Here is a 57,671-nt window from a genome sequence, read left to right on the forward strand (position 1 = left end):
TCCATAAACTCGCCAGAGTATTAGTAGGAATGGCCAGAAAGAATGATTCTTATCGTTCCGAGAAGATCCAATCGATTACGCCAATAGCTGCCTAACGTTTAGTTAATAATTAAAGAAATACTTTAGATTTAATACCTTTCGAATACTGCCTTTTTCGCAGGACTCAAAGAATGTACAAGTACCGGATTTATTGAACAAAAGGGCTCAGACCCGTTTCTTTAGAAAGACCGGCCTCTACCACTTGGATAGGTGTAACGAAGGAATGAGAGGGCTTTTGACCCGTTGAGACATGGGAGTGAAAACCTCCAGGGGTAGCGTGGAGAAAACGTACATTATATGGAAATCATTGGATTTAGCAGTAAATCCTTTATTAAAGTACGCCTTCAGGTAGCCATAATGTTCAGACTCATTCAATCTATCCCCTACTATTCTTTCAAGTGATTTGAAATCCTGCGAATAAGTGAGTATTCGAGAGATAATGGTATCTAACTGAGGGAGTTCAATAAGGAATTCAATAAAAACAGCCGCCACCTATGGAAGCTGGATATTGACCAACGCATCCGTTGTTTAGGTAAGAATCTACTATTGATTTGTTACGATTAATTTTCGTGTTTTAACGTCGTATATTTTATAACTAATTTCAAACATATGATCTTTTGTAACTGTGAGCTCGCAATAATATGGAATTGACTTTCCATAAGCATCAAGTGCAGGAATATCTCTGAAGGTAAATATTTCATCTGAATCGAGTATTCTAAAGGTCGTTACTGATGAACGACCTGATGAATCGATTTCGATAACACATTTCCCTGCGACGACATCATATTCCTTAAGAACCATATATTTTATGCTTGGAAGAGTAATGGCTAAAAATAAAACACCAAGTAAAAGGATTCCCAAGCTCTTACCTATATTTAATATTGAATAATCCTTGTTACTATACATACCACTAAAAATAAACACTGCCCCTAAAACAAACAAGACTCCAAGTATGAGTATTAAATAATACATGAAAATCTCTTGATTTCCCAATTCCAATCCCTCTTTTAGCTTAATCAAAACTCGATTGATTTTGTATAAATTTATACGAGTTAATTGTAAAGAAGGTTTCACATTGTTTTACTTGCAGGTTCTCCAGATGATTGATTAAAATGGTTGGTATTTTAGCAAATAAAATGACATTCCTATGATGCTAATCCCAAGTCCATAAAAAAGAGGATAGACATAGGTCTATCCCCCATTAAAAATCCGAGGCAGGAACCTTTCTACGCCTTACGGATTTTCACTTTATCTTCATTGTCTTTGCGGATTTTTTCCACTAGCTGGGTGATCTTTTCATCTTTCTTTTGTGCTAGAACTTGCTGCTCAAGCTGTGGTTTGATTTTTTCGAGTTCTTCTGGCTTTTGCTTTTGGCCTTCAGCTTGCTGCTTGTATTGATCATACATTGCCTGGATTTCTTCATCGGAGGCTTCTACCTTGCCGATCTTGCTGTCCAGATATTGTGTGACAGTCATTTGCTTTTTCAGTTGGGCCTTAAGTTCTTTCTCACTCAATTTGTTCTTTTTCAATGCTTCTTCATACTGTTTTTCATCTTCGAAGTTGGTTTTGATCTTTTCCAATTCTGCATCGATTTCTTTCTGTTCAACAGAGACGCCGTCCTTCTCTGCTGTCTGGAGAAGCAGCTCCGCATTGATCATTTGATCCAGAACAGACTTTTCAAGTTGTTCCTTCATCTTGCTATCCATCTGGTCTGCCGGCATACCTTGCTGTTCGTAAGTTGCCTTCATGGCATCCAGTTCTTTTTTATATTCTTTTTTTGAAATATCTTTTCCATCTACTGTTGCAACTATATCTTCTTTATTTTCTTTTTCAGCATTCCCTTTCGAGCTATCATTGCTGCATGCGCCAAGCACTAGGGCGGCGATGCTCAAGAAAAGAACGCCTGTTAAAAATCGCTTCATCATAAACAAACTCCCCTTTCAACCAACATGTCCGTCATAGTATCACATTTCTCGAAGAAATAGAAGGTTTTAAAGGAATTGTTATTGGATTGTAATATAGTTAATGATAAAAAAGTCCCGAAAATCACACATAATAGTTTGGCTCCTACAGCACAACCAATCAGTCACCACTCAAAGGGAATAAAGGATATTCCCACTGATGCGTACACTCTTCCAGCATATAATAGCCTCGCTCTTCATTCGGCACGATGCGGTTGCACTGCTGTCTTGGAATGGGTCCCTTATCTTCTTCGCTTGTCACATCAATCCAGCTCTCACCTGTTGCTTCGTCATAACGTGTTGTCAGCCGGTTTCCATTGACTACAATGATGTGGCCGTTTTCTTTCATCTCGGCTTTTTTCATGAAAGTCACGATATCACTAGTGTGATCAGCTACACTCTGCCCTGGCTTGAACGGTCCAAGATGAACCTCTTTCATTCCCTTCCAGGCAGGAAAACGCACCGTGCTTTCCGTCACCCATTCAGCCCTGTCCACACCGAGGATTCCTTCCGCATCCAAACCTGGATGTTCCGTTCCCTGTACAACCATGGTGATCGATTGATCATCAAGCAGTTTGCCAATCAAGCCAAACCTTGTTCTGTAAAAATGGTATTGATACGTCGTTTCGCCTAGCGAAAAGAATCGGTATTCAATGACGACGGACTGGTTGTTCCACGGCGATTCAATTTTCTTAAAGTGATTTTCCTTGACCAGAAGCATGAGACCGTGAAGCAGCATAACCGGAACGATCACGGTCACTCCAATGGCTGCACCCCATTTTTTGCGACGGGATGACCGATAAGCGATGACCGCTAAAACAATCACATTTGCGGCCAATGGAATCAAGTACCCCGTTGGCTTCAAAAACAGAAAGAAGTATCCTGCCATATGCATGATGACAAGCAATAAGTCCATACCAGCTAACAACCATAATGCTATTTTATTGTTCATTGCTTCTTCCCCACTTTTATTTAAAAACATTCGTCAACCCTGACCGATAACATCCAACTTTGTATATTTATGGTAACATAAAAACAGGTCATACATAGCACTGGAGGTTGAATTGAAGAATTTGAATCAGGTTTTATCAGGTATTCACACAAAGATCGATTTTTCAGGTACGGTTTTCGTCCAGCAGGGGAATGCTCCGGCAGCAAGTGCAAGCTTTGGCTTTTCCAACCGCTCGGATCAGGTAAAAAACAACACTGACACGCGTTTCGGCATCGCTTCTGGCTGCAAGCTGTTCACGGCAATTGCCATTTGCCAGCTTGTCGAGGATGGAAAACTCACCTTTGATACGAGATTGAGAGACTGTCTTGACATCAAGTTTCCTAGATTTAATGAAGAGATTACGATTCAACATTTGCTGACGCATACCTCGGGGATTCCTGATTATTTTGATGAAAAAATCATGGATGATTTCGAGGATCTCTGGGTGGCGAGACCGATGTACCACATCAGGAACCTCAGCGATTTTTTGCCGATGTTCCAAAATGAACAAATGAAAGCTGCTCCCGGTGAAGCTTTTCACTACAATAATGCTGGCTATATTTTACTCGGACTGATTGTTGAACAGGCTTCCAAGATGACATTCACGGATTATGTCGAGGAACATATTTTCAAAAGAGCTGGCATGAATGATTCAGGTTATTTTTCATTTGATCAATTGCCCGCCAATACAGCGACCGGCTATATCGATCTTCCTGACGGAACATGGAAAACCAATATCTATTCCCTGCCGGTAAAAGGCGGCTCTGACGGAGGAGCCTATATCACCGTAAACGACATGGCCGAGCTGTGGAAAGCGTTATTTGGGCAGCTTTTACTCACAAAGGAGACCTTGGAACGACTGCTCACCCCCCACGCGCAAGCCAACGAAACCGGCTATTACGGGTACGGCATCTGGATCAAGAATGAATCCGGGCAAGTAGCTAAATACCATGTGATGGGCTATGACCCAGGAGTCAGCTTCCACTCCGCCTACTACCCGGCCACCCAGGCCATCGCCGTGGTCTGCTCCAATAAATCCGAGGGTGCCTATGACATCATGGAGGCTGTGGAACAGGGGCTCTTAAGCGGTATTTGAATTAGCTAGTTACATAGGTACGTGATTTTAATATATGGTGGTGTTGCAAAATCATTTCAAAATGGAAAATCTATCAAGGCATTATGATCATCATTTTGGTCATTCTCGCTTTCATAGCAGACTTGTATAAGGACAATCTTTCTAGCAATACCGTTCAATATCCATATTTGCAATTTCTCTTATCAACTTTGTTCATTGCCGCTGTTTTAGGAATAATTAGCTTGATCTTATATTTTCAAACGAAGACGAGCCAATCATTCTTAATCCATCCGGCATGGGATAAAATGAATATCGTGGTATTGGTGGTCTTTTTCCTTTCAGTCGTCATTTTCATTAGCCTGGTCATGTTTACTCCATTGGCGTCCGCAGTGGAACATAGCCGCTGGATCTTGTATATCATTCTTTACTACTTTCTATTTTTAGCCAATGTTTTAACCTTATCGATTGTTCATAAAAATAATAAAAGTTTAGGAAATCAACAAAAAATCAGATCATCATTTGTTTGGACATTATTGATCCTATTGCTGGTGATTTTCTTCATTCCTGGATTGTAAGCGAAATATAAAGAGGATAGCTTAGTGGCTATCCTCTTTTGTATACACATATTGTCTAAGCCTTCGATTTAAGCAAAGATTTTCTCTACATCAACGTTGAATTCTTTCAAGAACGCCGACCTTATGATGCCTTTATCTTTAGCAACGTCATGTAATTTAAATGTCTTCTTTTCATCTAAGACATACACTTGAATGGTATTTATGAGCGGATTCACGATCCAATATTCCTTTACACCAAACTGCATGTAAAGGTTCAGTTTGAAAACCAGGTCATGCGATTGATTCGAAGGACTAATAATCTCAATGATCAGTGAAGGAACCCCTACATATCTATTTTCCTGGAAACCTGTTTTGTCGCAAATGATAGAAAGATCAGGGATAACAATCCTGGTCCCTTCCATATGATCGCTCTTTAGCTCTACATCAAACGGCGCTTGGAACACCTCACATCCTGAGCCATCAAGCAGCTGGAACAACTGAGCATGCAAACGTCCTGATATTCTTTGATGCTTCGTGGAAGGAGAAGGTGTCATAAAAACCATACCGTCTATATACTCCAGTAGCTGGTCGGAATCCTCTCTATATCGATAAAATTCACTTAGTGATATACGTCGATCTTCTGGTAAGCTCATGATCTCACCCTTCCTGCTTTTAATTTCATTATATAATATACGCTTTATATTCACCAAGGAACACAAACGGGACAGAGGGACGGTGATGTGCCCCAATAAGTTTTATTCCCTTCGCTGAAGGCTAAATGTAGTTATGCACTTGCTTGTTGTGGAATAGTATGAACAAATACGAAAAGGAAAGCTGGGATGAGGATGGGACGATTTCTTTTAATTCTGCTTGCCTCGATCGTTGTGGTCGCGGTCAATGCACTTGCGAATATTCTGCCGATCAATGGGCAGAACACCGGGGAAATTTCGAATAAGCTGTATGTTTTGTTTACTCCGGCAGGATATGTTTTTGGCATCTGGGGATTGATTTATTTTTTATTGTTCATTTGGACAATCAGGCAGTTTCCGGCTTCACGAAGGGATTTGCCGGTCTACCAAAAGTCCGCTCCGCTTTATGTGCTAAGCTCTGTCCTCAATACCGCCTGGATTCTTTTATGGCATTACGAGTTCTTCCTATTGACGGTTTTTGTAATGATTGGTTTGCTGCTGACACTTATCAAGCTTTATCAGCTGATCAAAAATGAAGAACATTCTTTTTGGGATCTGCTCCCTTTTTCTGTCTACCTCGGCTGGATCAGCGTCGCCACCATCGCGAATATCAGCTATTACTTGAAATATATCGGCTGGAACGGCTTCGGTCTATCCGATGTGGCCTGGACACTCATCATGCTCGTTATCGCTACACTCCTGGCTGTTTATTTTCAATATAAAAATGAGGATCGCATCTATCCACTGGTCTTCGTCTGGGCCTTCATTGGAATCGGTGTTAAAAATGCTGCCGCCCATCCGCTAGTGAGCACCACTTCCTATGTCTTATCTGCCATCATCCTGATCACGATTGTATTCGGAGTGTTCAAGAAGCGTTGACACTGGTCATTGTTTCAGGATTCCAGCTACGGTGCCAATCGAAAAAATTCATCTATAAAATCCATAATGATGGCATAGCCGAAAAGACTAATAGGCACAAGATTGACAATCAAGACAAAAATCCTTTTCAATAAACTCTCTTTGCTGAACATCGAAATGATGCTGAAAGGGATGCCAACCAAGGTAAGGATGAATATGAATGATCCAAGTTCTCTTGGTATAGATGTGAAAAGCGAAAGAGGAATCACAATGATTACAGCTATCGCGATAAAGAATGACATGGTTGTGAAGATTTTTAGCTCTTTCCTTTTCAAGTGATTCACCTCTTTCTTCCTTATATAATCATCTCATATTGGATTCTATCTTTTAAAGGATTTTATCGCTTCCCTTCATGCCTCCGTTTAGAAGGATATTCAAAGTTGGTATCGAATAGAGATAGAATAAATAAGCTCTTGTCGGCAGTTTTATGGTTGTGAAAACAAAGGGGGAATTACAAATGATCTCATTAAAAGATGTGAAGGAAGCGCGGGAACGAATTAGCGACATCGTTCATGTAACACCTATCCTAAAATCAGACCAACTATCGATGGCATGCGGCAACCAGATTTTTTTCAAATCAGAGCACTTGCAAAAGACTGGCTCATTCAAGATCCGCGGCGCGAGTAATAAAGTGAAACAAGCTGTCGAGAATGGCGCAAAGTATGTAACCGCAGCCTCCTCGGGCAATCACGGCCAGGCAGTTTCCTATGTGGCGAATAAATATGGAGTGCCTGCTACCATTGTCGTTCCAGAGGATATCAGCCAATGTAAAATGAACGCCATTCAAGCCTATAATGGCAAGACCGAAATGTGCGGCATAACGTCTGCGGAGCGGCTGCCAAGGGCCCAGGAAATCGCTGAGCAAGAAAATGGTGTATTCATCCCACCCTATGACGATCCGTATATCATGGCTGGTCAGGGAACGGTAGGATTGGAGGTTCTCGAACAGATACAAGATGTCGATGCCGTGATTGTTCCGATTGGCGGTGGCGGTCTTCTTTCGGGGATACTCACTGCCATAAAAGAGACAAACCCACGGATCAAAGTAATCGGTGTAGAACCCGAGATTGCGAATGACACTTATCTATCTTTAAAAAACAAGAAGATCACCGCAATCCCAGCCACCTCCACAATCGCTGATGGCTTGAGGAGCAGCCAGCCTGGAGACCTGACCTTCCCTGTCCTGATGAAATACCTCGATGACCTTGTCCTGGTCAGTGAAGAAGAAATCCGCCATGCATTTAGCTTCGTTTTGGAACGAATGAAACAGCTGATCGAACCTTCAAGCGCAACAACAGTCGCAGCTGCCATGCATAACAAACTGCCTTTTAAGGATAAAAAAGTGGTGACCGTCATTTCAGGCGGGAATGTGGATTTGGGGAAGATCTCTGGATTGATCAGCTAAAGAAAAGGAAATGGGGACGGTTCTCCCGTCCCCAAGGTTATATTTTATTCTTCTGTCGGGACACCAGAACCGTCCCCGTGTCCCATCCTTTTCTACTCTTACCTCTCGTGTCCCAGGTACCACTGCGCCGCAGCTTCGACTTCCTCACGGGTCAACTGATGGCCTCTATTCTCCCAATGGAGTTTCACATCAGCACCAGCTTTCTCAAGCAGGGATTTAAGTTGTTCAGATTCCATCGGTGAGCAGATTGGATCATTCGTTCCTGCCGCAATGAATACCGGAGTTCCTGTCAGGTCAGGCAGTTCAATACCTCTTCTCGGCACCATTGGGTGATGAAGGATGGCTCCCTTCAAGGCATTTTCATAGTGGAACAGCAGGCTTGCCGCGATATTCGCTCCGTTTGAATAACCGACGGCAATCACATTGTTACGGTCAAAGTCGTATTTTTCAGCTGCTTCATCAAGGAATTCATTCAATTCTTTTGTCCGGAAAATTAAATCCTCTTCGTCAAACACACCTTCTGCCAGCCTTTTGAAAAATCTTGGCATTCCGTTTTCCAATACGTTCCCGCGGACACTTAAGACAGAAGCTTCATCATCAATCATTCCAGCTAGAGGCAGCAGGTCCAATTCATTGCCTCCTGTGCCGTGAAGCATTAATAATGTTGGTTTTGTTGATACCTTACCCTTGTTGAATATATGTTTCATTGTTTATCTCCCTCCAAAACACGTGCCTCCACCTGCGGAAGCTTGTGCTCTAATTCTTCCCTCTTTGACTCGAGCCATGACGGCAGCATCAGTTTTTTTCCGAGTGCGTTCGCTGGCTCATCTACCCCAAAGCCCGGTGCATCCGTTGCGATTTCAAAAAGAATGCTCCCGCCCTCGTGAAAATACAGGGCCTTAAAATAGTTACGGTCGAGAATTTCTGTTGGATAAAATCCCTTCTCCACTAGAAGTTCTCTCCACCTTTGATGGTCTTCTTCATCTCTCGCTCTCCAGGCAATATGATGGACCGTTCCTGCTCCCATCAATCCGCGTACCGAAGGACTAAGCTTGATGTCAATCGTGTTGCCAATCTCTGTTTTAAACCTGAGGAAGCTTTCTTCCTGGCCAACTGGCTCAAGTCCGAGAATATCTTCAAGTACCTCTGCCGTTTTATGAGGCTGGGCTGAAATCAATGTCGCTCCCCCAAACCCTTTGATCGCAACATCAGATGTAACTCCTCCATAGCTCCAGGGATTCATGGCTCCCTCATTCCTTTCAACCAGTTCGATTTCAAGCCCGTCAGGATCCTGGAACTGCAAATAGGTTTCGCCATAACGGACATTCTGAATGAACCTGACTCCAAATCGTTTCAACCGATCCTTCCAAAAAGACAGAGATCCGGCGGGTATGACATAGCTGGTCACACCAACCTGTCCGGTGCCAATTCGCCCTTTCATCTGGTTTTCCCATGGAAAGAAGGTGATGACTGTTCCAGGATCCCCGGCTTCGTTGCCAAAATAAAGATGATACACTTCAGGCCGGTCGAAGTTAATCGTCTTTTTCACAAGCCTAAGACCTAATACACCTGCGTAAAAATCAATATTCCGCTGCGCATCGTTGACCATGGCCGTAATATGGTGGATACCTGTTGTCTTTTGCATTTCCTTTTCACCCTTTCTCCGATCGGATACTACTTGGGCCTTTCGATTTCAAAAATTTCTCCGACTTTCGCGTAATTATTCCCTGCCAGCCTGCTCACAGCCGCCAGCCCCTCCGGATTGATCCTTCCATGATTGTAGATGCTATCCTCTATATGGAACTGTACGACTTTCCCGATGATGAAATCGCAGCCCGACACATTTCCGCCCCCTAATTCCAACGCCTGCTCCAGCACGCATTCCATCCTGACTTTTGCTTCCTTCACCCCTGGCACTGAAACTTTCACACTTTTAACCGGAGTTAACTGAGCCAGCTCGACTTCACTTTCTTCAGGAGCAAGGCTGGCGGCTGTTTGGTTTATTTTTTCAACATTCTGTTCATCAACGATATGAACGACAAATTCCCCGGATTCAAGAATGTTCCTCGCCGTATCCTTCTGCTTTCCTCCTGACCGCTGGATGGATAGCGAAATCATCGGCGGATTGGACGATACGATATTGAAGTAGCTGAACGGCGCACCGTTCAAGACTCCATCCTCGGAAGCTGTTGTGACGAAGGCGATTGGCCTGGGAATGATGCTGCCAATCAGAAACTTGTAATTCTCTCTCTCGGAAAGCTGGTCTGGGTCAACCGGAAGCATCGCCATCAATCCAGCTCTCTCACTTCGATCGGAATGAGCCTTCTCTCCAGCTGCCCGCGATACTGTTCATATTGTTCTGGCAGCATTAATTTCTCACCCATCGTTTCCTGTGATTCATCGTGAGCAAATCCTGGTGGATCCGTCGCAATTTCAAACAGGATTTCACCATGCTCTCTAAAATAAATCGCATTGAAGTAGTTTCTGTCCCTTACAGGTGTTACACCATAGCCATTGTCTGCCACGTATTGCTGCCAATCCAGCTGGTCTGCGTCATCGACAGCCCTCCAGGCAATATGATGCACGGTTCCTACACCCATCTCCCCACGGCCAATCGGTGTCAATTTAAGGTCGATGACATTCCCGATGTCTGCAGAAGATCGGAAGCGAATGAAGTCTCCTTCTTTTCCGACAACCTCAAGTCCCATCACTTTTTCCAGCAGATCTGCTGTTTTTTCCGGCTGGGTCGATAACAGTGTCGCTCCGCCAAATCCTTTGATGGCAACATCAGGCGTTACCTCACCGAAGCTCCACTCATTGATTTCCCCTTCTTCTCGTTCCACAATCTCCAGGTGGAGACCATGAGGATCATCAAACTCTAAATATTGTTCGCCGAACCGCTCCATAATTGTGAATGGTACATTAAATTTTTCAAGGCGGTTTTTCCAAAAATCGATAGATCCTTTCGGAACCACATAGGAAGTCACTCCTACCTGTCCGTCGCCAATGACTCCCTGGCGAGCGCCTGCCCATGGAAAGAAGGTGATGATGGTTCCCGGCTTGCCGCCTTCATTTCCAAAATAAAGATGATATGTCTCTGGATCGTCGAAATTGACGGTTTTCTTTACCATTCGCAGTCCTAATACACCACTGTAAAAATCAACGTTTTCCTGTGGATGGCCGACTATTGCGGTAATATGGTGAATGCCCATTGTTTTTTTGGTCATTATTAACACTCCCATTTATAATCTAATATAATTTAGAATAAAATAGCATCTATAGCGTATCGGCCAGGGCCAATCAGTGCTAATCCAATCGTGACAGCAATCAATGTCAAGTTATACTCATAGCCATTTGAAGTGGACCACAAACCATTTGGGCCATGCACTTTTAAAATGGCCATCAGCATGGTTCCGACAATCATCAAAGCTGCGAGTGGAGTGAAAAGCCCTGCTGCCAATAATATTCCCCCGAGAAGTTCTGCTAATCCCGCAAAGAGTGCCAGCGTGACTCCAGGCTTCATGCCGATCGAATCAAACCAGCCGCCTGTTCCTTTTAATCCATAGCCCCCAAACCAGCCAAACAGCTTTTGCGCACCATGTCCAATAAATAAAATACCAATTACCAATCGTATGATTAACAAACCTAAATCCATCATTTATATAATCCTCCTGAATTTTTATCTCGAATTCGAGATATATAGTGATAAAAATGTATTTAAAGGCCTTTTGCCCGATAACCGATTCGTTTTAATAAACTGACTGTCTGATTGACTTCCTCGGCATCCAAATCTGCAAAAATCCTGCTCATTTCCATTTCATGCTGAGGAAAAATAGTATCCATCAGCTCTTTACCTTCATTCGTTAAAACCCCATAAGTGACGCGGCGATCTTCGGGACAGGCCCGCCGTCTCACATAATTTTTCTCCACAAGCTTATCAATGACATAAGTTATGCTGCCGCTCGAAATCAGAACCTTTTTTCCAATAATTTGAATAGGCTGCTCCCCCCTGTGATAAAGCAGCTCCATCACAGAAAATTCCGTAGGATTCAATCCATACTGTGCTGCGTCTTTTCGAATCACATCGTGAATAGCCTGCGCGGCACGAATAATCACGGTTACAGCTTTTAACTCTTCTCTTGGCTTTTCCATTTTTCCAACTCCTTTACATTATGCTGGATTCGCATGTAATCCAGCATAATGGCCAAAGGTTTTAAGCTGCAGGGTTTACTTCTAATTCAACTTTGATTTTGATGTCTTTTCCCACCAAGACGCCGCCTGTCTCAAGTGCTGCATTCCATGTCAGACCAAATTCTTCACGGTTGATTTTTGTTTCTGCTTCAAAGCCATAAACTTCTACGCCCCATGGGTTTGTGCCTTTGCCGCCGAATTCCACATCGAATGTGACTGGTTTCGTTACATCCTTGATTGTCAAGTCACCCGTTACTTTGTAGTCATCGCCGTCTCTTGTAATGCTTGTAGATTTGAAATCAATGGTTGGATACTTCTCAACATCAAAGAAGTCAGCTGATTTCAAGTGATTTTCACGATCTTCATTACGAGTGTCAATGCTAGCTACATCAATTTTGAATGCAATTGAAGCAGTTGTTAAATCTGTAAGATCCGCTGCCTCAACATCTGCAGTATAAGAATCGAAATGACCCTTCACCTTTGATACCATCATGTGTTTCACTTCAAATCCAATTGCTGAGTGTGCCTGATCGACTGTCCATTTTGCCATTTTAAAATTCCTCCTAATATTGTTTTTATCTCGAATTCGAGATATTGATTTAAAAAAATATCTTGAATTAATTTATTTTTAATTCGAGATAAATTTATCATATATTCCACAAGGATGTCAATAGATAATTTTCATTCTTTTTCTCCTAAATCAAAACGGAACCCAAACGACGATTCGAGTTCCGTTTCTTGTTTTATTTTTCAAAGTGAACTTCTTAAATTAAAGAGTCTTTAAAAAGCAGATGTCCAGCCGCCATCGACGGTAATCACGGTTCCATTAACAAAGCTGGAGTCATCAGATGCAAGGAACAGTGCTGCCTGCGCAATTTCTTCTGGCTTCCCGGCGCGTGGCGATAATGAGTGGGTCAAGCCTGCACGTGACATGCCAAACTCATTAATGCCCTTCATGCTTGATCCGATGTTGGTTTCGACCGCTCCCGGTGCAATCGCATTGCAGCGGATCCCTTTTTGCGCATACATGAAGCCAGTGTTCTTTGTCAGCCCGATCACGGCATGCTTGGATGCACCATAAGCTGCACCAGCATGGGCACCGCTAAATCCGCCGGTGGAGGCTATATTAATGATGATACCTTTTTCTTTTTCAAGGAAAAGCGGTATCGCCTTACGCATCGCGCGCATCACGCCCTTTGTATTCACATCAAAAATCTGGTCCCATCTCTCGTCTGTGATATCACCAACAGGCTCAAAGCCATCCATAATCCCCGCGTTATTCACCAAAATATCCAGTGTTCCATACTCACTTACAGCAGTATCGATCATATTCTCAACATCCGCAAGATCCGCCACGTTCACTTTTAGCGCTTTTGCAGTCCCGCCGTTCGCAACAATCCCTTTCGCAACATCCTCAGCACCATCAAAATTATAGTCAGCCAGTAAAACCTTCGCACCCTCCTGGGCATATAATTCCGCAATCGCCTTTCCCATCCCCGACGCAGCACCCGTCACTACAGCCACTTTGCCTTCTAATTTCATCACGATTCCCTCCAGTCTATTATTTTCCTTCAACTCTATTTTAAGCTTCTGTTTGGCACTTCTGCTAATTTTATGTGAATAATTAGTTAATTTGGTTTGGACAAAGCGAGCAGCTTTGGCCTCGGTTATCTCTTAACCTGCCCTTACTTCAGATAAGTATTATTTTGACTGGTTTTCATCAACTAACCTTAAACTTGTCAAAAAACCGGCAACAATCCTGACTCTTCCTCTCTATAGGAATTAGCACACGATAGTTTCAATTTTCTGTAAGTTTGTTCTTATTCTGATAAACTTGGTTAAAAGAGGGGGAAGATTAAAATGGAATTACAAGTCTGGCAGCCGGTCATATGTCTGGTGAAAGGCAACATTATTGGGGCAACCTTTCAATATTTTGATACAGAAGATCAGGGCGGTCTTAAAATTGTCCTGACGGATATCAAAGGAACTATGGTGGAAGTGATTTATGATAAGCATTCACCAATTGTGGGCGACTGTGTCTGGACGTTTCGTTACGCAAATGAGATAGCAAGGTCTGACCTGAACAAGTTCATTGACCGCGCCGACCACTCCAAACTTACTGACCCGGCCGCGCATCATTTTTATAAAGCCTTACAATCAGACTATATCGCATGGTATGATCAGCTTCCCTGGCTCGGCAGTGAGGATGCCCCACACGTTGAGCATCATATTTATATGTATAATGATGGAGTTTTCGAAGTCATCAGCGATTATGAGCCGAGGTTTATCGTAAAAAAACAGGGTGACGGTTCCTGAAAAATAGGAACCGTCACCCTGTCTGATTTATCTCACCAATCCATCCCCGACCATGACGTACTTTCTCGTCGTCAAAGCGGACAGTCCCATTGGTCCTCTTGCATGGAGCTTCTGTGTGGAAATTCCGATTTCTGCTCCAAACCCCAATGCTCCCCCGTCGGTAAAACGGGTGGAAGCATTATGATACAGTGCTGCTGCATCAACAAGCTGCAGGAACTTCCTGGCGTTGTCTTCATTTTCGGTGATGATCGCTTCTGAGTGCTTCGTACCGTACTGATCGATATGCCCAATGGCTTCATCTATGCTGTCGACGACTTTAACGGCCATGTCGAGGCTCAAATATTCATCGGCCCAGTCGGTTTCCGTTGCTGGAATCACATCCGCCAGCGCGGCTGCTGCTTTTTCATCTCCATGCACAGTGATTCCGTTATCCTGGAATGCTGAAGCAAGCTTCTCCTTGTTATTCTCAAGCCATCCCTGATGGACGATAAGTGTTTCCGCTGCGTTGCATACAGCCGGTCTATCTGTCTTGGCATTGATCATGATGTTCAGCGCTTTTTCATTGTCCGCTTCTTCGTCCACATACAGGTGACAGTTGCCTACTCCTGTTTCGAGCACAGGAACGGTCGCGTTTTCGACGACTGCTCTAATCAGAGCTCCGCCTCCGCGCGGGATCAATACGTCGATATGCTCTTTCATCGTGAACAGCTGCTGGGTTGCTTCACGGTCTGCTGTCGCAATGAATTGGATGGCTTCTTTTGGCACCTTTGTGTTTTCCAGAGCCTTGTGCAGGATGTCGACTATGGCATTGTTCGATGACAATGCAGAAGATCCGCCTTTTAAAATGATTGCGTTGCCTGATTTGAGCGCCAGCCCTGCTGCATCGACGGTCACGTTCGGGCGTGCTTCATAAATCATCCCGATGACACCAAGCGGAACACGGATTTCTTTTACATTGAGTCCGTTCTCGAGCGTCCAGTCTGAAAGGACGTCCCCGACTGGATCATCATGCTCCGCCACCTGGCGCAGCCCTTCCGCAAAGTCCACGATTCGCTCGCGAGTAAGTTCGAGCCGATCCATGAATGCATCCTCGAAGCCTTTTTCCCTTCCGTTCTGCAGATCCTTTTCGTTCTCCGCTAAAATGGCTTCATAATTTTTCTCCAGTGCAGCAGCGAGGACCAGCAGTGCCTCATTCTTTTCCTCAGCGGAAAGGATGATCAGCTGTTTCGCTGCCTTTTTCGCTGCGATGGCCTGCTTTTCTACTGTCGTTGTTTGTGTCATTGTCAATGTCATCAAAACGCCTCCTGTAAAATTTTAGACTGATACCGGCAATGCAAAATCCCGTGAACACACAAAAGCATCCTGTTCGATTGCTTCTTTTCGCTCACATTCTTCTTCAATTAGTGTTTCTTCCAATTTCACACTGGAATAATTGATACGTCCAAGACCAATCTTTTCTCCATCATCATCCATCACTCTCACGACTGCCCCCTCACCGAACTTCCCTTTTACCTGAAGGATGTCGGATGGGAGGATATTTTTCCGGTCTTCAATGATTGCCGCACTTGATTCGGGGCGGATGATTACTTCCCCCTCAGGCCCGGAATGGAAAGCGATCCATTGCTGATTGTTATCGAGGTTGAAGCCCTCCGGATCCTGGTTGAAATATGTCCCCTTTGCACTTCCAGTCACCGCCTTCATCAAAATGTTTTCGCTGTCGGCCTTTCCTAAAAATGAATCAATTCCCGATGCCATTGCGATTTTCACAGCGGAGATTTTCGATTTCATTCCCCCAGTACCAACAGCACTTCCGGAACCGCCTGCTGCCGCTTCGATTTCGGGAGTGATTTCGCGCACCTTATCAAGCAGCTTAGCCTCTGGGTTCGAATTCGGATTCGCATCATACAACCCATCGATGTCGGAAAGGATGATCAGCTGATCTGCCTCTATCATCGCCGCGACCTTCGCCGATAATGTGTCATTGTCGCCGAAACGAAGACGGTCGACCGTAACCGTATCATTTTCGTTGATGATCGGGATGATCCCTCTCTCCAACAGCACGTTCAACGTATTTTTCATATTGTTGTATCGATTCTCATTCGAGAAGTCGCTTCTCGTGATCAATATCTGGGAAGCCACATACCCATGAGATAAAAAGAGTTCTGAGTAAGATTCCATCAACAAGCCCTGGCCAATCGAGGCTGCTGCCTGTTTTTCCGGCAATGAAGTCGGCCGCTCGATGCATCCAAGCTTGCGGTAGCCTGCTGCCACAGCGCCTGATGAAACCACCGCCGTTTCATAGCCCGCATCCTTCAAGGCAACAATCTGGTTCGCCAGGTTCTCCAGCTTCCTGCGGCTGATTTCCCCGTGCATACTCGTTAGTGAACTGCTGCCAATCTTAATTACAACTCTTTTTATCTTCCTGTCTTGCTCTAACATCCAATACCTCCTTGTAAATCTGCCTGAGCACCTCATTCAAAAAGTGTTCGTAAACCGTTCTTTTTTTACCAACGTTATCTATGGTAACATCCTCAGAATGACATTCAAGGGATGCGGAGCCATTCGCGAGCATAAGGCCGAGATAGTGAATGGAAGCGGTAACATTCCAAAGAAATACTGGGTTAAATCTGGATGAGCCAGACTCACGACTGCTGAGGGAAGAATATGAAGAAATATCGGAAGTTTCGTAGGCTTACAAAATGATATCCTTTTAAAACCACTTGAATTAACAATGAAGAACGCCTACTTTGGTAAAATGCTTTCCTAAGAGCAACAGGGTCTATTTCGACTTAGTAAATCATATTGTGATTTAACTGAATATCCTGTGGGTCATCAAATTACGGTACATTTTTACCGAGAAAATCAAAAATCACTTAACGTTGACGTTAAGCGATTTTCATCAATGAGGATGTTTAGCTAAGAACCCTTTACTTTAAGTACATTGTTTCACAAAGTTAGGACAAATAATGTTATTTAATACACTTTATCATTGAACTACTAATTAAACTTCTTGTATGAATTTTATTTACAATAAAAAATTTTTTCACTCTAATAAATGTCCAAACCTTTCTATGTTAATCGCATTTAATAATAACAAGAAAGGTGGTGGACAAGATGAACAGTAAGGATAATTTTATAAATGGAGCACATAAACTAGTAGGTGAAGATGTTGAAGTTATTACAACAGAAGGCACCTATAGAGGTACCCTTTTATCTGTTGGAAGTGATTCTCTTGTTTTAGAAACACGCATTAGAGGTCGTTTAGTACGATTACTTATTCGATTAGCTCTAATTGTTGCTCTTTTTAGGTTATTTTTCTAAAATAACCTTATAAACTAGGATTCGCAACTAAAAGTTATAAGAATAGGTACCCCCCTTTGCCAGAAGAAATTCTGGCTTTTTCATTTTGCAATAACGGCCTATTACGCATTACACAAATGACGATTTTCTTATTCCACATTACTGCCCCTTTAGTTGATGAAACTTAGTAAATCAATAATGTTACTCCATTACCTTTCACTTGAGCTCCGCAAGGGTAATTACCCGATTCATACAATTTTAGTAATTCTTTAAAAAAGCTGACTTCATTTTCTTTTATGCTAAATGAACTTTCCATAATTGCATTTACAATATCCCATTTCACACAATCAATAAAAACTTGATCTAGGTTGTTCTGTTCCTTTATCATCTCTATCATATTTAGGACGAAATACTTTTCATCATATTTTGCGATTAACTTATGATCCTTTACATATCCTGAACCCCATGCCGGATACATCGTGATCAAATCCCTATCGATCCTGGCTAGTATCCTTTTACACAAAAAACGCCCATCCCGAGGGATAGGCATTCTTGAATTTTTTAAAATATTTATGACGGTAAGCGACTTCGTTCTTCTAAAATTCGTCCAAATTGCTTCTCTTTAAAATCTATCTAACTACTTTTTCTTTCTTCTTGCTTTCATCAATTGGAGCAGGAGCAACGCTCTGGTCATTTGCGGTTAAATCGATGCCATAGTCCTTTGCGAAGACCATATGTGTTTCAACCAGCACGTTTTCATTATTTTCATCCAGATTGAAAACCCTTGCGCCTCTTAACCGGTTGCGGTCGGCTCCAGGCAGGCCATAGGTGCCAAAACCTGTACTGCCTCCATATCCAAGCATGACTCCATAATAGTTTCCTGAATACGTATTGATGTGGTCATGCCCGCAAAATACGCCTTTGACATCACCGCGGTCAAGAATGGCAGAGAACATGCCGCTGTTGATCGGACCGGGACATTCGTCTTCATTTCTTTCGCCAGTGATTCCATGCTTTTCCACAGCGTTCGCATGATGTGCATCCGTTCTACCATCGACGCTTGCGAACCACATAAAACGATGCTCCCAAAGTGGAATATGGATGAACATAAGGGAAGGGACTTTATGGCCGACTTGCTGTTCGAGACTCTTTGATGTTTCATAGTACCAATTCACCTGATTGAAACGCAGCCAGTCCCATGTTGGGTAGCCGCTGAAGTCCTGTCCGGCAATCGTTTTCGGCGCATACCGTCCGCTGTCAAGCAGCCAAAGATTGAAGGCAGCTTTTTTTCCGTGGGAATTCTTGATCAGGAGATTCATATTGCCTGTTCCAGTAATTCCCTTCGGACCCGGCTGATTCATATTGAATTTGTAGGACATATAAATATTGAGCATGTCATCCTCATTCAGGCCGCTTTTTGGTGTGGAATCCTCGTCGTGATTCCCATATGTAATAGCCCATTTGATTCCCCTTTTTTCCATTGGCTGGGCTACATTGTTGATGGCCTGCTTCATTTCATCAGGGGTATCACAGCCGCCTGTTATATTGTCTCCGTTCAGCACCACAAAGTCCGGCTTTTCTTCATCAAGGACTTTTCCCATTAATTCAATCGTCCTTCTATCAATATTCTCATCATCCTGCGTATCATTGAACTGGACAATCTTAAATTTACCATCAGGTTTGAATTGAAGCTTCATTTCCACATTTGCCGCCGCATATGCCTTTGGTTCAAACAAATTAGCCGGAATTCCCGTGGATGCCAGTGTCAATGCAAGAGCACCCACTCCTCCCGCCTTTAAAAAATCTCGCCTTTCAATTCCTTTACCTAATCCCTTATTCGACATAAAGATCCCTCCCCTATTCAATCTATTGATAGAATAGCAAAGAGATTTTAAAAGTCTGCTTTGTTTATGTAAAAAAACATGAAGAGAATGTAAAATGAAATTCTTCTGGAGGAACCAGCTTTTCCATGTATGCTTTCAAGGAGATTGAAGAAGCAGGTGACCATACTAACTAGAGCCAATATAGATGGACCGCTTACCGGAATCGGGAATGGAGAGTTTAAGTACATAGCCTACGGTTCATAAGGGAATCTGGTGCAGCTCGTTCAAAATGCAGGCTATACAAAAAAGGCCTGCCTCCTCAATTGGAAGGCAAGCCCGGATGCAAAACTTAATTACTGATCAAAATATCATCGAAATTGAGCCTTTTTCCGGAAGTTCCAGAAACAACGATCCTGAACCTTACAGGTGAGGTTAGGTTTAATGTAAAAGTTTTAACCGCTAATGCCGATCCGCTGGTATTCGAGCTGCCGACGTTGGTCCAAGACGTTCCTCCATTCGTCGACATTTGCAGCTGCCATGAGGCACCAGTGTCGGTTCCAAAGTTCGCGTGGGAAACTTGTACACTTTTTGCCCCGTTTACATCAAATTTCATTGTAAGGGTCCCATATGACCGGACGCGCGCAGACTGTATACCATTTTTCTTATCACTGGATAAATTGCCAAGCAACGCATTGTCAAAATACCAGGATCCACTTGATAGCGACACATTCCCTGCAGAATACGCTCCCTTTGTCCCTGACTCAAAATCCTCATCCACTGTTGCTGGTCCCACAGTGCCGCCATCATCGTAACCATATGATCCCGACTTGAAGGTTGATGGGTCATACCACTTGTAGTCCGCTGAAGGCTGTGACCAAGGCTCCGCTTCTGGTTCAGTGGAAGTCTCAGGTGTTTCCATCGCTAACAGGTCTGTTGGCTGATCAAGCTGCAATCCGCTAACCTGTGATAAAGAAGTATAATTTTCCTGCTTGGCTAGCCAGTCAATCAAATTGACAAGCAAAGTACTGTCGTTCTGCTCTTTAAATCCATCATAGGTAGTTTTCGTACCGCCCGTTTCTTCACGCAGGTATTTTGGAGTTGAATCTTCTACCGGAGAAGAATCCCCAATGAACGCAGCCTTCCCTAATCCAACCTTGGAAACCGCTGCATAAGGTCCCTCTGCCCTGCCGCCTCCATTATAGACACCCTGGTCAACAGCATGTGTCCAGGCCGCTGTAGTTTGAGGCAAGTAGACAACACCTTTTGCCTTGTTTGGGTCCATAATCGCCAAAGTTGACCCTGCATGCATCGCCACAGTCCCGACTCCGGATGTAATCCCGAACGCCTGACTCGGCGCAACAATGTCATTCGCCGTTACGTCGCCAATTGCGTTGTAGCGGAATCGCACCCCAAAGTTGTCTCCAAGCCAGTCAGAACCCGTGACTCCCTGCATGGCTGAAGATGAAGCTTCCTCTGAACCCATTCCTTTTGCCGGATCATAGTAAGCACCGCGGCGGTATCCGTTAAAAATCTCAGAAGCATCCCAGCGGTTCTTGTTTCGGTCCGCATTATAATGATCACCGATGAAAAAAATGCTTCCGCCATCTTGCACATACTGGAGCATCGCAGCCTGTTCAGACGATTTGTATGGTATATTCGCTTCGCCGATGATAAAGACATCATAGGCTTTTAAATCCTCGTACGTAATGGAAGTGTTTTTCCTCAGTTCTTTCGCATAGTATCCCTTATTCGCCAGGGCGCTGGCAAAATCAGAGAAGGCCCCATCGAGAACCCAGTCGGCAGCACCTGCCGTTTGGCCATGAGTATTGTCGAATAGCACCCTCTTGCCATTCGCAGTTCCGTAGGGCTGAAGCTCAGGCGCCTGGTCAAGCGCATTTTCCGCAGACACTTCGGGGGCGAAATGAAACAAAGTTGGAGACAGCAGCATCAAAATCAAGGCAAAAACAGAGAACTTTTGACGGAACATTTTCTCACTCCTTATTGGTGTTTTCCTCACTAACTTACCACACCAATATTGACAGAATGTTAAGAAACCATTAATTTGAAAATTTCCCAACATAGGGTACGTCACCATGCTTTCGAGGCCAGTTCAAGTAAATAATGGCTCCTTTACTTGAATAACACTTTTACAGTTCACTTATGGATAGTTTTTAGAAGTCAATCAACTTTCTGTGAAATCCTTCTAATTAATTTTTAGTTCGTATATCATTTGTTCACCTATCTTACCCATTTTTCGTCTCCCAGTATCAACGAATCCTACCTTTCCATATAGCTTTTGAGCAGGGATATTTCTGCTGTTAACTGCTAAAACAACCTCATTTGAATTTGGGTAGTTTCTGAGTACAAAATCGTTTAATAGGTTCATTCCTAACTTCGCATAACCCTTGCCTTGCTCAGAAGAGTTAATTGATAATGCTATTAAGAGCAATGCTCGTGGATTTTCAGTAAACTCCAATATTTCATCTCCTGTACGTAATACGAAGAAGCCGACTGGTTCTTCTTCGCTCAAGATTACTATCGGGTGTCTACTCTTATCAGTCTTTGCTTTTTCTAACATCTCTATAGGCAGTGCTGTAAATTGCTGTTGAGAGCCAGGTAAGAAAAATTCACTTAACGCCAACTCATACTCCGAATTATAGAATTCCAATTTAACACCATTATCTTTCATTGGTTCTTTGTTTTGTGTACCCATCAGTCCTCATCCCCAATAATACGAATATGCATTCTCATTAAGTGTTATTGCTAATTACAATCCATTCCATTATCCTGCTTCCTTAGTCCAATTCGAGAGACGTGTTATCATTTCATCCAGGTATTAATTTTTATTTGTAAGTGATTTCCGTGATCCTTTGAATTTAAAGATAATAAAAAGAGTTAGATGAATGATTAGTATTACGGGGAAATATATTGAATTTATAATTTCTAAATTCAATGCTTTTTTAGCTGCCTCCAGACTTCCGTCAAACTTTGCATACTCATCTGCTTTTATATATTCAATATGCAATATTCCGGCAACAACACAAAATCCCAAAAAACTTATCAGTAGAAATAGGTATTTGAGCTTCCTCATTATTTCCTCCCAAAAAAGGTGGTCGATCTCCTTCCTGGATCAACGCACCCATTACTTCAATAGAGATTGGGACTTGTATTCTTTCGTTATGTAGTCCATTAAAAAATCTCTATCTTCTGGAAATGATAATTCTAAAGTCTTTATTTCATCAACGTTTTTCCAAGCAATATCATAAATCAGATTATCTGGATCTTGGAAATTTCTTTTTCCACCGACTGTCTTTACTAAAAAATAATGGACTTCAAATGAAGTATTAAGGTGTTCATAAATTCCTCTTTTAACCTTTATTTCTTCAACTATTTCGGCAATATAACCTGTTTCTTCCTCAATTTCTCTAACACAACATTCTTGGAATGTTTCGTTATGTTCCTTTCCACCCGATGGAATAGACCACGTTTTTTTCTCTTCTGGTTTTCCTTGCAAAACCATTAACAAATCACCATTTTCATTAATACATACACCTGAAGAACCAAACCATTTTTGCACTTTATAGTACCTCTTTATTTAATATGAAAACCAATAGAGCGGCTGATCCGACTATCGAAGGTTTGTTTTTCTTACCTATTCCATAGATTATACCTATAATTGCAGCTATTGTAAGAGTGAGAACAAGGACCATTCCAAACACTCCTTTTTTATACAATTATTGCCAAACACTGATGGATGCTTACCTTCTATTGAATCCAAGTTTTAACCTTCTTCGCTGTATTCTAACATTTAGTTTCTATATATAAATTGTCCTTCTATTGAACTTTGCTGCGTAAATAGTTCAATAAAAAACAGTTTCTGTTAAGAAAGTTGAAATGACTTGTTTAAACAACAACTTTTCTTCTAGGAAAGGGTAATGATTGCTCTCATTAAAAACAATTAGTTGTGATCCTGGGATTAACTCGCTCATTTCTACGGAGAAAGAATACGGGCATTGTACATCATGTCGGCCACTCAAAATTAAGGTATGAGTTGAGATCTTTTCTAACTCACGGGTTACATCAAAGATCATTTCTTCTCTAATAAAAAAATTCATTCTAGGAGCAGACATCTTTTTATATATGCCTAAAGTAAAATATTCATCATACTTATCCGGATGAAATAAAGACAGTTTAGTTCTCTCTTTTGAGAAACGCTCTCTTTCACTAGGTGTTAATTCAGTGCTTTTTAAAGTCTCTATAAGCTGCTGCATTCGGTGGAACTGTGGGTGGTCAGTATGATAGATACATTCAGAGGATGAATTAGCATATTTTCTTGCGGCTGCTCCGACAATTATTAGTGAAGTGAGTGACTTAGAACAATGAATACCGTAAATGACCCCTATCATACCTCCTGTCGAGTGACCGGCAAAGCTCCACTGGGAATAACCCAGGGCCTCCCGGATTGCTTCAAGATCGTAAACAGCATCAAACATACTCAACTCATGAGCCTCATTTGCCTTACTGGAATTTCCGGTTTGTTTTAAATTCACGAGATAGACCATATTATTCTCTGTAAAAGTATCTGCGAAGTAATCACCTGTATGGTTAAACTCTGAATAATGATGAGTAACGCAAATCGGACTGCCCTCTCCTTTAACAAAAACCTCAAAGTATCCACGTGCGGTATTAATTATTCTCGTTTCCCAATAGGACATTATTGAATCTCCTTACTTTCCTAGTTATCTTTACATTGATCGTCCTGGAACAAACATTTCATTGCTTTTAAATACTTTCTATAAAACATTCAATAATCCCTCTTAGTATCCAACTATATGGAAGAGATTTGTTTGTTAAATCACTATATCAATGATTCTAAATTACTGGTTGAGGATGTTAATCAAGCGTCATTATTTTGACAGGTTCGGCGGTTGAAGCCGATAAGCTGTCAAGAAAGCATCGGTATTTTGACAGGTCCGAGGGTTGAAGCCGAAAAGTTGTCAAGATAGCATCGTTTTTTGGACAGGTCCGAGGACAGAAGCCGATAAGCTGTCAAGAAAGCATCGTTTTTTGGACAGGTCCGAGGGCAGAAGCCGAAAAGTTGTCAAGATAGCATCGTTTTTTTGACAGGTTCGGGGGTTGAAGCCGATAAGCTGTCAAGAAAGCATCGTTTTTTTGACAGGTTCTGGAGTTGAAGCCGATAAGCTGTCAAGAAAGCATCGTTTTTTAGACAGGTCCGAGGGCAGAAGCCGAAAAGTTGTCAAGAATACATCGTTATTTTGACAGGTTCGGGGGTTGAAGCCGAAAAGTTGTCAAGATAGCATTGTTATTTTGACAGGTTCGGGGGTTGAAGCCGAAAAGTTGTCAAGAATACATCGTTATTTTGACAGGTTCTGGGGCAGAAGCTGATAAGCTGTCAAGATAGCATCGGTATTTTGACAGGTTCGGGGGTTGAAGCCGAAAAGTTGTCAAGAATACATAGTTATTTTGACAGGTTCTGGGGCAGAAGCTGATAAGCTGTCAAGAAAGCATCATTTTTTTGACAGGTTCAGGGGTTGAAGCCGATAAGTTGTCAAGAAAGCATCGGTATTTTGACAGGTTCGGGGGTTGAAGCCAAAAAGCTATCAATCATCCAGGATGATGCGGGTAGTTAGTGGCTAGTTCTTGACTCAAAACATCGTTCAGAAACCATGTTGCCATATCTGCTGCTATTTCCCACGCTAAAACCTAGCAAGCCTTTTCCTTATAATAAAAAAACAAGCGAATTATGAGAAATTCGCTTGCAAATAAATCCGTATCCTAAGTTTTGAACCGGGCCACTAACAATCTTCACCGGCTCCTTTTTTTACGCTTTTGTAGTTTCTCTTTTTCCTTCCGTCTCTGCTACAATCACGGCACAGGCAGCATCACCTGTGATGTTTACAGCCGTGCGAGTCATGTCTAGCAAACGGTCAATTCCGATAATCAGGGCGATCCCTTCCACTGGCAGGTTAACGGATTGGAGGACCATCGCCAGCATGATCAGCCCCACTCCCGGAACACCCGCGGTTCCTATGCTGGCCAGAACAGCTGTCAGGACAACCGTGATCAGTTGGGTGAAGGTCAGATCCACGTTGAATACCTGTGCGATAAAAATTGTCGCTACCCCTTGCATGATGGCGGTACCATCCATGTTGATTGTCGCACCGAGCGGTTGAACGAAACTGCTGATTGACTCAGGGACTTTTAGATTTTTCTGTGCGGTGCTCATGGAAATCGGCAGGGTAGCATTGCTGCTCGAAGTACTGAAAGCAACGCCCATCGCTGGGGCAAACCCTTTAAAGAACCAAATCGGACTTTTCTTTGCCAACAGTGCCACCGAAGATCCGTAAACGAAAATGGAATGAATCAGAAGTGCCAGCAGGACAACAGACATGTAAAGGCCCATGGCTTTGATGGCATCGAGTCCCTGGCTGCCCACTGCTGAAACAATCAGCCCGAATGTACCATATGGTGCAAACTTCATCACCAGGTTGACTAAGTACATTAACAGGTCATTCCCCTGTTCAACGAGGTTCAGTATCCCTTTCGTTTTGTTGCCAAGCATGGTCAGGGCGAAGCCGACAAAGACGGAGAAGGTGATGATTTGGAGCATGTTTCCTTCTGCAAAGGCTTGGATAGGATTTTTAGGGATAATATTTAACAGCGTATCAGAAACCGGCGGAGCTTCTTTTGACTGGAACTCCGCATTGGCGGTGTCAAAAGTACCGACATTACCAGGCTGGAAAACATAGCTCAGAGAGATGCCGATGATGAGAGCCATAGTCGTAGTCATAAGGAAATAGGAAATGGTTTTAAGGCCGATCCTGCCAAGCTTCTTCGGATCGCCAAGTCCCGCGGTTCCAAGTGTAATCGAAAAGAAGACAATTGGCACTACGAGCATATTGATAAGGTTTAAAAAGATTTTCCCCAGCGGTGTGAACACAAACTGATCGAGCTGCGGAAAAATGCCGGGTGCAAACAGATTGATCAGCAGCCCAGTGATTCCGCCGGCTATAAGGGCTATGATAATTTTGGTAGACAGTTTCATAAAGGTAACCTCCAAGTTGTGAATATTTTCCTGAAAAAGGCAATAAAAATACACAGAGGCAAAAACCACTGTGCATGAATGCAGTGTTTTCCTCTCAACACGCCTACGAGGTTAGCTGTCGGGTTCGGGTTTTGAGAGTACCCTACCTGTTAAGGATTCACCCCAATTACTAAAAAAAGTAACAATTGGTTCCCCCGCTCAAAGGATTAAGCGATTATGTATTATTTTTTTAATATAATATCAGGTTTATCCGATTTTGGGAACAAAAAAAATTTTCCTGATTCATCCCGTTGGCAATCTTCCCCCCTTGGAACCGACTAAATAACTAATTGATCCTATGGCCTTTTAACTAATTTTATTGTTTGCAATTTTGACCAAAATCCCTATAAAACCTAAATCTAAAACGTATGACGAAATCTGATAGTCACGATATATCAGTTTTTTTCACAACAAAAATGCCGGGTGAATTCCCTCCGTTTACAACTCCATTGTAATTATCTTCTTTTCCCCATTTTTCTAAAATGTTACTTCTTCCTGCCAATATAAAGTAAGTGTGTTGAAACCCCAAGAATACTAGGGTCAGTAGCTTTTTCTTTTATTAAATCAATAATTTTTCTTACTTCTTGATCACCTTTATCTCTCCAATAACTCCAACTATCATTGTTAAGTATCGCTCCTGGATTCGAACCTATTAAATCCAATGTTTCAAATCCTTGTGATTCCATAAAAGGATTGATGTCTGCAATATTAAAATAATACGCCCCTGTAAAACGTCCCTCATCAGCGTGGTTAAAGCAACCTGTTTGAGAAAACCGATTAATGGTATCCATATTATCATTCGGCTTCCAATTCATCGGATTTATCAGCGATGTAAGTATGTGCCTAATTCTGGGCATAAAAGCAACGAAAACTAGTCCGCCCTTTTTGGTTACTCTATTTAACTCTTCGACAGCCTGGATACGTTCATCTTCTTTTTGTAAATGATACATAGGACCAAGCATTAACGATGCGTCGAATTGTTCATCTTTAATCATATTAAGCTCTCTGGCATCCGCTGCATAAAACCCTTCGAATTGCCCTTCTAATTTCAATTCCTTAGCTTTATCTTTTGCGATTTCAACTAATCGTGGGGTTAAATCCGTGAGTGTTACCTTATAACCTTCTTTTGCAAGTTCCATTGAATACTTGCCGGGTCCAGCACCATTATCAAGCACGTAACCATTTTGGGGCATATATTTTTTTATAAAATGCCAATTCACTTGGAATTCAATTGGTTCACGCTCTAATCTTCCCCACTCATCAAATTGATTGTAATAGTTAATGATTTTATTCATTATTTCACCCATATTCCACTTTTTATCTAATGAAAAGCCTTCATATCCTTTTAAGCTAAACTCCCTCGTTATTCAATAAGACCTTCATAAGAGTGCTTTAATCCTTCTTGCAAGTTTATTTTCCTTTAAAATCCTGCAGATCTTTTAAAAGACCGGAAATACATCCATGATTAACCGAGCGTCACAAATAAGGGAGATAATAAACTCAATATAACGAAATGCTTAATCGTAATCATCCATCCAATACAACACATCTGGTACTGGGGTAAATTATATCTCCATAGAAAAGTGTTCTTTGTCTATCCATCGTTATAATTCATCTTTTCATAAACTTTACTAAACTGTATTATTCTTCCTGATAAAGAATAATCCTTCTATAAATTAACCTACTTCCTTAATTTAATAAAAGAATTCAATAAAAAGCGGCCGCTCAGGCTACAGGTTTCCCACCTGAAACGCACTAAGAGAGACCGAGAATACCCTGTCATAATAAGACTTTTTCAGCATTCCTTTCGTCATCACTCCTTGCATTTTGCTGGCTGCAAAGTTTTTATTAACTGCTTTACATGTGTCTTCCACGTTGAATCTGAAAAAGGGAGGAGCCTATGATCAGGCGCTTCCCTGTGAACATTCCTACTCTTCCCCTTTAATGAGCTTTTCCCGATCCACAAACATCGGAGGCTGCTCGAGCCAGCCTCTTTCAATAATCATCTGGGCTCCATCTTCGGAATAGGCTAAAGCTCTTAAAATAAAACCGCTGTACATGGCTCCTACATCTCTTCTCATACTCAGGGACAAAGCCATTCCATAAGCAGCTATGCCCAATTGGGAAAGGATGCCTACCACAAAGAGCATCAGCCGGTCAGAATATGGCGCATCAGTTGAATCACTGACGATAGCATCCCAGGTCATCGAGTTGGGGACATTGCTTTCCATCAAAACATGATGGCTCTCCCTCAAGATTTTGTCGCAAAATTGGACACCTGAATAAAAATAAGATTTCAGATCACGATCCTGGGTTACCTGGGCAAAGCCTAATAGTGTGGATTTCCCCAGCTCATTATGAAGCGAGGTCAAATAGAGATGATTTACCTCATTCCCCAGAAGCGGCCGCTTTTTCCCGAACCAGCCTGTCAGGAAGTTTTGCTTTTCCACGAAGTCCACCTTCTTGGGATAGTTCATGTATGGCGGCCGGATGTAAACCCCTTTCTTCTTCATCAGTGTGGTAATCTCACGGTAAAGCTCCGTTGCCTGTTTGTGGAATTTTTCAAAAAGAGCACGGATATCATCCCTGGATGAAGTCGCAATGGCACTGGAATGGCTCGTCAAGCCAAACTTGCTCATATGCTGCATGTACTCCATGTAAAAAATATCAGAAAAGAGCCGTGGAGCAGACAGATTCACATGCTTTTCAACCGGGAATCCTTCTGGCCTGGCGATGCCCTCCTGCTTATAAATTTCACTAATGTCTTCCAAATGAGAGTCCGCCACTTCGATCGTGAATTCAAGAAGTGGTTTTACTTCCGGATCATCAACCATTTGAAGGAAATGAGTCAGTATACATTTAACAACACTGTCGTTAATATATGTATCCCATAAATTCGAAATCTCCGCACAGGTTAAATGAGCCTTTTGATTTGATGCTTCCATACATACCCCTCCAGAAAAACAACAAGATGTTATTATAGTTTTTCCTGTTCCATCCAAATAATGTATTTGAATTCTTAAGACCTCCTTGAAAAAAAGAGCCCGAATAAAAACATATAAAACAAGTTTCACAAATGCCCATTTCCTATAAACTAAACTGTAGATTTTATTGAAATCGGGGAGTGAAAAAAAATGAATGAGGAACTTCAAAGCTTGTTTAATGATTTAATTCAACTGGAGCATGTTTCTTCAACCTTATATCTCGCGATGTCCGCTGCTATGGCCAGACAGAATTATACAGGGATTGCTCATTGGTTAAGGCTGCAATCAGAAGAAGAGAGAACCCATATGCTGACCTTAGTTGATTTTGTCCTGGACCGGGATGGTACAGTCCAAATCAACAGCATTCCTGCCCAGCCAACCGACTTCGGAACTCCGCTTGAGACATTTCAAAAGGTATTGAGCCATGAACAATATGTCACCAATACTTACCGCCAGGCCTATAACTATGTGAATCCAATCGACCCTCAGGCTGCTTTGATCGTCCAGGACCTTTTAAGGGAACAAATAGATGAAGAAGCACAAGCCAAAACCATCATTGATCGCCTTAAACTTGCGGGAAATAACCCTTCCGCTCTTTTACTGATTGATCAAGAATTAGGGGCCAGAGCGGCTGCCCCGGCAGCAGGCTAAATTTTAGTATAGTTACATTCAGCTGGCTGATAACTATCTCAATTTCACGTTAAAAGGCAAAGGGGCATCCCCTTTGCCTTTTTGGATTTTAAACGGAAGGATACAAGGGGAGCTTTCCAAAGCCCCTCACTGCCCTTTGTTTTTAATCGCCGTTCTGTCCTCCATCTGCGGTGGCTCCTCAAACCAGCCGGTCTTAATTCAAAATCCCAATACCTTCCATATCATAGAAGTAGACACCTTTAGCGAACACGATGGATTTCATGGCAAGTTCATTTCTTAAGCTAGAAAATGCCCCGCTCACTGCCCTTAAGAAAATCCAAAACCATTAAGGTGTAAATGCAGGAAATGGCAAGGAGTTAGAATCGGGCACCAAGGGATCTGCTCTGTATTTTTCCAAAGCATGATATCTCTACTGAAAAACACAGCCAATCAATCCTCCAATTTTAATCAAACGTTTGATTAAATAAACTAAACCCTTATTAAACGGGCTTCCTAACAAAAAAATCACACTGAGCCCAACTCATAACCCATAAGGTTAATCTCTCTTCTGCTTTGAACTTACAGTCTTCTTAAACAGTGCAACAGTCACTAATCCATTTTGACTACATATGAAATTATCTCTTTTACTGTCTTTTTCCCTGTACTTACAAAAGTGTACACGTTACAAAAAGAGGAAATATCCTCAAATTTCACAGTACACAGATGCCGTTTTACCAGGTGCAATGATATTTAATATTTTGTTTCAGAATTTCTCAAAGAAAATCTAATGCTCAACAGAAACTATTTCGAATCAGCATTTTTCAGCATAAAAGAAGCTCCCCATTCCTGGGAAGCTGTTGTTTATTTGTCTTTAACTCCGAGAAGTCTTAGGCTGTTCAAGGTAACAAGTAAAGTTGCGCCCATATCAGCGAATATTGCAATCCAAAGGGTGAGCCACCCTGGAATCACGAGCAATAACGCGATAAGCTTTAAGCCTAAAGCGAAGGTTATATTTTGTTTAATGATCGTTAAAGCTTTTCTGCTTAGTTTTACCGTAAAGGGAAGCTTTCCTAAGTCATCGGCCATCAGGGCAATATCAGCGGTTTCTAATGCTGTGTCTGTCCCCGCACCTCCCATTGCCACCCCAACAGTTGAGGCTGCAAGAGCAGGAGCATCGTTCACTCCATCACCGACCATGGATACGCGGTTAAATTCATTTCTGAGGTCTTTGATGTAGTTAAGCTTATCCTGCGGTAAAAGCTCTGCTTTAATATCCGAAACGCCTACTTGCTGTCCAATGGCATTCGCAGTCCTTGAGTTATCTCCTGTTAACATGATTGTTTTCTCGATACCTAAGGAGTGAAGTTTTTGTATCACTTTTTGACTATTTTCCCTCACTTCATCTGCAACCGCGATCAATGCGGTAATTTTCGTTGACGTTCCAGCAACCATCACAGTCTTACCCTGATTTTGCAGGGCTTCCACTTTCTTCTTTAGTTCGGAGCTAATCCCCCCAGCAAGGATTTCGTCGAACAAATTCGGGCTGCCGACAAAATAGGTCTCACCGTTGATATTTCCTTTTATTCCTTTACCCGTTATGGAGGAGAAGTCATGAATATCAACACTTTGATAATCCAGGCTTTCCTCCTCTGCCTTTTTCATGATCGCCGAAGCCAACGGGTGTTGTGATCCATTTTCCAGTGCAGCAATGATTTTTAATTGTTCGTTTGAGGCTCCATCTTGCGGAAGGTAATCGGTGACGACAGGAACCCCTTTTGTCAATGTTCCTGTCTTATCGAAAGCAATGGCTTTTATCGATCCCAATTCTTCCAGATGAATTCCACCCTTAATTAATACGCCGTTACGAGCTGCATTTCCGATTGCAGTAACAATTGAAACAGGAGTAGAAACTACAAGGGCGCAAGGGCAACCGACCACCAGTACAGCCAACCCTTGATAAATCCAGGTGCTCCAATCAGCTCCGAAAAGCGGGGGAAGTACGGCAACTCCAAGGGCGATTAACATAATGACAGGCGTATAGTACTTTGCAAAGCGGTCAACAAACGCCTGTGAAGGTGCTCGCTCACCTTGAGCTTCTTCAACCAGATGAATAATTTTCGCAATGGTCGTGTCGTCTACATGCTTGGTTACTTTAACCTCTAGCAGTCCTTCTTCATTAAGAGTTCCGGCAAAAACTTCATCATCGATTTTTTTAGCCACTGGTACGGACTCTCCAGTGATCGCTGCCTGGTTAACAGCAGAAGTTCCCTTTAAAACGATGCCATCCATCGCAATTTTTTGCCCGGGTTTAACAATCATGATGTCTCCAATTTGAATTTCATCGACCTGGATCATCAGTTCCTGACTGCCTCTTCTGATCAGGGCTTCCCTTGGTGCAATGTCCATTAATGACCGAATGGATTGACGGGCTTTATCCATCGAGTAGGTTTCAAGGGCTTCACTGATGGCAAACAGGATGACAACCGTAGCACCTTCTCCCCATTCACCAATGACTGCTGCACCAATGACGGCAATGGTCATTAAGGTTTTCATATCAAAATTTAATCGAAACAGGTTTTTCAATCCTGTGTTAAACAGACGATAGCCACCTATTAAGATAGAGGCTGCGTATGCAATAATGGACGCAATATTCTCTTCACCGTTCAATTGTCCGGAAATCCATCCCATCAGCAAGAAAACAAATGAGGTGATGACTGTAGCATGCTTTTTCAAAAATGGCTCTTTCTTTTCTTCAAATCGTTCCTTCTCCGGTATGACTTTAAGATTCTCGAAAGCCCCGGCCTTTTCAAGTTGTTCAATGGAAGCATTCCCGTATAAAACAAGTTTGGAAGCGCCAAAGTTAACACTTGCATCTGAAACACCCTCCAGGTGTTTTACGTTCTTTTCGAACGTAGTAGCACAGCCTGCTCAGGAGAATCCCTGTACACGGTATACATGTTTTTCGGCTGATTGCTCAATCGCTTTATCCATGCACTTTCCCCTCCTTTTCATGAGTGAAGGCTAGTTGAATCAGTTGTTTGACATGTTCATCATCCAGCGAGTAAAACACAAGCTTTCCATCTTTACGATGTTTTGCCAGCCCCATGTTGCGGAGCAGGCGTAAATGATGAGAAGCAGTTGCTGTTGTACACTCTACAATATTGGCGACGTCACACACACAAAGCTCATCTTCTTCACTTAATGCAAAAGCTATTTTTAGTCTTGTATCGTCTGCCAATGCCTTGAACATTTTAGAAACAGAAACTGTATTATGTTTAGATAAAGATTCCTTTACCCTGTTCACTTTTGGTCCATCAAAACATGTTATTTCACACACATCATCATGTTTCAAACGATTCTCACCTCTCATTCAAACATTCATTTGAGTATCAGTATATGCAATGGATTTCAAATAGTCAAACGATTATTAGAATATTATAAGATCTGATCCGGTTGGATATGGTCAGATTTTAAGGGACTGCATTTTACGGGTCGATTCTAGAAGGATGTAAAGAAGTACAGGCTAGTTAAACAATTAACAATAAAAAAAGAATGGAAGCCCATTCTTTTCTGTGTACCAATTATTCTCTGTTTTTTAAAGTTTTCATACCTTTTTGGGGCTGGTCCAGAGCCTTCGCATCATGTTGTATAGCAACCAGGTAAACCATATTGTGCACAGCCAATTTCTTTAGCTACAAAAATCTTAATATATTCTTCCACTTACCAGTCAAAAAATAAGCCTGTATTTGAGCTTGTTATTTAACTGCCCTTCCATTCCCTTTTCAACTGCCTATTATGCCGCGTACAAAACCGGATTCCTGGTTTTTTTAAAAAACCTCAGGGTAAAGAAATACTAATACCATGACATAAGGAGATGTAGCAATGAGCATTAAAGCGCTAGTTTTGAATTGCAGTTTGAAAGACAGCACGCAGCAATCCAATACCCGTGCGCTGATTGACGAGATTGTAAAGATTTTTGATGAAAACGGAGTGGAGACGGAAGTACTCAGGATGGCTGACTACCATATCGGCTTTGGGATTACCCATGAGGCAGTTAATGAAAAGGATCACTGGCCAGAAATCTTTGAAAAAGTGAAGCAGGCGGATATCCTTTTGCTTGGCTCGCCGGTTTGGCTTGGCGAACAGAGCAGTCTGGCCACTTTAGTGGTGGAAAGATTGTATGGCGGAAGCAGCCTTACGAACGAAAAAGGCCAGTATATCTACTATAACAAGGTAGGCGGAGTGGCAGTGACCGGGAATGAAGACGGGGCGAAAAATGTCTCTAGCTACCTAATTTACGCCTTGTCCCATATTGGGTTTACAATACCTCCAAATGTCGATACCTATTGGGTAGGTGAAGCGGGCCCTGGCCCTTCCTTTATCGAGGCAAACGGGAGAGAGAACGAATTTACGATGCAACACGTAAAAACCACTGCCTACAATTTACTGCATTTTGCCCGGCTGCTGAAGGAACATCCGATTCCGGCAGAAGGAAATGTGAGTGACAGCCAATAATAAGATGTCTAGAAACAATGGAGTGAAAAATCAACTAGCATGCTAAATTAGCAATCCAATTCAAACAGAACTGGATTGCTTTTTTTATAAGTATTTACTTAATAATTCATCTGGAATATGACAATAATCATTTGGACATTTAGCTAAGCGATCTTGGTGCTCTTCCGCACTTCTTACATAATTTGTAAGAGGTAAAACTTCCACAACGATAAGGTCATAATCATCTCTCTCATTAAGGAACGCCTTCACTTCGGTTAAGTGTTCAGGCTTTTCACTATACACTCCAGTTCTGTATTTCTCCCCAACATCCTGTCCTTGTTTATTCAAACTATAGGGATCAATAATTTCAAAAAAATACCCCATCAATTCCCGGACCGTTACAATCTTTGGATCAAATCCAGTTTTCACACATTCGGCGTAGCCATCATAATCACCATCAAGTGTTTGACTGGTCCCATTCGCTCTTCCCGCTTCTGTAAACTTGACTCCAGGCAAAGTTTTTATAAAAGCCTGTACCCCCCATAAACAACCACCAGCAAAATAGATTATTTCCATATTGACTCTCCTCTTTGTTTAAAAGTGAAATAGGGTCTTAATTTACCGAAAGGTCCTTAAAGAACATTTATATAATAGAATGATAGGAAAATAGCAAAAGTAAGCATCCCTATAAATAAACATAAGAAAATTATAAATAACCGATCAACACTTTTCAAAAATCCCCCACACTGAATATTCCCTTCTCCTTGTACAAAACAAGATGGAGCCGTCCCCAGCAACAAAAATAAAAAGCATCCCGAAGGATACTCAAACATAGATTTTAAGCGGTTCAACGCTGATTTTCAGGATAACGGTTGATGGGTCATGGACCATATTGATTTTCTCTACCATATATTCTTTCTTGTTGATTGTTACCGTATTACTCGCCCTCAATGCTGCAATATAGTGCTCCCAATGTTTTACATTGGCACTTAAAAGACATTTTTCTTTCAGATAATAATCCACCCTGTTAGGTATGCGGTTCAACTCTACACCCCCTTTTGATAGAGTCTATGAACAATGGTACCTAATCATGACAAGCTGTTAACCTTAGTTTTTCGATATCGAGAATGGTGGGATTACGATATAATCAGATTAAAAACCTTGTAAGAAAGGGCGTTGAATGATGGCAATTCGTTACGAGTTAATCCCTGATGAGCAGATGGATACTGTGAAACATCTTTGCAATGAGCTGATGGCCTACCAAAAGTCACTAGCCACTATACGTCCCGAGCTCTTTGATGGCATGAACTTTGAAACCAGAATGATCCCTTCGGTTAAAAACGCGAAGGCGAATCAAATCATTGCTGCGATGGACGGTGATGAGCTGGTCGGATACGTGTACAGCAATGTTTCCCCAAAAGAAGTTTATTCGAATGATTTCGCTGTTTTTTTCGATATGGATTCGGTAAAAAGAAGTGATGTCGGCTGCCTTTCGCAATTTTATATCAAAGATGGATATCGCAGCATGGGAATCGGATCTGTTCTCTTTGAAAAATCAAAGAGCTGGCTCGATTCATATGACGGCATCGACGACCAGTTCATCTATGTATCCAATGGGAATGATGCGGCTTTGCATTTTTACATAAGTAAAGGCTTTAAAATAAGCCATCAAATTCTGGATGGATTCATTACCGTTCTCAGGAATACAAAAAGTGATTCCAAATAGAGGACGTTCCATTCGCATTTTTTCTTCTTCCAATGATATTAATCATGATGCATTCGATTTCCCGGATCCGGAAAAACAACGTGAAATTGAACTACTTTTTTAAAATAATCTGGAGGTTCGAAATGGAAATTAAAGCGGATGATCTAACAAGTCCTAAGGTGACAGCATTAATCGGGGAGCACTTGCATGGAATGACACTTCACTCCCCGCCGGAGAGCATACACGCCCTCGGACTTGAGGCGTTGAAAAAACCTGAAATTACATTCTGGACAGTCTGGGATGGAGACCAGTTGATGGGCTGCGGTGCATTGAAGGAGCTCGATCGCGAGCATGGTGAAGTGAAATCGATGAGAACCGCAGCTGCCCATCTTCGTAAAGGTGTCGCGCAGGCCATGCTTCAGCACATCATTTCAGAAGCCAAAGGCCGCGGCTATAAAAAACTGAGCCTGGAAACAGGTTCAATGGAAGCGTTCATACCAGCAAGGAAACTTTATGAAAAATACGGCTTTGATTATTGCCCGCCTTTTGCAGATTATACCGAGGACCCGAATAGCTTATTTATGAAGAAAGAATTGTAAAGTAACGCCGCTGGAGAAACAGGCGACCTGGTTTTGCGGCAGTTAAAGAGCCATAAAACCGGGCCGTTGTTATACTGATTGATTATTAGCACCAATTCTTATATGTTCTGTCCCCCTTATTCATTTGAAAAATAACATCCCCCTCATCGAGAGAATGGAAATGAATCGCCCTGCCTTCATTTCTGGACGTAAGGAATTCCCTCCCTATCTAATAATTTTTACTTTTCCAATAAAAAACATCTTTTAGCAATAACTTCCTCCCTGCTATAATACTATCGATAACTTAATAAAGGGGAATGAGAATGACAATTCAAGAGTTTGAAACACTGGTGAACAAGCTTGAAAAACAGGCTTCTGCCAACCCTAAGCTTTACAGATTCAAGGTCATCATGCTCACTGGTCTTGGTTTTGGTTATGTCGCATTATTTTTGTCGTTATTTTTATTTTTAATGGCGATTTCAGCAGCCATGATTTTGGATGGGAATTTCACCTTTGGGAATGTGAAAGTTCTGCTCTTGACGGGAACCTTGTCATTCTTTATTATCAGAGCCCTGATTGTGAAAATGGAAATGCCTGAAGGGTATTATCTGCGACAGGAGGAAGCTCCTAAGCTGTTTGAGATGATTGACTCTTTGCGCCTAAAAATGAATACACCACGGATCGATGAAATTGTACTCGACAGCGAATTCAATGCCTCCGTCGCCCAAATTTCACGCTATGGATTCATCGGGAAAAAGCGGAACGTCCTGGTCATCGGCATCCCGCTACTATCGACTCTTTCCCAGGAACAATTTACGGCTGTTCTTTCCCATGAACTTGCCCATATTTCGAATTCTGATACGGCCCTGGGTGCAAGAATATACCGTTTGAGAATGAGCTGGGGGCGTTTAATGCATTCCTTGGAGGAAAACGAACAATTTGGCACTTTTATTTTCAGGAAGTTTTTTCAGTGGTATTACCCGAGGTTTGATGCCTATTCATTCGCCATGGCCAGGCAGGAAGAATACGATGCAGACCGCTCCGCAGCATCGGTCACATCCCAGCAGGCAATGGGAGAAGCGTTAGCTATGATCTCTGTGGCGGCCCCCTATTACTACCGTGATTTTTACAGTGAATTGTTTGAAGAATGTGCGAAGACCAATAGTGTACCTCAGCCATATTCAAACTTTGCCGAGCAGTACCGGTCACTTAGCGAGCAAAAAGCAACTAAATATTTCAGCGAACAGCTGGAAGTTGAGAGTTATGTGACGGATACCCATCCTTGTTTAAAAGACAGACTTTCAGCACTGGGGGCAGAAGCACTGTTACCAGAGAGACAACAAGCTTCTGCGCTTGATTACTTCTTCGCCTACCCAGGCCGGATCCTGAATGACTTCAATAAAATGTGGGTGGACCACAATCAGGATGACTGGAAACAAGAAATTGAAAACTTCAATGATTCTAAGCTGCGATTCAAAGAATTATCGGCCAAACAAGTTGCCAACCTTGAAGAATTGCTGGAAAAAGCTTTTTTGACAGTAGAGTTTAATAGTCTGGAAGCCGCGATTCCATTGTATGAAGAAATAGCGAAAAAACACTCGGAAGATCAGCGAACCGCAGGAGCATTAATGACTTTAGGTGAGTATTATCTGGAGTCCAGGAACACAGCGGAAAAAGGAATCCAATTGATCAACCTGGCTATGTCGTACGATTGGGAATTGCGTTTGCCAGGGCTTGACCTATTATGCGGATACTATTATGAAACAGAACAGAGCGAGTTATTCGAAAAGACGAGAGAGGAACTGGAAAAGTGGGAAGAAATCGTAGAAGCTTCCAACGAAGAATGCGACTTTATCCAGCCAAAGGACCGCTTTATCACTCACGACAAAGAAAGCAAAGAAATCATCGCAGGAATGAATCAACTAGCACAGTACAAAGAAATCACAAATGCTTACCTTGTACGAAAGCAGCTCAACTCAATTCCTGAGCGTAAACAGTACGTGCTTGGACTTGATCTGTCACTTCCGAAAACCACGGATCTAGATGAAGCTGAAGAAGCTTTATATGAAAAGTATATTAATGGTCTAGGAGAGTTCGAGGATACATGTGTGATTATCCTCAATGATAAGAAGGACTTGCGAAAAAGCATGCTAAACGTGGAAAATTCCTTGATTTATACTGTGGAGGATAACGAACAAGTCTCTTAATAACGGAAGCAGCGAAGCTAATGGGCTTCGCTGCTTTTCTGTTAAATTAAATTCGATCATAATGGAACAATGAACAGAGATAGAACGAATATCACCATTCCTGAGTATCCAAGAGAGTCTAATATTATGTTGGTTTTACCTTCCTCATTAAAAGGTTCTTCTTTTTCGATTTGTTTAAGGATCTTTTGCTGCAGATGTTCATCTGGAAAAATCTCATTTGCTTGTTTAGCTCGGCCTCCAAAGAAGATTAGCCGATGTATTTTAACAGATGGCAGCATTAAAATAATACCTGCTGCAATTCCCCCCAGACCAATCACATCTCTGTGGATGGTTGAAGTAAACAAAACCGATATCAGGGCCAAAAGAGAAAATATGATTAAGCTGATGACCAAAACGCACTTTATTTTGCCCAGAACGTTCCCTCCATCCCTATAACATCAGGCTACTTCATAAACCAGACAATCAAAATGATAATCAGTACAAAAACAAAACAACCACCCTTTGTAGGACTACCGTACACAGCCCTATTCCAACCGTCATCACCATCTATTTTACTTTTATCATCATCTCGGCCATGCCTGGACATTAAATCACTCCTTTGAATGGTTGGATATATTAGATGGTTTTTAAAACCTGTAAGAGCAGAAGTATAAAGAATTTCTTACTAACACTTACGTTTTAAACAACAAAATGTTTCAACATAACACAAAAGGACGGTTCACCCGTCCCATAAAGTTTTTATATTCCTTTTCCAGGACACCAGAACCGACCCCAAGTCCCACCTTTTTATCCATTTAAATAAAGATATATAATCAGAAAGATGATCAATCCAATCATGAAAACTGAACCAAGACTTGCACTAAACACGACATAGACCTTTGTGTGGAGTATGACATGAACAATTAAAACTATAAGCAAACCTAGAAGCAAATAGATGGCTAATTGCAAATTCTTATTCCTATTCAAACGATCAGCACCTTATAGTTCCAATTTATCGAAAAGCAGTAGTTGTCCATATTCTTTATATATTTGATCGTGGCAAATTTTATACCAATCACGCCAAAAAAGAAAAGGACGGTTATCCCGCCCCCTCTAAATTACTTCTTATTTACTTTCTTCCGCTGCCAGAACCGTCTCCAATTCACTATACTGTTCGGATGGGACAAGCTCATCCTCCAGCAGGACATAAGGATGTGTTTCCATCAGGATTTTTCTGAGGTGCTCTGGCATTTTCACCCCTTGATAAGCGCAAATCAATGGAAAGAATAGTTCGTTTACAGCATCGTCTACTATTCTCTCAAAATCTTCAATAATATTCAGAGGCTCTTTTATAGAAGCCCACTCGACATGTGCCCATGACCGGAAAGAAATTTCATTTTCCACATATGGCTGGACTGTTTTTTGAAAATACTCCGTAATCGCAGGAGGATGGTAACTTCCACTTGAATAATAAAAATCGAAGTTATTGACCCAGTGAACCAATTCCATTTGGACTGATGTTAACCGTTTGTTCAGTTCTGCATGCAGGATTTTGTAAATCCGATCATTTTCAATCAGGATCACATAATCCCCCGACAGAACACCTTCTTCTATATATCTTATGGCCTGTTCTATGTAATTTCTCATACCATCATATGAGTATAGGATATGAACATTCTTTTGGTCCCCTAACATCTGAGCCATTTTATATTTCAAGTGATCACTCCTTTTTTTGTTTGCTTCCATTTTACGCGGTTTCCGAAGAGAATACTATTTGTTTTTTTTTTGAAAAACTTACCCTTAAAAAACAAAAAGGGACGGTTCTCCCATCCCCTCAAAACACATGTTCACTCCTGTTCTCCGGGACACCAGAATCCTCACGAAGTCCATCCCGTGCCACAGTATGCTTATTCCCCTTTTTTCTCGGACAGCTTAACCGGCGCCAGGTCCCAGACTTCTTTCACATATTTCAAAGCATTATACCCCGTTATCTTTAGTTTCATATCATTCTTTTCGAGGCCATCGATTCCCAGTGTCTGTTCGGTGACAAAATAGCGGGGCTCCACCAATTTTTCATAATCGACCGGCCCTTTATTCTCATCGTATTCGATGCCATTTTTATCAATGAGCACTCCTTTAGATTCCATATGGTTGATGATTGGCTGATCTGCATAACCGTCGTTAAAATCGAACTGAAGCGAGTCGTATTCCCGATTTTTGATTTCGTTATCTGTTATTACGACATTGGTCATCTGCCCATTTTCAACCTTATCGATGCTGATGTCACTGCCTGCATACTTGATTGTCTGGGGGAATTGCCGGGTTTCGCCAAGGTCGATGGTTTTAGGTTGGATTACGGATAAATACACCGATTTTAACTTGGCTCTCACCTCTTTTGGCTTTTCCCCATGAACGGGATCGAAGTAAGTTTGAAAAGCAATCCAATCATTGTCCTGCTGGTAGTCCATAAAGTAGCTGCTATACATGTCAGCCTCCACTTCGTTCTTGTTGACTTCAAGAGTACGGAAATCAATCCTATCAATCCGTTTCTCCAGTTTTTCTGTATTGATCGCATACTGTAAAATCGTTGTCGTTGGAGCAATCGTCAATTTATCAATCCTGATTGGGACTCCCTCGATTTCTTTTTGTTGATTGACAGAGTATTCCAGGGAAGGCTGTTTGGTTGCCGGGAATTCGAAGGACCAATCCCCTGTTTTATACTCACCAGGAGTGAAACCAAATCTCAATGCAGTGTCGTTCGTCAATTCCTGGATCTTGGTGATCCTCAGCTTGATCAGCCCCTCCTCCTCTTTTAGCGGACTGAGAGCAACCTTGCCGTAAAACACATTCTTCTCCCTTTTGTTCATTCCCGCTTCAGCATCAGGAATAGAAAACCGCGGATAGCTTTGCGTTTCCATAATGTCCTGTTCATTCTCAACGGAAACTCCATCATCAAAGCCCATGAAATATTGCTTATTCTCCTCCGTAGCATGAATCTCATAAAAAACCAGCGTCTGGATGTCATCAGCAACCACCCCGTTGATTTTCACCGTTACTCCTGCACTTTCCGCTTCCAGGCTCAGCCTTTTACCAAGGCCTTGCTGCAAAAAGGAACGTAATTGTTCATCATCTTCCGCCCATGCATAGTAGACCTTCGGCAGCGCACCCGTCATGAAACCAAACGCCATTACAAATGCAAATACACTTGCAAAAATAAGGGCCAGCTTGTTACGCTTTTTATTCTTCTTTTGCCGGTTTTCCTTTTTTTCTGACAGCCTTTTCCTGACGTTTTCCAGGAGTTGAGAAGGTATCGTAAGTCCTTGCACCTCCTCGACCTGGTTCAGACTGGTCATTGCCATTTCCTGAAAGCTCCCTAAATCAGCCTGGCATTCCGGGCAGTAATAAAGGTGCATTTCAAATTCAATCTTTGCCTGACGATCCATCAATTTTTCCAGATAATCGATATAATGCTTATGGTATTCTTCACAGCCATGATAGTCATCTCCATACAGCTGGTCCCGGACAGACTGAATCCCTGAGAACAGATGTCCCTTTATTTTATCCACGGCAATCCCAAGGATTTGTGATGCCTCCTCAAGGGAAAAGCTCGCTGCATAAGTAAGGATAAGCGCTTCCTTATCATCATTATTAAGATGGTCAATCGCTTTGAATAAGTCCTCCCTTGTTTTCTCAGAGTCTTGCAAACCGCCATCTTTAGAAAGCTCCCGTGCGTTCTGAACAAAAATCGTTGTCACCCACATTTTAAAAGAGATATCCCCTTTATACCTCGGCCACTCCTTATGCACCCTCACAATTGACCGGTAAAAGAGATTCTCCATCTGCTGCTGGTTTTGAACATAGAACCAGCCCAGCGTATAAAAATATTTCTTATACTGATCAAACCAATCAACGACAGATTCAATCCCTTTCTCCTGGATCGCCGCTATCGAAATCGGCTCTAGTTTTTCCAGTATCATCTATATTCCCCCCAGGGACAGCGATCCCGAGCATAATTTTTGAATAATCAGTCACCTTTAAAAACACCTTGCCTTCAAGAACATCAAGCCATGACTTTCTTTAAGTCTTTCTCTCTAACCCAAATCTGGGCATCTCTGATTTCATATTTGATCTTCGCTTCATCCAGACGCGGTAACTGATTTTCTGTAGTGTCTGTCCAATTTGTAAGTGATTCATCAGGATTACAAGAAGCTAAAGTGATCAATAGGAAAATGATTATTTCCTTCAAGCTGACCACCCTTTTCTTATAACTGTCTATCACTTCAACAATACCACAAAATGGCAAATAGAGACATAGGTTTTGGAGCTCTTTCAGACCGTCCTAATAAAAAGCAGCCAGGATTGATTTTGCTCCTGGCTGCTTCTTTTCAGACTAATCTGGCTGGATGACATTATCAATCTCAGACCAGTCGAAGGTTCCTGCACGAATCTTTTCGCGGCGGTCTTTGGTAATGATATCTGTCGGTCTGCCGCCATTTGGCCAATCTTTATCATGGCCTTCCCAGACCGGACGATCCTGGGAAAGGATAAAAGCTGCAAGATTTGCTGCTTCCTGATCCGTTAAGGTTCCGCCATTCGGCGGCATATTATTCTGGATATACCCTGCTATTTTTGACAATCTTCCCATTCCTGCCCCATCGTTGAAGGAGTTTTCTCCCCATAGGGACGGTCCAACTGTCGCACCTTTCCCTTCGCCATTTTCGCCGTGGCAGGCGACACAGCCTTTTTCGGTATACAGTCTCTCGCCATCCTCGACTTTCGGCAGCGGGATTTCTTTCATCGTGTTCTGCATTCTCCACGGGAGCTCAGTGCCAACTTCAATCCCCTCTGAGATATAAGTCAGATAGGAAATCATCGACCGCATCTCTTTGCTGTCATTAGGCAGCTTTTTTCCATTCATGCTTCGGACCATACAGCCATTTACTCGGTCTTCAAGCGTATAAACAACACCTTCCCTTGGCCGGTATTGAGGAAATTGAGTGGTCACCCCCACCATCGAAGCAGACTTCGCAAGCCCTGCATCGGCATGACAGCTGGAACAGGACAATTGGTTCCCGACATATCCATCCAGAACAGTATCCGTTTCATGGAATACCTTTTGCCCATACGTAATGTATTCGGTCATGGGATTTTTCGGATCGAGATCGTCCATTGACGGCGGATTATAAGCCGCATCCCCGCCTTCATTTTCTCCCCCGCCCTTTTTACTGTCAGCGGCCTGCTCATTCGTCTTTCCTTCCGTATTCTTGCTTTGACTCTCTTCAGGATCTTTATGGGCATTATCATTGCTGCAGGCTGCAAATGAAAACACAAGCGCCAACATCAAAAAAACTACCCAAATTGGCTTCTTCCACATTTTTTCAACTCCTAAAATAATTTCATATAATAGCTTCTTAATTTTTTATCGAAATTATTCGCCGAGAAGTTTTTAACTCTTGCATTGCAAGATACCGTAATGTAGAGTATATGTATATCTTGTAATACAAGGTACCACTCTTCGCATCAAATACCTTGCAATACAAGCTACTGAAAGGAGCCTTCTATATGGCTGATACGACACAAATGCTCAAAGGGATCCTGGATGGATGCCTTTTATCCATCATCAAAGAGGGCGAAATCTATGGGTATGAATTAGCCGCCAAGCTAGAGTCCTATGGCTTCCATTCTTTTAGCGAAGGGACGATCTATCCCCTGCTGCTGAGGATGCAAAAAGAAGGCCTGGTGAGCACAACGCTAAGGAAATCCACTGCTGGGCCGAAACGTAAATATTACACATTGACCGAAAAAGGTGAGCAGGAATTGGAGCAATTCATCATCCGGTGGACGCAGCTGAGCGCCTCGGTGAACAATGTATTGAATAAAGGCTATTTTCGTAATGATAGTTGTTAAAATCCTAAAGCCAATTTTAACGTAATACAAAGCTATTTTGTAGGTCGGTATTAAGTTGGTATGCTCTTTTCTCATAGCAAGAATCTACTTAAAGAAGAAGCATAGTTCATTCACTTCTATGGTGTAGCCAATAGCAAAAAAGTTTGAGAAAAGAGCCTAAACAAAAGGGGGAAATGATGGGATGGTCTCGAAAAAAGCGGAACAATTTTTAGTGGAACTGCGGATGTATTTGATCTCAAAGGGGAAAAACGACCAGGAAATCAATGAAATCACCGAAGAACTTGAAGTGCATTTAATGGAGGCAGAAGCTGCCGGCAAGGATGTCAGCCATATCATCGGAGACAGTCCGAAGAATTATATGAAGAGCATCGGCGAATCAATGAAGACCGATTATGGTCAGTTGGCCGGCCTTGTTCCATTGATGATCCTGATGATCACAGCCTATTTAAGCATTGGGCCGGCAATCGAAGGGACGTTTTCCGTTTCTCAAGGCACCATCTGGTTTGCAATTATCATTAGCGGCATAAGCATCCTGATCTACGGTTTATTCTTATTCAAGGTGCTGCCAAAATTCTTTCATTCTAAATGGGGCTATGTTATTTTTTTCGGTATCTCTATAGCGACAACCGGTTTAATCATGGTATTCCTGCTCTGGTACCAAGCACAGGATTTCGAAACCACCTTTATTGCAACCCAAGCGCAAAACAACTGGATCATCGTCCTCTGTGCCGTGATTTTCATTGGTGCAGCACTTTACACCAAAACCTGGTTCACTGTCCTGATTCCTTTATTTATATCCATTGGTTCAATTGCCACCCGATTCATCCCGGAAGAAACAAACAATGATTCCCTGTACATCACGATCACCATCCTTACCTTTTTACTTGCATCAGCTGTGTTAATCGCCATCTTTTTTTACCAGAGAAAAAAAGAGCAAAAGGAAATTTAATATTTCAAAGGAGCTCAACTAAGTTAAGCTCCTTTCTGTATTTTAGTGGATCTCATGCTCAGGATAAATCAATTCATTGTCCACAAAAATCCTGCACTCAACGGTTATTGCACCGCCGAGGCTGACTTTAATATGCTGGTTTGCACCAAGAAAAATTGGATGCACCTATGCACAGCCGAACTGGTAAAAATCAAAGAAAATTTCCAAGTCGCCAATAAAGTTGTGAACATCGCCAATAAAATTATTTTTTCGCCAAAACATGGCAAGCATGTCCAAATAGGAACGCTAATGCCTTTCAAACAAGGATGTAAACAGATTCTATACTGAAATAGAACAACATTTTTTAAAAATATAGTCTTGAGCACCCTTTTCATGGTCAAACTGCAGATAATGATGGCATTAACGAATAAGCAGGGTTTCACCATGAAGGACTTCGTGAACAATTGTCGTATATAATAAGGCTAAAATCTATAGTCATTTTGAGAGGGTGAACGCATGGCGCTGAGCTTTAAAATCGCTGACGAAACGGAGCTGCACGAAATCTATGAATATGCTGGAGTCAACCGTAAGGAAGCAACAAATCACGATTCGGAAGATAATCAGCAAAAAATGATTGAAGCATATGAGCATTCTGCGAAATATAATGCTTATTTTGTTTGCTTGATGGATGGCCACACACTTATTGGCTGGGTTCAAATTGATAAAGCATTCGATTACTTAACGGGGGATGAAATCGGCTGGATCAATGATTTATATGTAAAAGCGCCATACAGAGGCAAAGGCTATTCCAAATTATTGATGGAAGAAGCGTTTAAGGAGTTTCGTAAAAACGGATATAGCGATGTAAGGCTGAACGTTTATTCACACAATGAAAAAGCAATGAAGTTATATGAGAAAATGGGATTTAAGGATGTCAGCAAATTCATGAAGATTTCTTTATAATTTCAAAAAAACGCTGTTGAGGCTTCAACAGCGTTTTTACTTCTATCCCACAATCAATCTTTCTTTCGGATAATGGCACTTTGGCTCTGCTTTTCCACGGTTGAACAAGAAAATGAAGGAAAGGATCCCGATTCTTCCGATAAACATCATGGCAATGATGACGACTTTCCCTGCGTAACTCAGATCAGGTGTAATCCCCATTGACAAGCCAGTTGTTCCGAAAGCAGAACTGACCTCGAACATGATTTCCATCATCGAGAACTTCTCTGTTGCATTCAAAATGACCACCGCCGCAAAACAGAGGATGATCGCCAAAAAGCTTACGACCACTGATTTCCGGACATCTTCTTCATGCAATTCACGGCCAAATACCTTGATCGAGTTATGCCCTTTTGCAAAGTTGATAATGACCAATAATATTACAGCGAAAGTCGTCGTCCGTATTCCCCCGCCCACCGAGCTTGGCGAAGCCCCGATGAACATTAAGAAGCACAGAAGCAGCAATGTCGGGTCAGAAAAATCACTGACATTCATCGTAGCAAGGCCGCCATTCCTGGTGGATGACGATTGAAACCAGGCAAAGAAGAAGGATTCATGCCAATTATAATCTTTAAAAAAGTGATTATACTCAAACAGCAAGATGGCGAATGCACCGAAGAACATCAGTGCAAAAAAGGTCAAGGAAGTCACCTTGGTATACAAGGAAAAATGGGTTCGTTTGTGTTTTTTGCGATTCAGGAAAAATTCCTTCAATTCGACCAAGACAGGGAATCCAATCGCACCCAGGGTCAGCAGAATGATGTTCACAGTCTGCACAAAGTAATCATGCGCAAACGGAATCATCGAGCTTCCCGTAATATCAAATCCCGCATTGGTCGTTGCACTGACAGCCGCAAACGCTCCCTGAAGATACGCTTCCTCCCATGTCGGAAAATACCCTAGAAAATAAGTCCCTAAAATCGACGCTCCCAGTGCTTCAATCAACAGGATGATAATCAAAATCTGCCTCATCAGTTTGACCAGGCCCGACATTTGGGATTGGTTCTGGTCCGTCATGATTAACTGCCGGTCTTTAAGGCCGATTTTTTTTCGCAGCACCAGCCAAAAAAATGTACCGAGCGTCATGATTCCGATTCCACCAAACTGGAGGATGAACATTAGGATAAAAATGCCGGTTGTGCTGAAGGTATCCGGCGTAGACACGACAGCAAGACCGGTTACACTCACCGCACTCACTGCTGTAAACAAGACATCAATGAATGTCCAGCTCACCCCCGGCTTCAACGCGATTGGCAAGCTAAGTAACGCAGCCGAGATCAAAACAGCGAAAACATAAAACAAAACAATGATCTGAGCCGGCTTTAAGCGATTCTTTCTCAAAATATTGACCAAAGATACCCCTTCTTTACTTTTCAACTTATACGGGATAGAATCCCCATCCCTTAAAAAACCACAAAAAAACCATCCCAAATAAAGAATGGCCATAAGACCCTTCTCCCAACCGCGCTTACGGAGTTAGCTGTCGGATTAGGGATTGAGAGCATCCCCTTTTAGCTGCACACGCTAAAATTCACCCCAAGATAAAATCAATTTATCCAAAAATGGTTCCCCCGCTCATAGGATTCAGCAAAAAGGTTTGTTATTAAAATGAATACATTTAAATTACTCCTATATCATTTTGGTGTCAATGCCCATTTTACAGTTTAGCCCAGATTGGAGGCGATAGGACAGTTCTTCCGTCTAACTTAGGCAAGATACGAGCACATATTGATACTACTTTAGTAAATACTAATGCTGATAAAACGATAACTGAGGAGGAATCCATAATATGCAACAGAATCAACAAAAAGCAAAAAGCGGCAATGCTGCAACTGCCGGATTTGCAGGCACAGATGCACAGCAAGTAAAACAGCAAATCCAAAAAGATGTACAGGCAGGCCAGGGAGCGATGACCTCCCGGGAAGCAGGAGCCATGCGGGATTAAAAAACCACTTTAGAGTGGTTTTTTCTATGTTCATAATCGTTTTGTCCATTTTTGTACTTCTCATTGCTCCACTTTTTCTAGCTTCTTTCTTAACACCCTTAGCCCTGATTAATCCCAGGACTATTTTTGACAGCTATTACTCTTAGCACCCCAAACCTGTCTAAATCCAGAGCTTTTCTTGACAGCTTTTACCCTTCCACCTTCAAACCTGTCTAAATCACGCGCTTTTTTTGACAGCTTTTCCGCCTTCAGCATCAAACCTGTCTAAATCCAGAGCTTTTTTTGACAGCTTTTCCTCTTAGCACCCCAAACCTGTCTAAATCAAGAGCTTTTCTTGACAGCTTTTTCCCTTTCACCATCAAACCTGTCTAAATCACGCGCTTTTCTTGACAGCTTTTCCGCCTTCAGCATCAAACCTGTCTAAATCAAGAGCTTTTTTTGACAGCTTTTCCTCTTAGCACCCCAAACCTGTCTAAATCACGAGCTTTTTTTGACAGCTTTTCCTCCTCCACCCTCAAACCTGTCTAAATCACGGGCTTATTTTGACAGCTTTTCCGCCTTCAGCATCAAACCTGTCTAAATCACGGGAGTTTTTTGACAGCTTTTCCCCTTCCACCCTCAAACCTGTCTAAATCACGCGCTTTTCTTGACAGCTTTTCCCCTTCCACCCTCAAACCTGTCTAAATCACGGGCTTATTCTGACAACATTTCCTCAAAACACCGCAAACTTGTCTGAATCCTTAATCGGGAGATCAAGTCACGTAAAATATTAAGGGACACGAGAACGTCTCGTGTCCCATCCAAACCTACATATTCTTGCTCTGCTGAAGAAGTTTGGACTTTCCTGTGCGTTCCCATTCTTCTACTGTCTCATATGCTTTTTCTGGTGTGTATCCTTTTCCGACAAGCACGCCCATTAGAATGAATTCCTGCAGGATGTGGGTGGCGTTGATTCCTCTTTTCACGTCCTCCAGTCCTTCTTGCACTAAAAACTCGGTGTGTTTTACCCATTCGTCCGGGGTCTTTCCAAAAACCTCTGGAACTCCATTGCTCGCTACTGGTCTTTCCATTGCATCTGCATGGGTCACATGCACTGTACCAAATGGATGGTTTGGCGGAGCATAAATGGAGTATAACTTGAGTGGAGTATTGCCTGTGTTGGTCACGTTATGCCATGTTCCTGCGGGAATCATGATGGCGGAATCATCGGCGACATTGGTTTGGAAGGTCAGGTTATCTCTGCTTTTGCCCATTTGGACAATTCCCTGGCCTTTCTCAATCCGCAAAAATTGATCGACCTTCGGATGGATTTCCAAACCGATATCGTCGCCAACCTCGATGCTCATCAAGGTGACCTGAAGATGTTTCCCTGTCCACAAGGCTGTCCGATAATTCTGGTTTTGAATCGATGCTTCATTGATATTCACTACATACGGGTTTGGACCATAATCCTTTAAAACAAGTTCCCTGTAAGGATAGTGGAAAGAATGATAACCATTCGCCTGGTCCCAGTTTACGCATTGTCTTCCATTATTGTAGTACATCGGCCCATTGACATAATAAGGGTAAAGATTTGAATATCCATAGTACATTTTTGCTCAATCCCTTCACAATTTCTCAGAATATCCTATGCACTTGTGACGGGAATGTACTTAGCAGGAAAAAGGACTGCCTAAAAACTGCATGTATTTCTTGCCCTCGAAAAAAGCCCCGACAAAAAGTCAGGGCTCCTCGTTATTTCCTATGCATCTTGAACTCTAAAAACAACTCATTGTAAAAAGCAAGGTTTGCCTGGCCGAGATTTTCATAGACCTCAAGCTTCTCTGTCAGCTCTGCCGATGGATAGAATCTTTCATCCGTCACCATCTCTTCTGGCATAAACTCAAGTGCTGCTTTGTTCGGCGTCGAGTAGCTCACCCATTCAGTATTGAGCGCGGAAACTTCCGCATCCAGCATAAAGTTGATGAACTGGTGCGCCCCCTCGACGTTCTTGGCTGTCTTCGGGATGACCATGTTATCGAACCAGAGATTGGAGCCTTCTTCCGGTACGACATAATCCAGTTTTTCATTTTCGGACATGATGTCGGCGGCGTCACCGGACCAGACGAGTCCGATAGGTGCTTCTTCATTCGCCAGCAAAATCTTGATTTCATCACCAACGATGGCTTTGATGTTCGGCGTCAGGGTGTCGAGCTTCTCTTTTGCCTCGCGGAGATGGGTTTTGTTTGTATCGTTCAAGGAATAGCCAAGGCTGTTCAATCCCATACCCATCACTTCACGCGCGCCGTCTACTAACAGGATTTCATTTTTCAGCTCAGGGTCCCAGAGGTCATTCCAGCTTTTAAATCCCTTTCCGTCCAGCAATTCGGGATTATACACAATCCCAACTGTTCCCCAAAAATAAGGAATTGAGTACTTATTGTCGGGATCGAAGGGTAGATCCATGAAGCGTTCGTCGATATTTTTCAAATTCGGCAGCTTCGAATGATCAATCGGAATCAGCAGGTCCTCTTCCCGCATTTTTTCAATCATATATTCGGAAGGGACAGCAATATCATACGATGTTCCGCCCTGCTTGACCTTCGTCATCATCGCTTCGTTCGAATCGAAAGTTTCATATACGACGCTGATGCCCGTTTCTTTTTCAAAGCGTTTGATGAGATCCGGGTCGATGTAATCTCCCCAGTTGTAAATCGTCAAGGTATTGTCGCCTGAGTATCCCTGGGTGTCATTCAGCTTCGAAATCGCCACAAGCACCAGTGCTGATACGATGGCAATCGCGATGAAAACGCGGACTAATTGCTTCATTTCTTCACCCCCACTGCGTTTAGCTTCTGGCGCTGCGTGATGAAGTAGTAGACCACGACCAGCAGGATCGTGAACAGGAATAACAATGCTGATAACGCGTTAATATTCAGGGATACGCCGCGGCGTGCCAGCGAGTAAATTTCGACGGACAGTGTACTGAAGCCGTTGCCTGTCACGAAGAATGTCACGGCAAAATCGTCCAGTGAATAGGTCAGCGCCATGAAAAAGCCAGCCATGATGCCAGGCGAGATGAACGGCAGGATGACCTTCGTCAATACTTCCCAGGTGCTTGCCCCCAAATCCCTCGCAGCGTCCACGAGCGATGAGCTCATTTCCGACAGCTTCGGCAGTACCATCAAGACAACAATCGGCACGCTAAAAGCAATATGAGACAGCAGCACCGAATAAAATCCGAGCTTATAGCCGGAAATGGTGAACAAAATCAGGAACGAGGCCCCGATGATGACATCCGGACTGACGATCAGGACATTGTTCAATGACAGCAGCCCATTGCGGATGGATCGTTTTTTTACCTCATGGATCGCCAGTGCCCCGATCACACCAATAATCGTCGCAAACAGCGCGGACAGCAAGGCGACGACCAGTGTATTCAGCACAATGATCAGCAAACGCACATCCGAGAACAATTCCTTATACCAATCAAGCGTGAAGCTTTCGAAATGATACATCGTTCCGCCGCTATTGAATGAGTAATAGATCAGGAAGAAGATCGGTGCGTATAAAATGAAGAATACAATCATCAAGAATACGTTCGCTAGTTTAGATGTTTTTCGCTCCACCTTACACACCTCTCTTTCTTGTACCAGTAACAGCCATGATGGCAAACATGATGATGATTAAGAATACCGCAATCGTCGAACCCATTCCCCAGTCCTGCGTCACAAGAAAATGCTGCTCGATCGCCGTACCAAGCGTGATGACACGGTTTCCGGCAATCAGGCGCGTCAGCATGAAGAGGGACAGCGCCGGAATGAACGTGACCTGGATTCCTGATTTTACCCCTTCAATCGTCATCGGAAAAATAACCCTCGTGAATGTCGTCCACTTTGATGCACCCAGATCATTGGCCGCATCGATCAGCGTCGGATTCAATTCATTCAGCGAATTGAAAATTGGCAGGATCATGAACGGGATAAAAATATAGACCGATACGAAAATAAAACTGAAATCGGTGAACAGGATCTGCTGCGTGCCAATCCCGATTGCTTCCAACAATTGATTGCTGATGCCGTATGTCCCGAAAATCCCCAGGAAAGCGTACGCTTTTAACAAAAGATTGATCCATGAAGGAACAATGATCAGCAGCAGCCAGAGCTGTTTATGCTTTGTTTTTGTTAAAAGATAGGCAGTTGGATAAGCAACCAAAAATGAGAAAAAGGTAATTAAGAATGCGTACCAGAAGGAACTCAGGGTCATCGTCAAATAGACCGGCGTAAAGAACTTCTGGTAGTTTACAAGCGAAAAGTCACCGTTAATATCCAGAAATGAATAGTAGACAACGAGCACTATCGGCGCGATAACGAAAAACACTATCCAGAGTGTATAAGGCAGCGTGTACCATGAACGTGTCAGTCTCGTGTTCATTTCACTTCTCCATCCTCATATGCTTCGAGACGCGCATCGAACTCCTCTTCCGTTTCGCCAAGGCGCATGACGTGGATCGCTTCAGGGTCGAAATAGAGTCCAATCTGGTCACCCACTGCCGCTTTTTTAGTAGAATGGACGAGCCATTCATTGCCCTCGTTGTCATAGCAGCTCAGCTCATAGTGCACGCCACGGAACAGCTGGGAATCGACTTTTACCTGAAGCTTGCCATTCTCCGTCTTCGTGATCTCAAGATCCTCAGGACGGATGACGATTTCAACCGGCTCACTCGGGTTGAAGCCCCTGTCGACACACTCGAAACGCTTGCCGGTGAACTCGACGAGATTGTCTTCAATCATCGTGCCTTTGACGATGTTCGACTCACCGATGAAATCAGCGACAAAACGGTTGATCGGTTCATCGTAAATATCCGTAGGGCTGCCGCTCTGCATGATTTTCCCCTGGTTGATGACGAAAATCTCATCCGACATCGCGAGCGCTTCCTCCTGGTCATGCGTGACAAAAATGAACGTAATGCCAAGACGCTGCTGCAGCTCGCGAAGCTCATACTGCATCTCCGTCCGCAGCTTCAGGTCAAGCGCCGATAAAGGCTCATCCAACAGGATAACCTCCGGCTCGTTGACAATCGCCCTGGCGATCGCCACACGCTGTCGCTGTCCGCCTGACATTTCACGAATTTCACGAGTCTCATAGCCTGATAGATTCACAAACTGCAAAGCCTCTTTTACCTTCGCTTCAATGACAGCATTCTTCATCTTCTTGATCCGCAAGCCGAACGCGACATTCTCAAACACATTCAAGTGAGGGAACAGCGCGTAATCCTGGAAAACCGTATTCACCTGGCGCTTATTCGCAGGCAGATCATTGATCCTCTTTCCATTGAAAAAGATGTCCCCAGACGTCGCCTCCGTAAAACCAGCGATTAATCTAAGAATCGTCGTTTTCCCACAGCCCGACGGCCCCAGCAGTGTATAGAACTTCCCCCGCTCAATCTCAAAACTAACATCGTCCAGAACTGGGGCATCATTATCATATTGCTTTGTTACATTGTTGAATTGAATAATCGTAGAATGTCTCATTATCGAACCCCCTTCTCATTTTGCTTCATTCCAATAAAAAAAGGCCTAAAAGCCTTGGTAAATAAATAAGTAATTTGGCATTCGAAATAATTATACAATAGGGCGAGGAAAATACAATGGCCGAAAAATTACGGGCTTTTCTTGACAGCTTTTCCTCCTTACACCGCTATCCTGTCAAAATCACGACCTTTTCTTGACAGCTTTTCCTCCTAACACTGCTAACCTGTCAAAATCCTGACCTTTTCTTGACAGCTTTTCCTCCTAACAACGCTAACCTGTCAAAATCACGACCTTTTCTTGACAGCTTTTCCTCCTAACACCGCTAACCTGTCAATATCCAGACCTTTTCTTGACAGCTTTTCCTCTTAACACTGCTAACCTGTCAATATCCAGGCCTTTTCTTGACAGCTTTTCCTCCTAACACTGCAAACCTGTCAAAATCACGACCTTTTCTTGACAGCTTTTCCTCCTAACACCGCTAACCTGTCAATATCCAGGCCTTTTCTTGACAGCTTTTCCTCCTAACACCGCCAATCTGTCATAATCCAGGCCTTTTCTTGACAGCTTTTCCTCCTAACACCGCTAACCTGTCAAAATTACGAGCGTTTCTTGACAGCTTTTCCTCCTTACACCGCTAACCTGTCAAAATCACGACCTTTTCTTGACAGCTTTTCCTCCTTACACCGCTAACCTGTCAAAATTACGAGCGTTTCTTGACAGCTTTTCCTCTTAACACTGCTAACCTGTCAAAATCCAGACCTTTTCTTGACAGCTTTTCTTCCTAACAACGCTAACCTGTCAAAATCCAGACCTTTTCTTGACAGCTTTTCCTCCTTCACCATCAAACCTGTCAAAATCCAATAAGAGTTCAAATCCCAAACAAAAAAGCTGCCTAAATGACAGCTTCAAACCAAAACAACCCGATTACTCCTGATCATCGAGTTCTACGAAGTACTGGTCTTTCCTGTAAGCTACGGCTTCCATGGTGGCGACAGGATTTTCTTCGTGGAAAATCTCGATTCTGTAGAATCCTGTCCGGAAGTTCCGCCTTGTTTCTGTCGCCCTTGCCACAATTCTCTCGCCCGGTTTTACCGCTTCAATGAACTGGATGGTGGTGGATAGCCCTACCGACGTTTTCCCATAGGCATTGCAGGCTACGGAAAAAGCGTGATCGGCTAATGCGTAAATCACCGCGCCATGGACGGTTCCGTGTGCGTTGACCATATGGCTTTGCACATCGAGCACAGCTTCCGCGAAGCCCGCTTCGAATTTTGTTAACTGAATGCCTAATGACTGCGCGTATGGATCGTTTTTTACCCGCTCCAAAATTTGTTTATAGTGCTTGTCATGGATTTGGTATTCATCAATTCTTTTCTTCACAATGGCCTCCCCTTAAAATCAGTCCCTCTCTCTTGCTCTTTGTGTGTCCCTGATATTCTTCTGAACCGTGATTGCTGCAAATAGGCTAAGCACAAATGACATGCCGTAGAATCCTTTTTCGCTTAGGACGATACTTCCTGCATTATACAAGCCAATGGCCATCAATGAAATCGATACGATCAGGGCAAACCAGCTGATGCCATAATAGATGCTGGTAACCGGTATTCCCTCTTCCTTGTCCCGGACCGCTTTTTGCAATGATACCGATGCATAAAGTCCAAATATCAAAACAGCAAAATAATAGCCTTTTTCATTCAACTCCATCGCTGCGTTGAACAATCCGATCAAATAAGCAGATACTCCAACCACGAGTGCCGCCCAGGAAGCCCCCTTGAACGCCGAAGTCGGCTCTCCCTCTTTCCTTTCCACTCTTACCTTCGGCTTACTTTGCTCGCCTTTATTCAATAAAATCTCCTGATCATTAGACATTGTTGCTCTCCCCCTCTTTTACCTATATAAATAGTGCTTATGCATAAATTCATTATATAGAAATTTATGACAAATAATAGGTAAAATTCTCAAATTCGTGATTTTACAGCATGGACAAAAAAATCATATTTATTCCATAAGAGGGGATAATACGTTGCGAGGTGAGATTATGGATAATGACAAGTTAAAGCTTACTTCGTCTGAAATAGGTTCCTTGTGGGGCGAGTATGTAAACGGGACAATGATTGATGCAGTGAACAGATATATGGTCACCATTATTGAAGATGAGGCAATAAAGGGCATCTTTGAGGACGCGATCAGTACATTCGCCCGCCAAAAGAAGCAGCTCACAGAATTCATCGAGAATGAAGGGTTTCCTGTTCCAATTGGATTTGGTGAAAATGATATCAATATCGGGGCTGGCGGGCTGTTCTCTGATATTTTCTGCTTGAATTATTTACATATCATGACCTTGCACGGATTGATCGGGCACACCACCGCACTAAGCGTATCAGTCAGAAAAGATTTACGGGAATTCTATGATTCGTGTGATAACGATGCCAAGAACATGTATCACCAGACAATTGAACTATTGCTTGAAAAAGGTAATTTCCAGAGAGATCCTCTATTTTATCCTGATAAAAACCCTAGCTTTATTGAGAGTGAAGATTTTACCGATGGAATTTTTGGAAAAGGAAGATGTTTATCTGCCACGGAAGTGATCAGCATTTCTTTCAACATCAAGAAGAATATTATGGCCAAAACACTTTCGATTGCTTTTAGCCAAGTGGCTCAATCAAAAGAAGTCAGAAAGTTCCTAGTGGAATCAGAGAAAACCGCGGACCAGCACATCCAAAAGTTTACCAGCATTATGCATCATGATAACTTGCCAGTTCCCCGTTCATGGGAAACAGAAGTGACAACTTCTACAGATTCCCCATTTTCAGACAAGCTCATGATGTATCACACAGGATTCCTGTTCCAAGCCTCGCAAGTCTACTACGGAACAGGATTGGCATCTGCCATGCGGACGGATTTAGTCACAACGTACGAAAGCATCATCCTAAAAAATATAATGGTGACCAAAAAGTGGTTTGATATCATGAAAAAGCACAAGTGGCTGGAACAACCCCCGCTAGCGCCAAATCGAAAAGAACTCTCGGGTGAAAATTAACGATCAAATGTCCTTCCGTATCGGTTGGACATTTTTTATGGCTTTAAATTCAGGTTCAACCCGGCCCTGATCTCTATCGCTGAATCGTGACATGCGGCTTACTGAAATGGCTCGTTCCTCCGCTCCCTACCAGGATGTACCCGTTTTTAGGGAAAAGAGCCAGCCTATTTGAACCATCAGAAAGGATCAGCTCAACCGACGCTTTATTCTTCAGCGCGATATATTTAACATAGCCAGTCTCCGTAATCGTCGTCTCCCAGTTGTCGTCAAATTCCGCCCTCAACACACGGTTGGAATACGTTTGATTCGTTATCTCCCTGTCCATTTACATCACCCCTCCCTTTTAAAAAAATGCTCTCGATATTTTATTCACGATTTAAATATTAGAA

The 57,671-nt window shown here is 42.6% G+C and carries 60 protein-coding genes and 2 riboswitches; of the genes, 16 read left to right on the plus strand and 44 right to left on the minus strand.

The features are described 5' to 3' along the window. Positions 1 to 582: 582 nt before the first annotated feature. The 3 genes from FS736_RS18525 to FS736_RS18535 all read right to left on the minus strand — a co-directional run bounded on the left by FS736_RS18525 (position 583) and on the right by FS736_RS18535 (position 2,952). Positions 583 to 1,032, minus strand: a complete 450-nt coding sequence (locus FS736_RS18525; RefSeq protein WP_144480062.1) for a hypothetical protein — start codon at positions 1,030 to 1,032, stop codon at positions 583 to 585. A gap of 233 nt (positions 1,033 to 1,265) precedes the next feature. Beyond that, positions 1,266 to 1,964 (minus strand): SurA N-terminal domain-containing protein, encoded by a 699-nt coding sequence (locus FS736_RS18530; protein WP_144480064.1) that lies wholly within the window; start codon positions 1,962 to 1,964, stop codon positions 1,266 to 1,268. A gap of 157 nt (positions 1,965 to 2,121) precedes the next feature. Then, complete coding sequence (locus tag FS736_RS18535) at positions 2,122 to 2,952, minus strand: hypothetical protein (RefSeq protein ID WP_144480066.1); 831 nt, start codon at positions 2,950 to 2,952, stop codon at positions 2,122 to 2,124. A 112-nt stretch (positions 2,953 to 3,064) separates the two neighbouring features. On the opposite strand from FS736_RS18535, the gene FS736_RS18540 reads away from it, so the two are divergent. Further along, positions 3,065 to 4,087, plus strand: a complete 1,023-nt coding sequence (locus tag FS736_RS18540) for a serine hydrolase domain-containing protein (protein ID WP_260983653.1) — start codon at positions 3,065 to 3,067, stop codon at positions 4,085 to 4,087. A gap of 83 nt (positions 4,088 to 4,170) precedes the next feature. After that, positions 4,171 to 4,641 carry a hypothetical protein gene (locus FS736_RS18545; protein ID WP_144480070.1) on the plus strand — a complete coding sequence of 157 codons (471 nt, stop codon included), beginning with the start codon at positions 4,171 to 4,173 and terminating at the stop codon, positions 4,639 to 4,641. Positions 4,642 to 4,709: 68 nt separating this feature from the next. Here the strand turns inward: FS736_RS18545 and FS736_RS18550 are convergent, their stop codons facing one another. Continuing rightward, positions 4,710 to 5,273 (minus strand): Uma2 family endonuclease, encoded by a 564-nt coding sequence (locus FS736_RS18550; protein WP_144480072.1) that lies wholly within the window; start codon positions 5,271 to 5,273, stop codon positions 4,710 to 4,712. A gap of 192 nt (positions 5,274 to 5,465) precedes the next feature. Between FS736_RS18550 and FS736_RS18555 the strand changes: the two genes are divergently transcribed. Next, positions 5,466 to 6,188 (plus strand): TspO/MBR family protein, encoded by a 723-nt coding sequence (locus FS736_RS18555; protein ID WP_144480074.1) that lies wholly within the window; start codon positions 5,466 to 5,468, stop codon positions 6,186 to 6,188. A gap of 26 nt (positions 6,189 to 6,214) precedes the next feature. On the opposite strand, the gene FS736_RS18560 is transcribed toward FS736_RS18555, so the two are convergent. Beyond that, complete coding sequence (locus FS736_RS18560; RefSeq protein ID WP_144480075.1) at positions 6,215 to 6,502, minus strand: 2-acyl-glycerophospho-ethanolamine acyltransferase; 288 nt, start codon at positions 6,500 to 6,502, stop codon at positions 6,215 to 6,217. Positions 6,503 to 6,684: 182 nt separating this feature from the next. Here FS736_RS18560 and FS736_RS18565 point away from each other — a divergent pair, with 182 nt between their 5' ends. Next, positions 6,685 to 7,632, plus strand: coding sequence for a threonine ammonia-lyase (locus FS736_RS18565; protein ID WP_144480077.1), 948 nt, complete (start codon positions 6,685 to 6,687; stop codon positions 7,630 to 7,632). 98 nt (positions 7,633 to 7,730) lie between these two features. Here the strand turns inward: FS736_RS18565 and FS736_RS18570 are convergent, their stop codons facing one another. The 8 genes from FS736_RS18570 to FS736_RS18605 form a co-directional block, all read right to left on the minus strand. Next, complete coding sequence (locus FS736_RS18570; RefSeq protein ID WP_144480079.1) at positions 7,731 to 8,339, minus strand: alpha/beta hydrolase; 609 nt, start codon at positions 8,337 to 8,339, stop codon at positions 7,731 to 7,733. Then, positions 8,336 to 9,277, minus strand: a complete 942-nt coding sequence (locus FS736_RS18575; protein ID WP_144480081.1) for a ring-cleaving dioxygenase — start codon at positions 9,275 to 9,277, stop codon at positions 8,336 to 8,338. The genes FS736_RS18570 and FS736_RS18575 overlap by 4 nt, the downstream gene beginning before the upstream one ends. Positions 9,278 to 9,306: 29 nt before the next feature. Continuing rightward, on the minus strand, positions 9,307 to 9,915 hold the full coding sequence (locus FS736_RS18580; RefSeq protein ID WP_144480471.1) for a flavin reductase family protein: 609 nt from the start codon (positions 9,913 to 9,915) through the stop codon (positions 9,307 to 9,309). A gap of 5 nt (positions 9,916 to 9,920) precedes the next feature. Then, the gene (locus FS736_RS18585) at positions 9,921 to 10,859 is read right to left on the minus strand and encodes a ring-cleaving dioxygenase (protein ID WP_144480083.1); all 939 of its coding nucleotides are present in this window, start codon (positions 10,857 to 10,859) and stop codon (positions 9,921 to 9,923) included. Positions 10,860 to 10,891: 32 nt separating this feature from the next. Further along, entirely contained in the window at positions 10,892 to 11,290 is a 399-nt protein-coding gene (locus FS736_RS18590) for a DoxX family protein (protein WP_144480085.1), read from the minus strand. Positions 11,291 to 11,349: 59 nt separating this feature from the next. Continuing rightward, positions 11,350 to 11,784, minus strand: a complete 435-nt coding sequence (locus tag FS736_RS18595) for a MarR family winged helix-turn-helix transcriptional regulator (RefSeq protein ID WP_144480087.1) — start codon at positions 11,782 to 11,784, stop codon at positions 11,350 to 11,352. 61 nt (positions 11,785 to 11,845) lie between these two features. Beyond that, the gene (locus FS736_RS18600) at positions 11,846 to 12,373 is read right to left on the minus strand and encodes a YceI family protein (protein WP_144480089.1); all 528 of its coding nucleotides are present in this window, start codon (positions 12,371 to 12,373) and stop codon (positions 11,846 to 11,848) included. Positions 12,374 to 12,603: 230 nt separating this feature from the next. Continuing rightward, positions 12,604 to 13,365, minus strand: coding sequence for an SDR family oxidoreductase (locus FS736_RS18605; RefSeq protein ID WP_144480473.1), 762 nt, complete (start codon positions 13,363 to 13,365; stop codon positions 12,604 to 12,606). A 318-nt stretch (positions 13,366 to 13,683) separates the two neighbouring features. On the opposite strand from FS736_RS18605, the gene FS736_RS18610 reads away from it, so the two are divergent. Continuing rightward, the gene (locus tag FS736_RS18610; protein ID WP_144480091.1) at positions 13,684 to 14,139 is read left to right on the plus strand and encodes a hypothetical protein; all 456 of its coding nucleotides are present in this window, start codon (positions 13,684 to 13,686) and stop codon (positions 14,137 to 14,139) included. A 27-nt stretch (positions 14,140 to 14,166) separates the two neighbouring features. On the opposite strand, the gene FS736_RS18615 is transcribed toward FS736_RS18610, so the two are convergent. Beyond that, entirely contained in the window at positions 14,167 to 15,435 is a 1,269-nt protein-coding gene (locus FS736_RS18615; RefSeq protein WP_260983654.1) for a glutamate-5-semialdehyde dehydrogenase, read from the minus strand. Between the two features lie 18 nt (positions 15,436 to 15,453). Then, positions 15,454 to 16,578 carry a glutamate 5-kinase gene (gene proB / locus FS736_RS18620; RefSeq protein WP_144480095.1) on the minus strand — a complete coding sequence of 375 codons (1,125 nt, stop codon included), beginning with the start codon at positions 16,576 to 16,578 and terminating at the stop codon, positions 15,454 to 15,456. 675 nt (positions 16,579 to 17,253) lie between these two features. Between proB and FS736_RS18625 the strand changes: the two genes are divergently transcribed. Beyond that, positions 17,254 to 17,460, plus strand: a complete 207-nt coding sequence (locus FS736_RS18625) for a DUF2642 domain-containing protein (protein ID WP_144480097.1) — start codon at positions 17,254 to 17,256, stop codon at positions 17,458 to 17,460. Positions 17,461 to 17,623: 163 nt separating this feature from the next. On the opposite strand, the gene FS736_RS18630 is transcribed toward FS736_RS18625, so the two are convergent. The 10 genes from FS736_RS18630 to FS736_RS18675 form a co-directional block, all read right to left on the minus strand. Continuing rightward, positions 17,624 to 17,917, minus strand: coding sequence for a hypothetical protein (locus FS736_RS18630; RefSeq protein ID WP_144480099.1), 294 nt, complete (start codon positions 17,915 to 17,917; stop codon positions 17,624 to 17,626). A gap of 151 nt (positions 17,918 to 18,068) precedes the next feature. After that, complete coding sequence (locus FS736_RS18635) at positions 18,069 to 19,283, minus strand: metallophosphoesterase (protein WP_144480100.1); 1,215 nt, start codon at positions 19,281 to 19,283, stop codon at positions 18,069 to 18,071. Positions 19,284 to 19,611: 328 nt separating this feature from the next. After that, positions 19,612 to 21,249 carry an Ig domain protein group 2 domain protein gene (locus FS736_RS18640; RefSeq protein ID WP_260983655.1) on the minus strand — a complete coding sequence of 546 codons (1,638 nt, stop codon included), beginning with the start codon at positions 21,247 to 21,249 and terminating at the stop codon, positions 19,612 to 19,614. A 216-nt stretch (positions 21,250 to 21,465) separates the two neighbouring features. Next, positions 21,466 to 21,975 carry a GNAT family N-acetyltransferase gene (locus FS736_RS18645; protein ID WP_251545059.1) on the minus strand — a complete coding sequence of 170 codons (510 nt, stop codon included), beginning with the start codon at positions 21,973 to 21,975 and terminating at the stop codon, positions 21,466 to 21,468. 123 nt (positions 21,976 to 22,098) lie between these two features. After that, complete coding sequence (locus FS736_RS18650) at positions 22,099 to 22,353, minus strand: hypothetical protein (RefSeq protein ID WP_144480102.1); 255 nt, start codon at positions 22,351 to 22,353, stop codon at positions 22,099 to 22,101. Between the two features lie 51 nt (positions 22,354 to 22,404). Next, positions 22,405 to 22,839 (minus strand): NUDIX hydrolase, encoded by a 435-nt coding sequence (locus FS736_RS18655; protein ID WP_144480104.1) that lies wholly within the window; start codon positions 22,837 to 22,839, stop codon positions 22,405 to 22,407. A gap of 283 nt (positions 22,840 to 23,122) precedes the next feature. Then, positions 23,123 to 23,977 carry an alpha/beta fold hydrolase gene (locus FS736_RS18660; RefSeq protein WP_144480106.1) on the minus strand — a complete coding sequence of 285 codons (855 nt, stop codon included), beginning with the start codon at positions 23,975 to 23,977 and terminating at the stop codon, positions 23,123 to 23,125. Between the two features lie 1,127 nt (positions 23,978 to 25,104). After that, entirely contained in the window at positions 25,105 to 26,328 is a 1,224-nt protein-coding gene (locus tag FS736_RS18665) for a dicarboxylate/amino acid:cation symporter (RefSeq protein WP_144480108.1), read from the minus strand. Positions 26,329 to 26,414: 86 nt separating this feature from the next. Next, positions 26,415 to 26,551: riboswitch (cyclic di-AMP (ydaO/yuaA leader) on the minus strand. 301 nt (positions 26,552 to 26,852) lie between these two features. Then, positions 26,853 to 27,662: a class I SAM-dependent methyltransferase gene (locus FS736_RS18670; RefSeq protein WP_144480111.1), complete on the minus strand. Its 810-nt coding sequence runs from the start codon at positions 27,660 to 27,662 to the stop codon at positions 26,853 to 26,855. A gap of 633 nt (positions 27,663 to 28,295) precedes the next feature. Then, positions 28,296 to 29,312, minus strand: coding sequence for a DUF3231 family protein (locus tag FS736_RS18675; RefSeq protein WP_144480113.1), 1,017 nt, complete (start codon positions 29,310 to 29,312; stop codon positions 28,296 to 28,298). A 189-nt stretch (positions 29,313 to 29,501) separates the two neighbouring features. Between FS736_RS18675 and FS736_RS18680 the strand changes: the two genes are divergently transcribed. Continuing rightward, positions 29,502 to 30,002, plus strand: a complete 501-nt coding sequence (locus FS736_RS18680; RefSeq protein ID WP_144480115.1) for a ferritin — start codon at positions 29,502 to 29,504, stop codon at positions 30,000 to 30,002. Positions 30,003 to 30,842: 840 nt separating this feature from the next. Here the strand turns inward: FS736_RS18680 and FS736_RS18685 are convergent. After that, complete coding sequence (locus FS736_RS18685) at positions 30,843 to 32,972, minus strand: heavy metal translocating P-type ATPase (protein ID WP_144480117.1); 2,130 nt, start codon at positions 32,970 to 32,972, stop codon at positions 30,843 to 30,845. After that, on the minus strand, positions 32,965 to 33,333 hold the full coding sequence (locus FS736_RS18690) for an ArsR/SmtB family transcription factor (protein ID WP_144480119.1): 369 nt from the start codon (positions 33,331 to 33,333) through the stop codon (positions 32,965 to 32,967). Before FS736_RS18690 ends, FS736_RS18685 begins: the two co-directional genes overlap by 8 nt. Before the next feature lie 530 nt (positions 33,334 to 33,863). On the opposite strand from FS736_RS18690, the gene FS736_RS18695 reads away from it, so the two are divergent. After that, positions 33,864 to 34,496, plus strand: coding sequence for a flavodoxin family protein (locus FS736_RS18695; RefSeq protein WP_144480121.1), 633 nt, complete (start codon positions 33,864 to 33,866; stop codon positions 34,494 to 34,496). Between the two features lie 84 nt (positions 34,497 to 34,580). On the opposite strand, the gene FS736_RS18700 is transcribed toward FS736_RS18695, so the two are convergent. Together FS736_RS18700 and FS736_RS18705 are read right to left on the minus strand one after the other, a co-directional pair. Continuing rightward, positions 34,581 to 35,051 (minus strand): peptide-methionine (S)-S-oxide reductase, encoded by a 471-nt coding sequence (locus tag FS736_RS18700; protein ID WP_144480123.1) that lies wholly within the window; start codon positions 35,049 to 35,051, stop codon positions 34,581 to 34,583. Positions 35,052 to 35,300: 249 nt separating this feature from the next. Beyond that, positions 35,301 to 35,519 (minus strand): hypothetical protein, encoded by a 219-nt coding sequence (locus FS736_RS18705; protein ID WP_144480125.1) that lies wholly within the window; start codon positions 35,517 to 35,519, stop codon positions 35,301 to 35,303. 136 nt (positions 35,520 to 35,655) lie between these two features. On the opposite strand from FS736_RS18705, the gene FS736_RS18710 reads away from it, so the two are divergent. The 3 genes from FS736_RS18710 (at position 35,656) to FS736_RS18720 (ending at position 38,965) form a co-directional block, all read left to right on the plus strand. Continuing rightward, on the plus strand, positions 35,656 to 36,201 hold the full coding sequence (locus FS736_RS18710) for a GNAT family N-acetyltransferase (RefSeq protein ID WP_260983656.1): 546 nt from the start codon (positions 35,656 to 35,658) through the stop codon (positions 36,199 to 36,201). Between the two features lie 122 nt (positions 36,202 to 36,323). Then, positions 36,324 to 36,779: a GNAT family N-acetyltransferase gene (locus FS736_RS18715; protein WP_144480127.1), complete on the plus strand. Its 456-nt coding sequence runs from the start codon at positions 36,324 to 36,326 to the stop codon at positions 36,777 to 36,779. Positions 36,780 to 37,081: 302 nt separating this feature from the next. Then, entirely contained in the window at positions 37,082 to 38,965 is a 1,884-nt protein-coding gene (locus tag FS736_RS18720; RefSeq protein ID WP_186326840.1) for a M48 family metallopeptidase, read from the plus strand. A gap of 56 nt (positions 38,966 to 39,021) precedes the next feature. On the opposite strand, the gene FS736_RS18725 is transcribed toward FS736_RS18720, so the two are convergent. The 5 genes from FS736_RS18725 to FS736_RS18745 all read right to left on the minus strand — a co-directional run bounded on the left by FS736_RS18725 (position 39,022) and on the right by FS736_RS18745 (position 44,318). Beyond that, positions 39,022 to 39,357 carry a hypothetical protein gene (locus tag FS736_RS18725; protein ID WP_144480131.1) on the minus strand — a complete coding sequence of 112 codons (336 nt, stop codon included), beginning with the start codon at positions 39,355 to 39,357 and terminating at the stop codon, positions 39,022 to 39,024. A 712-nt stretch (positions 39,358 to 40,069) separates the two neighbouring features. Continuing rightward, positions 40,070 to 40,660 carry an MEDS domain-containing protein gene (locus tag FS736_RS18730; RefSeq protein ID WP_144480133.1) on the minus strand — a complete coding sequence of 197 codons (591 nt, stop codon included), beginning with the start codon at positions 40,658 to 40,660 and terminating at the stop codon, positions 40,070 to 40,072. Between the two features lie 191 nt (positions 40,661 to 40,851). Beyond that, a complete protein-coding gene (locus FS736_RS18735) occupies positions 40,852 to 42,921 on the minus strand; it encodes a DUF4179 domain-containing protein (protein ID WP_144480135.1) in 2,070 nt (689 codons plus the stop codon). An 83-nt stretch (positions 42,922 to 43,004) separates the two neighbouring features. Then, entirely contained in the window at positions 43,005 to 43,190 is a 186-nt protein-coding gene (locus tag FS736_RS18740) for a hypothetical protein (protein ID WP_144480137.1), read from the minus strand. A gap of 144 nt (positions 43,191 to 43,334) precedes the next feature. Beyond that, complete coding sequence (locus tag FS736_RS18745) at positions 43,335 to 44,318, minus strand: c-type cytochrome (protein ID WP_260983657.1); 984 nt, start codon at positions 44,316 to 44,318, stop codon at positions 43,335 to 43,337. A gap of 188 nt (positions 44,319 to 44,506) precedes the next feature. Here FS736_RS18745 and FS736_RS18750 point away from each other — a divergent pair, with 188 nt between their 5' ends. Both FS736_RS18750 and FS736_RS18755 read left to right on the plus strand, forming a co-directional pair. Next, complete coding sequence (locus tag FS736_RS18750) at positions 44,507 to 44,851, plus strand: PadR family transcriptional regulator (RefSeq protein ID WP_144480139.1); 345 nt, start codon at positions 44,507 to 44,509, stop codon at positions 44,849 to 44,851. Between the two features lie 181 nt (positions 44,852 to 45,032). After that, positions 45,033 to 45,800, plus strand: a complete 768-nt coding sequence (locus FS736_RS18755; protein WP_144480141.1) for a DUF1129 family protein — start codon at positions 45,033 to 45,035, stop codon at positions 45,798 to 45,800. Positions 45,801 to 45,842: 42 nt separating this feature from the next. Here FS736_RS18755 and FS736_RS25245 read toward each other — a convergent pair whose 3' ends face one another. Then, a complete protein-coding gene (locus FS736_RS25245; protein WP_260983658.1) occupies positions 45,843 to 45,965 on the minus strand; it encodes a hypothetical protein in 123 nt (40 codons plus the stop codon). Between the two features lie 330 nt (positions 45,966 to 46,295). On the opposite strand from FS736_RS25245, the gene FS736_RS18760 reads away from it, so the two are divergent. Further along, positions 46,296 to 46,742 carry a GNAT family N-acetyltransferase gene (locus tag FS736_RS18760; RefSeq protein ID WP_144480143.1) on the plus strand — a complete coding sequence of 149 codons (447 nt, stop codon included), beginning with the start codon at positions 46,296 to 46,298 and terminating at the stop codon, positions 46,740 to 46,742. Positions 46,743 to 46,784: 42 nt separating this feature from the next. Here FS736_RS18760 and FS736_RS18765 read toward each other — a convergent pair whose 3' ends face one another. Continuing rightward, positions 46,785 to 48,134, minus strand: coding sequence for a TrkH family potassium uptake protein (locus FS736_RS18765; RefSeq protein WP_260983659.1), 1,350 nt, complete (start codon positions 48,132 to 48,134; stop codon positions 46,785 to 46,787). A gap of 97 nt (positions 48,135 to 48,231) precedes the next feature. Continuing rightward, positions 48,232 to 48,381: riboswitch (cyclic di-AMP (ydaO/yuaA leader) on the minus strand. A 189-nt stretch (positions 48,382 to 48,570) separates the two neighbouring features. Between FS736_RS18765 and FS736_RS24430 the strand changes: the two genes are divergently transcribed. Further along, positions 48,571 to 48,726 (plus strand): hypothetical protein, encoded by a 156-nt coding sequence (locus FS736_RS24430; RefSeq protein WP_186326841.1) that lies wholly within the window; start codon positions 48,571 to 48,573, stop codon positions 48,724 to 48,726. 806 nt (positions 48,727 to 49,532) lie between these two features. Here the strand turns inward: FS736_RS24430 and FS736_RS18770 are convergent. The 7 genes from FS736_RS18770 to yiaA all read right to left on the minus strand — a co-directional run bounded on the left by FS736_RS18770 (position 49,533) and on the right by yiaA (position 56,108). Further along, entirely contained in the window at positions 49,533 to 50,318 is a 786-nt protein-coding gene (locus FS736_RS18770) for a cupin domain-containing protein (RefSeq protein WP_144480146.1), read from the minus strand. Between the two features lie 142 nt (positions 50,319 to 50,460). Then, positions 50,461 to 51,534 carry an ABC transporter substrate-binding protein gene (locus FS736_RS18775; RefSeq protein ID WP_144480148.1) on the minus strand — a complete coding sequence of 358 codons (1,074 nt, stop codon included), beginning with the start codon at positions 51,532 to 51,534 and terminating at the stop codon, positions 50,461 to 50,463. Continuing rightward, positions 51,531 to 52,334: an ABC transporter permease gene (locus FS736_RS18780; RefSeq protein ID WP_144480150.1), complete on the minus strand. Its 804-nt coding sequence runs from the start codon at positions 52,332 to 52,334 to the stop codon at positions 51,531 to 51,533. Before FS736_RS18780 ends, FS736_RS18775 begins: the two co-directional genes overlap by 4 nt. 1 nt (position 52,335) lies before the next feature. Beyond that, positions 52,336 to 53,139 (minus strand): ABC transporter permease, encoded by an 804-nt coding sequence (locus FS736_RS18785; protein ID WP_144480152.1) that lies wholly within the window; start codon positions 53,137 to 53,139, stop codon positions 52,336 to 52,338. Further along, entirely contained in the window at positions 53,136 to 54,239 is a 1,104-nt protein-coding gene (locus FS736_RS18790) for an ABC transporter ATP-binding protein (protein WP_144480154.1), read from the minus strand. Before FS736_RS18790 ends, FS736_RS18785 begins: the two co-directional genes overlap by 4 nt. Before the next feature lie 924 nt (positions 54,240 to 55,163). Next, positions 55,164 to 55,619 (minus strand): PaaI family thioesterase, encoded by a 456-nt coding sequence (locus FS736_RS18795; RefSeq protein WP_144480156.1) that lies wholly within the window; start codon positions 55,617 to 55,619, stop codon positions 55,164 to 55,166. 18 nt (positions 55,620 to 55,637) lie between these two features. Continuing rightward, a complete protein-coding gene (gene yiaA / locus FS736_RS18800; protein WP_144480158.1) occupies positions 55,638 to 56,108 on the minus strand; it encodes an inner membrane protein YiaA in 471 nt (156 codons plus the stop codon). Positions 56,109 to 56,277: 169 nt separating this feature from the next. Between yiaA and FS736_RS18805 the strand changes: the two genes are divergently transcribed. Further along, the gene (locus FS736_RS18805) at positions 56,278 to 57,282 is read left to right on the plus strand and encodes a DUF3231 family protein (RefSeq protein ID WP_186326860.1); all 1,005 of its coding nucleotides are present in this window, start codon (positions 56,278 to 56,280) and stop codon (positions 57,280 to 57,282) included. Positions 57,283 to 57,355: 73 nt separating this feature from the next. Here the strand turns inward: FS736_RS18805 and FS736_RS18810 are convergent, their stop codons facing one another. Further along, complete coding sequence (locus tag FS736_RS18810; protein WP_144480160.1) at positions 57,356 to 57,607, minus strand: hypothetical protein; 252 nt, start codon at positions 57,605 to 57,607, stop codon at positions 57,356 to 57,358. Between the last annotated feature and the right edge of the window lie 64 nt (positions 57,608 to 57,671).

Origin of the sequence: Cytobacillus oceanisediminis 2691 (assembly GCF_007678455.1) — a bacterium.
Taxonomy (GTDB): Bacteria; Bacillota; Bacilli; order Bacillales; family Cytobacillaceae; genus Mesobacillus; species Mesobacillus oceanisediminis_A.

Coding starts and splice junctions, on each gene's coding strand:
- FS736_RS18590 (WP_144480085.1), bottom strand. CDS start 11,290: ATGATGGATTTAGGTTTGTTAATCATACGATTGGTAATTGGTATTTTA.
- FS736_RS18660 (WP_144480106.1), bottom strand. CDS start 23,977: ATGTCCTATTGGGAAACGAGAATAATTAATACCGCACGTGGATACTTT.
- FS736_RS18805 (WP_186326860.1), top strand. CDS start 56,278: ATGGATAATGACAAGTTAAAGCTTACTTCGTCTGAAATAGGTTCCTTG.
- FS736_RS18545 (WP_144480070.1), top strand. CDS start 4,171: ATGATCATCATTTTGGTCATTCTCGCTTTCATAGCAGACTTGTATAAG.
- FS736_RS18745 (WP_260983657.1), bottom strand. CDS start 44,318: ATGTGGAAGAAGCCAATTTGGGTAGTTTTTTTGATGTTGGCGCTTGTG.
- FS736_RS18555 (WP_144480074.1), top strand. CDS start 5,466: ATGGGACGATTTCTTTTAATTCTGCTTGCCTCGATCGTTGTGGTCGCG.
- FS736_RS18625 (WP_144480097.1), top strand. CDS start 17,254: ATGAACAGTAAGGATAATTTTATAAATGGAGCACATAAACTAGTAGGT.
- FS736_RS24430 (WP_186326841.1), top strand. CDS start 48,571: ATGCAACAGAATCAACAAAAAGCAAAAAGCGGCAATGCTGCAACTGCC.
- FS736_RS18680 (WP_144480115.1), top strand. CDS start 29,502: ATGAATGAGGAACTTCAAAGCTTGTTTAATGATTTAATTCAACTGGAG.
- FS736_RS18535 (WP_144480066.1), bottom strand. CDS start 2,952: ATGAACAATAAAATAGCATTATGGTTGTTAGCTGGTATGGACTTATTG.
- FS736_RS18640 (WP_260983655.1), bottom strand. CDS start 21,249: ATGTTCCGTCAAAAGTTCTCTGTTTTTGCCTTGATTTTGATGCTGCTG.
- FS736_RS18770 (WP_144480146.1), bottom strand. CDS start 50,318: ATGTACTATGGATATTCAAATCTTTACCCTTATTATGTCAATGGGCCG.
- FS736_RS18645 (WP_251545059.1), bottom strand. CDS start 21,975: ATGGGTACACAAAACAAAGAACCAATGAAAGATAATGGTGTTAAATTG.
- FS736_RS18570 (WP_144480079.1), bottom strand. CDS start 8,339: ATGAAACATATATTCAACAAGGGTAAGGTATCAACAAAACCAACATTA.
- FS736_RS18635 (WP_144480100.1), bottom strand. CDS start 19,283: ATGTCGAATAAGGGATTAGGTAAAGGAATTGAAAGGCGAGATTTTTTA.
- FS736_RS18575 (WP_144480081.1), bottom strand. CDS start 9,277: ATGCAAAAGACAACAGGTATCCACCATATTACGGCCATGGTCAACGAT.
- FS736_RS18665 (WP_144480108.1), bottom strand. CDS start 26,328: ATGAAACTGTCTACCAAAATTATCATAGCCCTTATAGCCGGCGGAATC.
- FS736_RS18695 (WP_144480121.1), top strand. CDS start 33,864: ATGAGCATTAAAGCGCTAGTTTTGAATTGCAGTTTGAAAGACAGCACG.
- FS736_RS18530 (WP_144480064.1), bottom strand. CDS start 1,964: ATGATGAAGCGATTTTTAACAGGCGTTCTTTTCTTGAGCATCGCCGCC.
- FS736_RS18650 (WP_144480102.1), bottom strand. CDS start 22,353: ATGAGGAAGCTCAAATACCTATTTCTACTGATAAGTTTTTTGGGATTT.
- FS736_RS18775 (WP_144480148.1), bottom strand. CDS start 51,534: ATGAAGCAATTAGTCCGCGTTTTCATCGCGATTGCCATCGTATCAGCA.
- FS736_RS18580 (WP_144480471.1), bottom strand. CDS start 9,915: ATGCTTCCGGTTGACCCAGACCAGCTTTCCGAGAGAGAGAATTACAAG.
- FS736_RS18610 (WP_144480091.1), top strand. CDS start 13,684: ATGGAATTACAAGTCTGGCAGCCGGTCATATGTCTGGTGAAAGGCAAC.
- FS736_RS18565 (WP_144480077.1), top strand. CDS start 6,685: ATGATCTCATTAAAAGATGTGAAGGAAGCGCGGGAACGAATTAGCGAC.
- FS736_RS18720 (WP_186326840.1), top strand. CDS start 37,082: ATGACAATTCAAGAGTTTGAAACACTGGTGAACAAGCTTGAAAAACAG.
- FS736_RS18750 (WP_144480139.1), top strand. CDS start 44,507: ATGGCTGATACGACACAAATGCTCAAAGGGATCCTGGATGGATGCCTT.
- FS736_RS18785 (WP_144480152.1), bottom strand. CDS start 53,139: ATGAACACGAGACTGACACGTTCATGGTACACGCTGCCTTATACACTC.
- FS736_RS18735 (WP_144480135.1), bottom strand. CDS start 42,921: ATGATACTGGAAAAACTAGAGCCGATTTCGATAGCGGCGATCCAGGAG.
- FS736_RS18700 (WP_144480123.1), bottom strand. CDS start 35,051: ATGGAAATAATCTATTTTGCTGGTGGTTGTTTATGGGGGGTACAGGCT.
- FS736_RS18760 (WP_144480143.1), top strand. CDS start 46,296: ATGGCGCTGAGCTTTAAAATCGCTGACGAAACGGAGCTGCACGAAATC.
- FS736_RS18605 (WP_144480473.1), bottom strand. CDS start 13,365: ATGAAATTAGAAGGCAAAGTGGCTGTAGTGACGGGTGCTGCGTCGGGG.
- FS736_RS18675 (WP_144480113.1), bottom strand. CDS start 29,312: ATGGAAGCATCAAATCAAAAGGCTCATTTAACCTGTGCGGAGATTTCG.
- FS736_RS18630 (WP_144480099.1), bottom strand. CDS start 17,917: ATGTATCCGGCATGGGGTTCAGGATATGTAAAGGATCATAAGTTAATC.
- FS736_RS18595 (WP_144480087.1), bottom strand. CDS start 11,784: ATGGAAAAGCCAAGAGAAGAGTTAAAAGCTGTAACCGTGATTATTCGT.
- FS736_RS18710 (WP_260983656.1), top strand. CDS start 35,656: ATGATGGCAATTCGTTACGAGTTAATCCCTGATGAGCAGATGGATACT.
- yiaA (WP_144480158.1), bottom strand. CDS start 56,108: ATGTCTAATGATCAGGAGATTTTATTGAATAAAGGCGAGCAAAGTAAG.
- FS736_RS18790 (WP_144480154.1), bottom strand. CDS start 54,239: ATGAGACATTCTACGATTATTCAATTCAACAATGTAACAAAGCAATAT.
- FS736_RS18585 (WP_144480083.1), bottom strand. CDS start 10,859: ATGACCAAAAAAACAATGGGCATTCACCATATTACCGCAATAGTCGGC.
- FS736_RS18550 (WP_144480072.1), bottom strand. CDS start 5,273: ATGAGCTTACCAGAAGATCGACGTATATCACTAAGTGAATTTTATCGA.
- proB (WP_144480095.1), bottom strand. CDS start 16,578: ATGTTAGAGCAAGACAGGAAGATAAAAAGAGTTGTAATTAAGATTGGC.
- FS736_RS18715 (WP_144480127.1), top strand. CDS start 36,324: ATGGAAATTAAAGCGGATGATCTAACAAGTCCTAAGGTGACAGCATTA.
- FS736_RS18670 (WP_144480111.1), bottom strand. CDS start 27,662: ATGAATAAAATCATTAACTATTACAATCAATTTGATGAGTGGGGAAGA.
- FS736_RS18755 (WP_144480141.1), top strand. CDS start 45,033: ATGGTCTCGAAAAAAGCGGAACAATTTTTAGTGGAACTGCGGATGTAT.
- FS736_RS18810 (WP_144480160.1), bottom strand. CDS start 57,607: ATGGACAGGGAGATAACGAATCAAACGTATTCCAACCGTGTGTTGAGG.
- FS736_RS18600 (WP_144480089.1), bottom strand. CDS start 12,373: ATGGCAAAATGGACAGTCGATCAGGCACACTCAGCAATTGGATTTGAA.